Source organism: Nocardioides imazamoxiresistens (assembly GCF_032378595.1).
In the GTDB taxonomy this organism is placed as follows: Bacteria; Actinomycetota; Actinomycetes; order Propionibacteriales; family Nocardioidaceae; genus Nocardioides; species Nocardioides imazamoxiresistens.
Window position 1 is genome coordinate 1 of the sequence record NZ_JAVYII010000004.1, and the last position, 55225, is coordinate 55225.

At 73.1% G+C, this 55225-nt stretch carries 58 protein-coding genes (1 of these 58 cut by a window edge); 42 read left to right on the forward strand and 16 right to left on the reverse strand.

The annotated features are described in order from the left end of the window. The 4 genes from RDV89_RS09275 to RDV89_RS09290 form a co-directional block, all read right to left on the reverse strand. The coding region (locus RDV89_RS09275) for an SDR family NAD(P)-dependent oxidoreductase (protein ID WP_315733188.1) at nucleotides 1–353 on the reverse strand (353 nt) is incomplete at its 3' end. Between the two features lie 237 nt (nucleotides 354–590). After that, nucleotides 591–1802 carry an acetyl-CoA C-acetyltransferase gene (locus RDV89_RS09280; protein WP_315732718.1) on the reverse strand — a complete coding sequence of 404 codons (1212 nt, stop codon included), beginning with the start codon at nucleotides 1800–1802 and terminating at the stop codon, nucleotides 591–593. Between the two features lie 33 nt (nucleotides 1803–1835). Further along, on the reverse strand, nucleotides 1836–2204 hold the full coding sequence (locus RDV89_RS09285; RefSeq protein ID WP_315732720.1) for a hypothetical protein: 369 nt from the start codon (nucleotides 2202–2204) through the stop codon (nucleotides 1836–1838). After that, nucleotides 2201–2563 carry a nuclear transport factor 2 family protein gene (locus RDV89_RS09290; protein WP_315732721.1) on the reverse strand — a complete coding sequence of 121 codons (363 nt, stop codon included), beginning with the start codon at nucleotides 2561–2563 and terminating at the stop codon, nucleotides 2201–2203. The genes RDV89_RS09285 and RDV89_RS09290 overlap by 4 nt, the downstream gene beginning before the upstream one ends. Before the next feature lie 107 nt (nucleotides 2564–2670). Here RDV89_RS09290 and RDV89_RS09295 point away from each other — a divergent pair, with 107 nt between their 5' ends. The 13 genes from RDV89_RS09295 (at nucleotide 2671) to RDV89_RS09355 (ending at nucleotide 14896) form a co-directional block, all read left to right on the forward strand. Then, nucleotides 2671–3789, forward strand: a complete 1119-nt coding sequence (locus tag RDV89_RS09295; RefSeq protein WP_315732723.1) for an acyl-CoA dehydrogenase family protein — start codon at nucleotides 2671–2673, stop codon at nucleotides 3787–3789. Between the two features lie 92 nt (nucleotides 3790–3881). Further along, nucleotides 3882–4670 (forward strand): enoyl-CoA hydratase/isomerase family protein, encoded by a 789-nt coding sequence (locus tag RDV89_RS09300; protein WP_315732724.1) that lies wholly within the window; start codon nucleotides 3882–3884, stop codon nucleotides 4668–4670. A gap of 53 nt (nucleotides 4671–4723) precedes the next feature. Further along, complete coding sequence (locus tag RDV89_RS09305) at nucleotides 4724–5107, forward strand: Zn-ribbon domain-containing OB-fold protein (protein ID WP_315732725.1); 384 nt, start codon at nucleotides 4724–4726, stop codon at nucleotides 5105–5107. Further along, nucleotides 5104–6252: a thiolase family protein gene (locus RDV89_RS09310; protein ID WP_315732726.1), complete on the forward strand. Its 1149-nt coding sequence runs from the start codon at nucleotides 5104–5106 to the stop codon at nucleotides 6250–6252. The genes RDV89_RS09305 and RDV89_RS09310 overlap by 4 nt, the downstream gene beginning before the upstream one ends. Before the next feature lie 19 nt (nucleotides 6253–6271). Continuing rightward, the gene (locus RDV89_RS09315) at nucleotides 6272–7480 is read left to right on the forward strand and encodes an acyl-CoA dehydrogenase family protein (RefSeq protein ID WP_315732727.1); all 1209 of its coding nucleotides are present in this window, start codon (nucleotides 6272–6274) and stop codon (nucleotides 7478–7480) included. Continuing rightward, nucleotides 7477–8451: a phosphotransferase family protein gene (locus tag RDV89_RS09320; protein ID WP_315732728.1), complete on the forward strand. Its 975-nt coding sequence runs from the start codon at nucleotides 7477–7479 to the stop codon at nucleotides 8449–8451. The genes RDV89_RS09315 and RDV89_RS09320 overlap by 4 nt, the downstream gene beginning before the upstream one ends. Nucleotides 8452–8490: 39 nt before the next feature. Further along, entirely contained in the window at nucleotides 8491–9711 is a 1221-nt protein-coding gene (locus tag RDV89_RS09325; protein WP_315732729.1) for an acyl-CoA dehydrogenase family protein, read from the forward strand. Next, the gene (locus tag RDV89_RS09330; RefSeq protein WP_315732730.1) at nucleotides 9708–10463 is read left to right on the forward strand and encodes an SDR family NAD(P)-dependent oxidoreductase; all 756 of its coding nucleotides are present in this window, start codon (nucleotides 9708–9710) and stop codon (nucleotides 10461–10463) included. Before RDV89_RS09325 ends, RDV89_RS09330 begins: the two co-directional genes overlap by 4 nt. Further along, nucleotides 10463–11227, forward strand: coding sequence for an SDR family NAD(P)-dependent oxidoreductase (locus RDV89_RS09335; RefSeq protein ID WP_315732731.1), 765 nt, complete (start codon nucleotides 10463–10465; stop codon nucleotides 11225–11227). The genes RDV89_RS09330 and RDV89_RS09335 overlap by 1 nt, the downstream gene beginning before the upstream one ends. Beyond that, on the forward strand, nucleotides 11224–12318 hold the full coding sequence (locus RDV89_RS09340; RefSeq protein ID WP_315732732.1) for an NAD(P)-dependent alcohol dehydrogenase: 1095 nt from the start codon (nucleotides 11224–11226) through the stop codon (nucleotides 12316–12318). Before RDV89_RS09335 ends, RDV89_RS09340 begins: the two co-directional genes overlap by 4 nt. A gap of 28 nt (nucleotides 12319–12346) precedes the next feature. Further along, nucleotides 12347–13846, forward strand: coding sequence for a class I adenylate-forming enzyme family protein (locus tag RDV89_RS09345; protein ID WP_315732733.1), 1500 nt, complete (start codon nucleotides 12347–12349; stop codon nucleotides 13844–13846). 82 nt (nucleotides 13847–13928) lie between these two features. Beyond that, nucleotides 13929–14564: a TetR/AcrR family transcriptional regulator gene (locus RDV89_RS09350; RefSeq protein WP_315732734.1), complete on the forward strand. Its 636-nt coding sequence runs from the start codon at nucleotides 13929–13931 to the stop codon at nucleotides 14562–14564. An 8-nt stretch (nucleotides 14565–14572) separates the two neighbouring features. After that, complete coding sequence (locus RDV89_RS09355) at nucleotides 14573–14896, forward strand: EthD family reductase (protein WP_315732735.1); 324 nt, start codon at nucleotides 14573–14575, stop codon at nucleotides 14894–14896. 30 nt (nucleotides 14897–14926) lie between these two features. Here the strand turns inward: RDV89_RS09355 and RDV89_RS09360 are convergent, their stop codons facing one another. Beyond that, nucleotides 14927–15955 carry a phosphotransferase family protein gene (locus RDV89_RS09360; protein ID WP_315732736.1) on the reverse strand — a complete coding sequence of 343 codons (1029 nt, stop codon included), beginning with the start codon at nucleotides 15953–15955 and terminating at the stop codon, nucleotides 14927–14929. Then, nucleotides 15952–17127, reverse strand: coding sequence for an acyl-CoA dehydrogenase family protein (locus RDV89_RS09365; RefSeq protein ID WP_315732737.1), 1176 nt, complete (start codon nucleotides 17125–17127; stop codon nucleotides 15952–15954). The genes RDV89_RS09360 and RDV89_RS09365 overlap by 4 nt, the downstream gene beginning before the upstream one ends. 144 nt (nucleotides 17128–17271) lie before the next feature. Here RDV89_RS09365 and RDV89_RS09370 point away from each other — a divergent pair, with 144 nt between their 5' ends. Genes RDV89_RS09370 through RDV89_RS09385 form a run of 4 tightly spaced genes read left to right on the forward strand, consistent with a single transcriptional unit; the run spans nucleotide 17272 to nucleotide 21180 of the window. Next, nucleotides 17272–18450: a thiolase family protein gene (locus tag RDV89_RS09370; protein WP_315732738.1), complete on the forward strand. Its 1179-nt coding sequence runs from the start codon at nucleotides 17272–17274 to the stop codon at nucleotides 18448–18450. A gap of 36 nt (nucleotides 18451–18486) precedes the next feature. Continuing rightward, nucleotides 18487–19632, forward strand: a complete 1146-nt coding sequence (locus RDV89_RS09375; RefSeq protein WP_315732740.1) for an acyl-CoA dehydrogenase family protein — start codon at nucleotides 18487–18489, stop codon at nucleotides 19630–19632. Then, nucleotides 19629–20396, forward strand: coding sequence for an enoyl-CoA hydratase/isomerase family protein (locus RDV89_RS09380; protein ID WP_315732741.1), 768 nt, complete (start codon nucleotides 19629–19631; stop codon nucleotides 20394–20396). Before RDV89_RS09375 ends, RDV89_RS09380 begins: the two co-directional genes overlap by 4 nt. A gap of 28 nt (nucleotides 20397–20424) precedes the next feature. Next, on the forward strand, nucleotides 20425–21180 hold the full coding sequence (locus RDV89_RS09385; RefSeq protein WP_315732742.1) for an SDR family NAD(P)-dependent oxidoreductase: 756 nt from the start codon (nucleotides 20425–20427) through the stop codon (nucleotides 21178–21180). A 253-nt stretch (nucleotides 21181–21433) separates the two neighbouring features. On the opposite strand, the gene RDV89_RS09390 is transcribed toward RDV89_RS09385, so the two are convergent. Beyond that, on the reverse strand, nucleotides 21434–22477 hold the full coding sequence (locus RDV89_RS09390) for a hypothetical protein (protein WP_315732743.1): 1044 nt from the start codon (nucleotides 22475–22477) through the stop codon (nucleotides 21434–21436). 10 nt (nucleotides 22478–22487) lie between these two features. Next, nucleotides 22488–23816, reverse strand: a complete 1329-nt coding sequence (locus RDV89_RS09395; protein WP_315732744.1) for a DUF2510 domain-containing protein — start codon at nucleotides 23814–23816, stop codon at nucleotides 22488–22490. 115 nt (nucleotides 23817–23931) lie between these two features. Between RDV89_RS09395 and RDV89_RS09400 the strand changes: the two genes are divergently transcribed. The 5 genes from RDV89_RS09400 to RDV89_RS09420 all read left to right on the forward strand — a co-directional run bounded on the left by RDV89_RS09400 (nucleotide 23932) and on the right by RDV89_RS09420 (nucleotide 28797). Beyond that, on the forward strand, nucleotides 23932–24789 hold the full coding sequence (locus RDV89_RS09400) for an Rv0361 family membrane protein (protein WP_315732746.1): 858 nt from the start codon (nucleotides 23932–23934) through the stop codon (nucleotides 24787–24789). Between the two features lie 64 nt (nucleotides 24790–24853). Continuing rightward, nucleotides 24854–25861: a zinc-binding metallopeptidase family protein gene (locus RDV89_RS09405; RefSeq protein WP_315732747.1), complete on the forward strand. Its 1008-nt coding sequence runs from the start codon at nucleotides 24854–24856 to the stop codon at nucleotides 25859–25861. Next, nucleotides 25861–26757 carry a hypothetical protein gene (locus RDV89_RS09410; protein ID WP_315732748.1) on the forward strand — a complete coding sequence of 299 codons (897 nt, stop codon included), beginning with the start codon at nucleotides 25861–25863 and terminating at the stop codon, nucleotides 26755–26757. Before RDV89_RS09405 ends, RDV89_RS09410 begins: the two co-directional genes overlap by 1 nt. Nucleotides 26758–26774: 17 nt before the next feature. After that, nucleotides 26775–27785, forward strand: a complete 1011-nt coding sequence (locus RDV89_RS09415) for a glutathione S-transferase family protein (protein ID WP_315732749.1) — start codon at nucleotides 26775–26777, stop codon at nucleotides 27783–27785. 76 nt (nucleotides 27786–27861) lie between these two features. Then, complete coding sequence (locus RDV89_RS09420) at nucleotides 27862–28797, forward strand: cation diffusion facilitator family transporter (RefSeq protein ID WP_315732750.1); 936 nt, start codon at nucleotides 27862–27864, stop codon at nucleotides 28795–28797. A gap of 19 nt (nucleotides 28798–28816) precedes the next feature. Here the strand turns inward: RDV89_RS09420 and RDV89_RS09425 are convergent, their stop codons facing one another. Continuing rightward, nucleotides 28817–29035 (reverse strand): hypothetical protein, encoded by a 219-nt coding sequence (locus RDV89_RS09425; RefSeq protein WP_315732752.1) that lies wholly within the window; start codon nucleotides 29033–29035, stop codon nucleotides 28817–28819. A gap of 303 nt (nucleotides 29036–29338) precedes the next feature. Here RDV89_RS09425 and RDV89_RS09430 point away from each other — a divergent pair, with 303 nt between their 5' ends. Beyond that, complete coding sequence (locus RDV89_RS09430; RefSeq protein ID WP_315732753.1) at nucleotides 29339–30268, forward strand: baeRF2 domain-containing protein; 930 nt, start codon at nucleotides 29339–29341, stop codon at nucleotides 30266–30268. Here RDV89_RS09430 and RDV89_RS09435 read toward each other — a convergent pair. Next, nucleotides 30256–30468 (reverse strand): hypervirulence associated TUDOR domain-containing protein, encoded by a 213-nt coding sequence (locus RDV89_RS09435; protein ID WP_315732754.1) that lies wholly within the window; start codon nucleotides 30466–30468, stop codon nucleotides 30256–30258. The genes RDV89_RS09430 and RDV89_RS09435 overlap by 13 nt on opposite strands. 518 nt (nucleotides 30469–30986) lie before the next feature. Between RDV89_RS09435 and pdhA the strand changes: the two genes are divergently transcribed. From pdhA to RDV89_RS09455, 4 genes are all read left to right on the forward strand, one after another. Further along, nucleotides 30987–32138, forward strand: coding sequence for a pyruvate dehydrogenase (acetyl-transferring) E1 component subunit alpha (gene pdhA / locus RDV89_RS09440; RefSeq protein ID WP_315732755.1), 1152 nt, complete (start codon nucleotides 30987–30989; stop codon nucleotides 32136–32138). Next, nucleotides 32135–33112 (forward strand): alpha-ketoacid dehydrogenase subunit beta, encoded by a 978-nt coding sequence (locus tag RDV89_RS09445; RefSeq protein WP_315732756.1) that lies wholly within the window; start codon nucleotides 32135–32137, stop codon nucleotides 33110–33112. The genes pdhA and RDV89_RS09445 overlap by 4 nt, the downstream gene beginning before the upstream one ends. A gap of 10 nt (nucleotides 33113–33122) precedes the next feature. Then, nucleotides 33123–34502: a dihydrolipoamide acetyltransferase family protein gene (locus RDV89_RS09450; protein ID WP_315732757.1), complete on the forward strand. Its 1380-nt coding sequence runs from the start codon at nucleotides 33123–33125 to the stop codon at nucleotides 34500–34502. Between the two features lie 189 nt (nucleotides 34503–34691). Continuing rightward, nucleotides 34692–34865, forward strand: a complete 174-nt coding sequence (locus tag RDV89_RS09455; RefSeq protein ID WP_315732758.1) for a CsbD family protein — start codon at nucleotides 34692–34694, stop codon at nucleotides 34863–34865. Nucleotides 34866–34932: 67 nt separating this feature from the next. Here the strand turns inward: RDV89_RS09455 and RDV89_RS09460 are convergent, their stop codons facing one another. Both RDV89_RS09460 and RDV89_RS09465 read right to left on the reverse strand, forming a co-directional pair. After that, the gene (locus RDV89_RS09460; protein ID WP_315732759.1) at nucleotides 34933–36411 is read right to left on the reverse strand and encodes a carboxyl transferase domain-containing protein; all 1479 of its coding nucleotides are present in this window, start codon (nucleotides 36409–36411) and stop codon (nucleotides 34933–34935) included. 133 nt (nucleotides 36412–36544) lie between these two features. Then, nucleotides 36545–37456, reverse strand: a complete 912-nt coding sequence (locus tag RDV89_RS09465) for a hypothetical protein (protein WP_315732760.1) — start codon at nucleotides 37454–37456, stop codon at nucleotides 36545–36547. A 278-nt stretch (nucleotides 37457–37734) separates the two neighbouring features. Here RDV89_RS09465 and RDV89_RS09470 point away from each other — a divergent pair, with 278 nt between their 5' ends. Further along, complete coding sequence (locus tag RDV89_RS09470) at nucleotides 37735–38250, forward strand: GNAT family N-acetyltransferase (protein WP_315732761.1); 516 nt, start codon at nucleotides 37735–37737, stop codon at nucleotides 38248–38250. Between the two features lie 6 nt (nucleotides 38251–38256). Here the strand turns inward: RDV89_RS09470 and RDV89_RS09475 are convergent, their stop codons facing one another. After that, complete coding sequence (locus RDV89_RS09475) at nucleotides 38257–38919, reverse strand: vitamin K epoxide reductase family protein (protein ID WP_315732762.1); 663 nt, start codon at nucleotides 38917–38919, stop codon at nucleotides 38257–38259. A gap of 66 nt (nucleotides 38920–38985) precedes the next feature. Here RDV89_RS09475 and RDV89_RS09480 point away from each other — a divergent pair, with 66 nt between their 5' ends. The 14 genes from RDV89_RS09480 (at nucleotide 38986) to RDV89_RS09545 (ending at nucleotide 52093) form a co-directional block, all read left to right on the forward strand. After that, a complete protein-coding gene (locus RDV89_RS09480; protein WP_315732763.1) occupies nucleotides 38986–39537 on the forward strand; it encodes a dihydrofolate reductase family protein in 552 nt (183 codons plus the stop codon). Nucleotides 39538–39686: 149 nt separating this feature from the next. Further along, nucleotides 39687–40607 (forward strand): alpha/beta hydrolase, encoded by a 921-nt coding sequence (locus RDV89_RS09485; protein WP_315732765.1) that lies wholly within the window; start codon nucleotides 39687–39689, stop codon nucleotides 40605–40607. Nucleotides 40608–40634: 27 nt separating this feature from the next. Then, on the forward strand, nucleotides 40635–41162 hold the full coding sequence (locus RDV89_RS09490; protein WP_315732767.1) for a VOC family protein: 528 nt from the start codon (nucleotides 40635–40637) through the stop codon (nucleotides 41160–41162). Nucleotides 41163–41192: 30 nt separating this feature from the next. Further along, nucleotides 41193–42350, forward strand: coding sequence for an LLM class flavin-dependent oxidoreductase (locus RDV89_RS09495; RefSeq protein WP_315732769.1), 1158 nt, complete (start codon nucleotides 41193–41195; stop codon nucleotides 42348–42350). 7 nt (nucleotides 42351–42357) lie between these two features. Continuing rightward, complete coding sequence (locus RDV89_RS09500; protein ID WP_315732770.1) at nucleotides 42358–43389, forward strand: zinc-dependent alcohol dehydrogenase; 1032 nt, start codon at nucleotides 42358–42360, stop codon at nucleotides 43387–43389. Next, a complete protein-coding gene (locus tag RDV89_RS09505) occupies nucleotides 43382–45043 on the forward strand; it encodes a flavin-containing monooxygenase (RefSeq protein WP_315732771.1) in 1662 nt (553 codons plus the stop codon). The genes RDV89_RS09500 and RDV89_RS09505 overlap by 8 nt, the downstream gene beginning before the upstream one ends. After that, nucleotides 45040–45612: a flavin reductase family protein gene (locus RDV89_RS09510; protein ID WP_315732772.1), complete on the forward strand. Its 573-nt coding sequence runs from the start codon at nucleotides 45040–45042 to the stop codon at nucleotides 45610–45612. The genes RDV89_RS09505 and RDV89_RS09510 overlap by 4 nt, the downstream gene beginning before the upstream one ends. 31 nt (nucleotides 45613–45643) lie before the next feature. Continuing rightward, complete coding sequence (locus RDV89_RS09515) at nucleotides 45644–45934, forward strand: hypothetical protein (RefSeq protein WP_315732774.1); 291 nt, start codon at nucleotides 45644–45646, stop codon at nucleotides 45932–45934. Between the two features lie 39 nt (nucleotides 45935–45973). Beyond that, entirely contained in the window at nucleotides 45974–46939 is a 966-nt protein-coding gene (locus RDV89_RS09520) for an AraC family transcriptional regulator (RefSeq protein ID WP_315733189.1), read from the forward strand. Between the two features lie 295 nt (nucleotides 46940–47234). Then, a complete protein-coding gene (locus tag RDV89_RS09525) occupies nucleotides 47235–48365 on the forward strand; it encodes a sugar ABC transporter substrate-binding protein (protein ID WP_315732775.1) in 1131 nt (376 codons plus the stop codon). Between the two features lie 44 nt (nucleotides 48366–48409). Continuing rightward, nucleotides 48410–49426 carry an ABC transporter permease gene (locus RDV89_RS09530; RefSeq protein ID WP_315732776.1) on the forward strand — a complete coding sequence of 339 codons (1017 nt, stop codon included), beginning with the start codon at nucleotides 48410–48412 and terminating at the stop codon, nucleotides 49424–49426. Beyond that, entirely contained in the window at nucleotides 49426–51000 is a 1575-nt protein-coding gene (locus RDV89_RS09535) for a sugar ABC transporter ATP-binding protein (protein WP_315732778.1), read from the forward strand. Before RDV89_RS09530 ends, RDV89_RS09535 begins: the two co-directional genes overlap by 1 nt. Then, a complete protein-coding gene (locus tag RDV89_RS09540) occupies nucleotides 50997–51848 on the forward strand; it encodes an SDR family NAD(P)-dependent oxidoreductase (RefSeq protein ID WP_315732779.1) in 852 nt (283 codons plus the stop codon). Before RDV89_RS09535 ends, RDV89_RS09540 begins: the two co-directional genes overlap by 4 nt. Beyond that, nucleotides 51845–52093 (forward strand): hypothetical protein, encoded by a 249-nt coding sequence (locus RDV89_RS09545; RefSeq protein ID WP_315732781.1) that lies wholly within the window; start codon nucleotides 51845–51847, stop codon nucleotides 52091–52093. The genes RDV89_RS09540 and RDV89_RS09545 overlap by 4 nt, the downstream gene beginning before the upstream one ends. Before the next feature lie 23 nt (nucleotides 52094–52116). Here the strand turns inward: RDV89_RS09545 and RDV89_RS09550 are convergent, their stop codons facing one another. From RDV89_RS09550 to zwf, 3 genes are all read right to left on the reverse strand, one after another. Continuing rightward, the gene (locus RDV89_RS09550) at nucleotides 52117–52794 is read right to left on the reverse strand and encodes a TetR/AcrR family transcriptional regulator (RefSeq protein WP_315732782.1); all 678 of its coding nucleotides are present in this window, start codon (nucleotides 52792–52794) and stop codon (nucleotides 52117–52119) included. Nucleotides 52795–53029: 235 nt separating this feature from the next. Continuing rightward, entirely contained in the window at nucleotides 53030–54871 is a 1842-nt protein-coding gene (locus RDV89_RS09555) for a glycoside hydrolase family 15 protein (protein WP_315732783.1), read from the reverse strand. Next, on the reverse strand, nucleotides 54864–55225 hold the 3' portion of the coding sequence (zwf, locus tag RDV89_RS09560) for a glucose-6-phosphate dehydrogenase (protein WP_315732784.1). It continues 1081 nt past the right edge of the window; 362 of the gene's 1443 nt are visible here — the last part of the coding sequence; the start codon falls outside the window, past its right edge — the gene reads right to left on this strand; it ends in the stop codon at nucleotides 54864–54866. Before zwf ends, RDV89_RS09555 begins: the two co-directional genes overlap by 8 nt.

Consider the following 55225-nt stretch of genomic DNA (forward strand, 5'->3'; position numbering starts at 1 on the left):
GGGGGGGGGGGGCGTGGAGCGGCCGCGCGGTTCGCCGCCCTGGCCTCCTCGGACACGCGTGCGGCCATCGGAGCGTCGAACGCGGCGGACGAGGACACGACGACGGCGCCGCCGCCCTGCGCGTACAGCACGTCGATCGCCGCCCGCAGGACGTGGAAGGTCCCGTCGAGGTTCACCGAGACGATGCGCCGCCAGGTGGCGTCGGTGACGAGCCGGAACACGTCGAGCGGCTGATCGGAGCCCCACGCCCGCCTCAGGTGGGCCTTGGCCTCGGGGTCGTCGACGCCGACCGCGTGCACGACGAGGTCCACGCGCCCGTGGTGCTCGCGAGCCGTGGCGAGGAGGTCGGCGATCGAGCCGGGGTCCGCGACGTCGACCCGGTGCGCGGCCGCGCGGCAGCGGGGCGGCGACCCCTCCTGCCGCCTGGAGGTCGAGGTCCGCGACCACCACGTGGTCGGCCCTGTCGGCGTGCAGCCGCCGCACGGTGGCCGCGCCGATGCCGGAGCCCCCGCCCGTCACGATCGCGACGCGCCCGGCGAACCGGCCGGGCACCGGCGAGGTGCGCGGCTCGGTCGCCGGGGGCGTGGTGGTCAGGACAGCCGCTCGAGGACGAGCGCCATCCCCTGGCCGCCGCCGACGCACATCGTGATCAGGCCGGTGGTCCGGTCGTGCTGCTCGAGGCTGTTCAGCATCGTGTTCTGCAGGCGGGCGCCCGTCATGCCGAACGGGTGACCGACGGCGATGGCGCCGCCGTTGACGTTGAGGCGGTCGATGTCGATGCCCAGGTCCTGGTAGGAGGGGACGACCTGCGCCGCGAACGCCTCGTTGATCTCGACCAGGTCGATGTCGCCGATGCTCATGCCGGCGTGGGCGAGCGCGTTCCGCGTCGCCTCGACCGGGCCGAGACCCATGATCTCGGGGGACAGCCCGGAGACACCGGTGGCCACGATGCGGGCGAGCGGGGTGATCCCGAGCTCGGCGGCCCTCGTGTCGGACATGATCACCACCGCCGCGGCGCCGTCGTTCAAGGCGCAGCAGTTGCCGGCCGTGACCACCCCGTCGGGTCGGAAGACGGGCTGCAGCGCGGAGAGCCCCTCGATCGTGACTCCCGCCCGCGGGCCGTCGTCCGCCGTCACGACGCTTCCGTCCGGCGTGGTGACGGGGGTGATCTCACGCGCCCAGAAGCCGTTGAGCGTCGCCTTCTCGGCCAGGTTCTGCGACCGCACGGCGAACTCGTCCAGCTCGCGGCGGCTCAGGCCGCGGGACTTGGCGACGTTCTCCGCGGTCAGGCCCATGCCGATCAGGGCGTCCGGCAGCTCGCCGCGCTCCCTGGGGTCCTGCCAGTCGGGTGCGGAGACCTGCTCCTGCGTACGCGCCCGCGCCTCGTCGAAGGCGGGGTTCCACGTGCTGGGGTCGTCGCTCGTGCCGCGCGGGGCGCGCGAGACCATCTCGACGCCGGAGGCGATGAACGTGTGTCCCTCGCCCGCCCGGATGGCGTGGAACGCCATCCGGGTCGACTGCACGGAGGACGCGCAGTACCGCGTCACGGTGGAACCGGGCACCGGGTCGAGGCCCATGAGGACGTTCACCATCCGCGCCATGTTGTGGCCGGACTCGCCGCCGGGCAGGCCGCACCCCAGGTAGTGGTCATCGATCGCCGTCGGATCGAGCTCCGGGACCTTGTCCAGCGCGGCCCGGACGATGGTGGCCGCGAGGTCGTCCGGGCGCAGGTCCTTGAGGGACCCCTTGTGCGCGCGACCGATGGCGGAACGAGCTGTGGAGACGATGACTGCTTCGGGCATTGGGGGTCCTCCAGGGTCGGACGGCTGGGCGGCTCAGTCGAAGGTCAGGGCGGGCGTGCGGGCGATCAGCAGCCGACGCAGCCGGCCGTCGACCACCTGGGCGGTCGCGTTGAAGCTGGCTGCGAACGCACCGTCGAGGGTGGTCTTGCCGAGCACCTGCTCGATGCCGGCCTCCTGCGTGCCCTGCAGGATCACGTGCACGAACGTGCTCCTCGCGCGCTGGGCCAGGTAGGCGACGAGACCGTCGCGGTCGCCGACGAACTCCACCGCCGCGCCGGGCGCGGAGGCGAAGAGGATCGACATGGCGAAGTCGTCCGAGATCAGGTCGAGCACGCGATCGGGCTCGTCGGAGTCGAGGTGGGCGAACCACCGGGTCAGGAACGGGGTCGCGCCGGTGGTCACGGTGCCTCCTGGAGAAGGGACAGCTCCGGGTCGAACGACACCTGGTAGCGGTCGATGAGACCGTCGCGCACGCGGACCGCCGCCAGGAAGCTCCCGGTCGTGGCGCCGTCCTGGGTGACCTCGCCGTAGACGAACTCGAGATCGCCGTCCACCCCGGTCCGCAGGGGGTGGTGCGCGCGGTCCACGTCGCCGCGCCCGGACAGGTAGTCGATCAGCTCGCCGCTGGTCGACCCACGGCTCGCGCCCGCGGGGAGGTGGATGGCGAAGGTGACGTCGGGGGCCAGTGCCGCTGCGGCGAGCGAGAAGTCCCCGGCGTCCACGGCCGCGTAGTAGCGCGTGAGGTGGTTGGCTTCGAACATGAACTGAATCTAGTTCAGGTTCGCGACTGCGTCCAGCCTCGCAGGGATTGCCGTCGCGCCACGGGCGGCCTACGCTGAACCGATCTCAATTCAGTTTAGGAGCGTCCATGACTTCCACCGACCCGCTTCCTCCTCTCTGGCCAGACTCCGATCCCTCCGTCCTCGCGCCGGTGGCGGAGCACGAGGACCTGCGCGCGGTGGTGCGCGGGGTGCTGACCAAGCACGCAGACGCCGAGCAGGTGCGGGCGGCCGCCGAGTCGGGCGCCGGGCCGACCGAGGTGTGGCGTCTCCTGACGTCGGAGCTCGACCTCGTCGCCATCGCGGTGCCCGAGGATCGGGGCGGTGCCGGCTTCGGTGTCCGCGAGCTGGTGGTCGTGCTCGAGGAGACCGGGGCTGCGCTGGTCGTCGATCCGGTCCTCTCGTCCGCGGTCCTGGGCACGAGGGCGCTGGTCCTCGCGCCGGCGGACGTCTCGGGCGGCCTGCTGGAGGCGGCGCTGACGGGCGAGGCCCTGCTGACGGTGAGCCTGCAGTCGCCCGGTGGGCTCGTGCTCGGGAGCGACGGCACCGTGGATGGCGACCTGTCGCGGGTCCTGCACGGTGAGCACGCCACCCACGTCGTCGCATCGGCCGCCGGCCCGGACGGCCCGGTCCTCGTGGCCGTCGACATCCGTGGCGCCGAGGTGCGCCCGGTCCAGCAGGTCGACCCGACCCGACGGCTGGTCGACATCGGGCTCGCCGCGGCGCCGGCGACCGTCCTGGTCGACCATCGCGGTCACGCCGACGCGTTCGGGCAGCTCGCGTCGCTCACGGCTCTCGCGGTCGCGGCGGAGCACACGGGCATGGTGGACCGGCTGCTCGACATGACCGTGGAGTACGTCGGCACGCGGCAGCAGTTCGGTCGCCCGGTGGGGTCGTTCCAGGCGATCAAGCACCGGCTCGCCGACGTGCTCGTGGCGCGCGAGCGCTGTCGCTCGGCGGTGCGGTACGCCGCCGCGTCCTACGACCTCGATCCGCGGGCCGCGGCGCCGGCCGCCGAGGTGGCTGCGGTCGTCGCCGCCGATGCCGTCGTGACCACGGCGCACGAGGCGATCCAGCTGCACGGCGGCATCGGCTTCACCTGGGAGCACCCGGCGCACCTCTACCTGCGTCGAGCCCTCGGGGACGAGGGGCAGTTCGGCGGGGCGCGGGACCACCGGTCTCGCCTGGCAGAGCTGCTGGCCCTGTAGCAACCTGAATTTAGTTCAGTTCAAGTATTGACCCCCGGAATGCGCCAGCACATACTGAAGTGAATCCGGTTCACCACGAAGGAAGGCCTGCTGTGATCGACACCGACCACGTCCTGCTCGAGAAGGACGGACCCATCGCCCGCGTGTGGCTCAACAGGCCGCACAAGAAGAACGCGGTGACCGTCGAGCTGCTCCACCGCCTCGACGAGATCATCAAGGAGGTCGACGAGGACCCCGAGCTCCTCGTCCTCGTCCTCCGGGGCAAGGGCAACACCTTCTGCTCCGGGTTCGACCTCGACGAGCTCCTCGCCAACTACGTGGGCAACACCATGGCGATGGAGGTGGCGGTGCTCTCGGCGCAGGTCTGCGACCGCCTCTACCAGATGAACACCCCGTCGGTCGCCGTCCTCGAGGGCTACGTGACCGCGGGTGGCTTCGAGCTGATGATCTCGTGCGACTTCGCCGTCGCAGCGGACGACGCCAAGATCGGCGACTTCCACATCCGTCGTGCCCTCTTCGGCGGCGCCGGCCCGATCTACCGCCTCCCGCGCATGATCGGCCTGCGCAAGACCAAGGAGCTGATGCTGACGGGCAAGCTCCTGTCGGGGCAGGAGGCCAAGGACTTCGACCTCATCAACGACTCCTCCCCGGCCGACCAGCTCGACCAGCTCGTCGAGGACTTCGTGGCGCCCATCATCGACAAGAGCCCGTTCACGATGCGCCTGACCAAGATGACGATCAACCAGGGGCTCGACGCCGACGTGCGGTCGCTGATGGTCATGGAGCACCTCGCCGTCGGCAACGCGCTGCAGTCCGAGGACGCGAAGGAGGGCGTCCAGGCCTTCCTGGGCAAGCGCGAGCCCAAGTGGACGGGCCGCTGACCGCGACCCGCCGTCACCGCTGACGCCCCAGCCCCCCGCTCGCGAGGAGAACCATGTCGACCACCCAGGCTCCGGCCCCGACCTTGACCGGCAGTCGCTGCTCGGAGTGCTCGAACGTCGCCTACCCGGCGGCGGTCGGCTGCCAGCGCTGCGGCGCGGCGGCCATGGTCGATCTCCCCCTGTCCGCGGGCGGGAGGGTCTGGGGGTGGACCGTGCAGCGGTTCCCGCCCAAGTCGCCGCCGTACGTGGCGCCGGCGGAGGGCTTCACTCCCTTCGCCGTCGGCTACGTCGAGCTGCCCGAGGGGGTCAAGGTGCAGGGGATCCTCGACCCCGGTCCTGAGGCCTTCTCGGCCCTCACCGGCGCGCAGGTGCGTCTCGTCTCCACCTCGCCCGTGCCTCGTTTCGCACTCGAGGTCACGACGGGGGTGAGGTCGTGAGCGGGGTCTCGATCATCGGCGCCGGCCTCTCGCGGTTCGGGCGGCAACCCGGCGTGACCGGCCGGCAGATGGCGCTCGAGGCCGTACGTGCCGCGGTCGCCGACGCCGGCGTCTCGTGGCCGGACGTGCAGGTCGCCTTCGGGGGGAGCGACGGCTCCGGCCTGGCCGACACTCTCGTCGGCGACCTCGGCCTGACCGGCATCCAGTTCACCAACGTCAAGAACGGGTGCGCCACCGGTGGCAGCGCGCTCGTCTCGGCCATCGACGCGATCGAGTCCGGGCGCGCCGACATCGCGGTGGCGGTCGGTTTCGACAAGCACCCCCGGGGTGCGTTCGATCCGCGGCCGGAGGACTGGGGACTGCCGGCCGGTTACGGCGAGGCCGGCCTCATGGTGACGACGCAGTTCTTCGCGATCAAGATCGCGCGGTACATGGAGCGCTACGGGATCACGGCGCCGACACTCGCGAAGGTGGCCGCCAAGGCCTACCGCAACGGCGCGCTCAATCCCAACGCATGGCGACGCGAGGCGATGGCCGAGGAGGTCATCGCGACCGCCGACATGGTCAACGACCCGCTCACGCGCTACATGTTCTGCTCCCCTGGCGAGGGTGGCGCTGCGATCGTGCTCGCCAGCGAGGCAGCCGTGCGCCGTCTGGGCGGGCGACCGGTCCGCGTCCTCGCCGCGGCCTCCCGCACCCGCGGGTTCGGTTCCTTCGAGGTGTTCGCCCCCGCGGTCCAGGGCTCGGGCGACCCGACGAGCGTGAGCACCGACGCGGCACGCGCGGTCTTCGAGCTCGCCGGGGTGGCGCCGTCCGACATCGACGTCGCCCAGCTCCAGGACACCGAGAGCGGGGCGGAGGTCATGCACCTCGCCGAGTGCGGCTTCTGCGAGCACGGCGAGCAGGAGAAGTGGATCGCCGAGGGCCGTACCGAGATCGGCGGCGCCCTGCCCGTCAACACCGACGGCGGCTGCATCGCCAACGGGGAGCCCATCGGGGCCTCCGGCCTCCGCCAGGTGCACGAGATCGTCACCCAGCTGCGCGGCGAGGCCGGGGATCGGCAGGTCCGTGGCGCCCCGCGCCTCGGCTTCACCCACGTCTACGGCGCGCCCGGCATCAGCGCGTGCACCGTGCTCGGCGTCTGAGCGCCGCGGAGAGGAACCCGTGCCCGACCTTCCCGACTTCGACACCTTCGTCGCCGAGGCTCGCGCCTGGCTGGCCTCCGTCGCCTCGCCGCGTACGGAGAGGCCTTGGGGCGAGGGCAGCGACTCCGTCGCCGTCTTCGAGAACTGGACCCTCGAGCAGGAACGCGAGGAGACCGAGAGGATCCGCGCGTACGAGCGCGCCCGCTTCGATGCCGGCTGGGGACCGCTCACGTGGTCCGAGGCCCACGGCGGCCGTGACCTGCCGGCCTCGTACGCCATCGCCTTCCGCAACCTCGAGGAGCAGTTCGACGTGCCCCGGCGCACCGAGATGTTCCCGGTGACCCAACAGCTCGTCGCCCCCACGGTGCTGCAGTGGGGCACGCCCGAGCAGCGTGACCGGTACCTCCGCGCGATGCTGCGCACCGACGTCATCGCCTGTCAGCTGTTCTCCGAGACCGAGGCCGGTTCGGACCTGGCGGCGGTGCGCACCCGCGCCACCCGTGACGGTAACTCGTGGCGCATCGACGGGCACAAGGTGTGGACCTCCGGCGCGTCCGTCGCCGACGTCGGGGTGGCGGTGTGCCGGACCGACCCGACGTCGACGAAGCACGCCGGACTCACAGTCTTCCTCGTGCCGATGGACGCCCCGGGCGTCACCGTGCGCCCGATCCGGCAGATGACCGGCGGCGCCTCCTTCAACGAGGTCTACCTCGACGGCGTCGTCGTCGGTGACGAGCAGCGTCTGGGGCCGGAGAACCTGGGCTGGAAGGTGGCGCTGACGGTGCTGGCGGCCGAGCGGCTCGACTCGGGTGGTCTCGGCCTGGACAACGCCGACCGTGCAGTCGAGCTGGCGCGCCACCGCGCACGTCCGCTGGACGCCTACGAGCGTGACCGTGTCGCGGACCTCGTGACGCGGGCGTACGTCCAGCGTCTGACCGGTATCAGGGTCGCCGCGGCCGTCGTCGCGGGTCAGGACCCGGGGGCCGAGGCCTCCGTCGGAAAGCTGCTGGCGACCGACACCATGGCGCGCACCTCGGAGGTGGCGCGGATGCTGCTGGGAGGCGACCTGACGGTCGACTCGGGCCGCTGGGGCGAGTACGCCTGGCTCGAGCACGTCCTCGGGGCACCCGGCTACCGCATCGCCGGCGGCACGGACGAGATCCAGCGCAACATCCTCGCCGAGCGGGTGCTCGGCCTTCCGCGCGAGCCCTCGAGGAGCGGATCATGAGCAGAACCGCGAGCGAGCACGCGGCACTGCTCGGGCCCCGGGTCGCGCAGGTCCTCTGCGCCGAGAACTCGGGGCTGGAGGTGGGCGCGCTCGAGGTGCTGCCCGGCGGACACTCCGGCCTCACCTACCGGGTCGACACCTCCGACGGGCCGCTCGTGGTCAAGGCCGTCCCTCCGGGCCAGCGTGCCGTCGGGCGTCACGACATGCTGCGTCAGGCCCGCATCCTGCAGGCGCTGGCGCCGACGGCGGTGCTCGTGCCCGAGGTGCGCGCGGTCGACGACTCGGGACCGGCGTGGTTCGCGATGGACCTGGTCGCCGGTGAGTCCCTCGAGCCGGTGCTGGACGACCCGGCCGTCCCGGCGGAGCTCGCGGCGATCCGCATGGCGCACGCCGCCCGCATGTTGCCCGCGCTGCACGAGGTCCCGGTCTCGGAGGTCCCGGCCGAGGGCGCGCCCCTCACGCCCGCCGAGGAGCTGGACCGGTGGTCCCGCACGATGGATGCGGTCCCTGCCGAGCTGGTCCCCGACGGCGCCCGGCTGCGCGACCGGCTGGCTGCCTCGGTGCCGACCGCGGTCGCCTCGGTGCTCGTGCACGGCGACTACCGCCTCGGCAACATGCTCAGCCAGGGCGAGTACCCGGTGGCGCTCATCGACTGGGAGATCTGGAACCTCGGGGACCCGCGCGTGGAGCTCGGTTGGTTCCTCGTCTTCGCCGACGGCTCGAACTTCCCGGGCGTCGGCCGAGAGGTCGCCGGCCTCCCCACGGAGGAGGAGCTGCTCACGCTCGCCGCGGGCGGCAGGGAGCTGCCGGACCAGCAGTGGTTCAACGCGCTGGGCCGGTTCAAGATGGCCGCGATCATGGGCCACAACCTCCGCCGCCACCGCGAGGGTCGGCACCACGATCCCGCCCAGGAGCAGCTGCCGGCCACGATCTCGCGACTGATCGAGACAGGGCTCGAGCGCCTCCTCTGAGCTGCGCACCGAGTCGGACCAAACCAGGAAGGTTGAGAAGTGGACTTCGATCACAGCTCCCGCACGACGGCGCTGCTCGGGACCGTGCGCTCGTTCATGGACGAGCACGTGCTCCCCGCCGAGGCCGTGTACGACGCGCAGATCTCCGGTGCGAGCAACCCCCACGAGCAGCCTCAGGTCATGCGCGACCTGCAGGTCACAGCGCGCGAGCGGGGCGTGTGGAACCTCTTCATGACCCACGGCGGCCGCGGTGCGGGGCTGACCAACCTGGAGTACGCCCCCCTCGCCGAGGAGCTGGGTCGCTCGATGATCGGCAACGAGGCAGCGAACTGCTCCGCGCCCGACACGGGCAACATGGAGATCCTGTCGCTCTACGGCACGCCGGAGCAGCAGGAACAGTGGCTCGATCCCCTGCTGCGCTGCGAGATCCGCTCCGCGTTCGCGATGACCGAGCCGGACGTCGCGAGCTCCGACGCGCGCAACATCACCTCCACGATCCGGCGCGACGGGGACGAGTACGTCCTCAACGGCCGCAAGTGGTACACCTCCGGGATCCTCGACCCGGACTGCCGCCTCGTGATCTTCATGGGCAAGTCGGACCCTGACGGCCCCACGTACCGCCAGCAGAGCATGATCCTCGTCCCGGCTGATGCCCCCGGGATCGAGGTCGTGCGCGATCTGCCGATGTTCGGCTACCGCGACCGCCTCGGACACGGCGAGGTCCAGTTCACGGACGTCCGCGTGCCCGCGTCCAACATGCTCGGCGAGGAGGGCGACGGGTTCGCGATCGCGCAGGGCCGCCTGGGGCCCGGGCGCATGCACTACGCGATGCGGGCCATCGGCATGGCCGAGCGGGCGCTGCAGCTGATGTGCGAGCGGGCCACGTCACGGATCGCGTTCGGCGACCCCCTGGCGCGACGCGGGGTCGTGCGGGAGTGGATCGCACGCAGCCGCATGGAGATCGACCAGATCCGGCTGCTCACCTTCAAGGCCGCCTGGCTGATGGACACCCAGGGCAACGCGGCCGCCCGCTCCGAGGTCGCGGCCATCAAGGTCGCGGCCATGGAGGTGGCCCACCAGGTGGTGGACCGGGCCGTGCAGGTCCACGGGGCCGCGGGGGTCAGTGACGACACCGTCCTGAGCCGGCTCTACGCGATCACCCGGGCGCTCCAGATCGCCGACGGCCCGACCGAGGTCCACCTGCGCACGATGGCGCGCCTCGAGCTCGCCGGCTACAGGACCGAGGGGAGCGACGCATGAGCGGGGTCCTCGACGGCAAGGTCGCGATGGTGACCGGCGCGACCCGGGGCCTGGGGTACGCCATCGCGACGGCGTTGGGGCGCGAGGGCGCCACGATCGTGGTGTCGAGCCGCAAGCTCGACGCGTGCGAGGCGGCCGCCGCCCGGATCGCTGCCGACACCGGTGCGACCGTCCGTCCCCTCCAGCTGCACGTGGGGGACTGGGACGCCATCGAGCCGGCGGTCGACCGTGTCGTCGCCGAGCTCGGCCGGCTCGACGTGCTGGTCAACAACGCCGGGATCGCACCCCTGGCGCCGAGTCTCCTCGAGGTCTCGGAGCCGCTGTGGGAGAAGACGCAGCAGGTCAACGTGAAGGGCCCGTTCCGGCTGATGGCCGTGGCGGGTGACCGGATGGTCCGGGCCGGGGGTGGCTCCATCATCAACATCTCCAGCATCGGTGCGGAGCGCCCCAGCCCGGCGGAGGCCATGTACGCCGCGGCGAAGAACGGTCTGAACGCCCTGACCCGCGCGTTCGCGCAGGAGTACGCCCCCACCGTCCGGGTCAACTGCCTCATGCCGGGCGCTTTCGCCACGGACATGAGCGAGGAGTGGGACGAGGAGTTCCTCGGCCTGGTCACCGGGCGGCTGCCCGCCGGTCGACTGGGTCGGCCGGAAGAGCTGGCGGGGATGGTCGTGCACCTGGCGTCCGACACCGCCGGCTACACGACCGGCGCGCTGATCCCGGTCGACGGCGGCCGGACGGCGGTCTACTGATGGGCGTCGCGCGGGATCTCTTCGACCTCACGGGACGGGCTGCCGTCGTCACCGGGGCGTCGTCCGGGCTGGGCGCGGGCTTCGCGCGGACGCTCGCCGAGGCGGGAGCCACGGTGTACGCCGCGGCGCGGCGCCTCGAGCGGCTGGAGGCCCTCGCGGCCGAGGTGCCCGGGATCGTGCCGGTGGCCTGCGACGTGACCGACGCCGCCGACCGTGCGGCGCTGGTCTCCCACGTCGTCGGGGGATCGGGACGGATCGACGTCCTGGTCAACAACGCGGGGCGCCCGGGCCCGCCCGACGCCACCGACGACACTCCTGAGATCTTCGACTCCGTGATGGGTCTGAACCTCACCGCGGGGTTCCACCTCGCGGTCGCCACGGTCGATGCGCTCGCCGAGGGCGCGACGCTGTCCGTGGTGAACGTGGGCTCCGTGGTGGGCCTCGTGTCGACGGCTCCGGTGGGGGGTGCCAGCTACGCGGCCTCGAAGGCCGGACTGACCGGGTTGTCCCGCGAGCTGGCGGGTCAGTGGGGTCGCAGGGGTGTCCGGGTGAACACGCTGGTGCCCGGCTGGTTCGACACCGAGATGACCGACGGTCTCTTCACCAACGACAAGTCGGCCGCCTGGGTGCGACGCAACACCATGCTGGGCCGGGGCGGCGCCGACGGCGAGGTCGACGGTGCGTTGCTCTTCCTTGCCTCGGACGCCTCCTCCTACGTGACCGGCCAGACCCTGGTCGTGGACGGCGGGTGGACCGCCCGATGAACCCGCCCGAGCTTCCCGACCGCATGCGCGCGGCTCGCCTGACCTCCTGGGGTTCACCGCCGGAGCTCGTCGAGGTCGACCGTCCGGTGCCGACCGGCTCCCAGGTCCTCCTCCGGGTGGACGCGGCCGGGTTGTGCCAGTCCGACCTCCACGTCATGGACGCCCTGCCGGGACAGCTGCCCTACGAGCCGCCCTTCACGCTCGGGCACGAGGTCGCCGGGACCGTGGCGGCCGTCGGCGACGGGGTCGACCCGAGACGGTTGGGTGACCGGGTGGTGGTGCACGGCGTGTGGGGCTGCGGCGATTGCCGCAACTGCGTACGCGGCCGGGAGAGCTACTGCCTGCGCCTGCCCGGCGGGCCGGTGGGTTGCGGTCTCGGCCTCGACGGGGGGCTGGCCGAGTACGTCCTGGTGCCCGAGGAGCGTTTCCTCGTCGACAGCCCCTCGCTGCCCGCCATCGAGGCCGCTCCCCTGACCGATGCAGGGCTCACCGCGTTCCACGCGGTGGACCGCCACCTGCGGCTCGCGGAGGGCGGGACCGTGCTGCTCATCGGCGTCGGGGGCCTGGGCCACCTGGCCCTGCAGATGCTCCGCGCGCAGAGCGTCGCGCTGGTCGTGGCCGTGGACACCCGGCCCGCCGCCCGTGACCTGGCCCTGCGTCTCGGCGCGCATGCGGTCGCCGACTCCGTGGCTGCCGGCGCCGAACGGCTGGCCGGCCTCGGCCGCGGGCCGGGCGTCGACCTCGTGATCGACTTCGTCGGAGCGCCCTCGACGACCTCGGCGGTCCCGGCCGTCCTGGCTCCGGGGGGACGGGTGGTGGTCGTGGGAAGCGGGGGTGGCTCGCTCGAGGCGGCCAAGGGACGCACGCTGCCGAACGGGTGGTCCTTCACGGCCCCGTTCTGGGGTCACCGCGCCGACCTGGAGGCGGTGGTCGGCCTCGCCGAGGCGGGGACGATCTCGTCGAGCACCCGCACCTACCCGCTCGAACGCGTCGGCCAGGCCTTCGACGACCTGCGCTCGGGCCGGATCGACGGCCGGGCGGTCGTCGTGCCCCACGACCCGCAGGCCGGGCGGAGCGCCGGGCCGGCATGAACGAACTTCACCTCAGGAGGAAACGGCGATGAAGCAGCTGGCGGCAACGCTGGTCGAGCGTGCACAGGTCACCCCGGACGCGGTCGCGGTCGTCGACGGCTCGGGGGCCCACACGCTGGGCGAGGTCCTCGCCGCGGCCCACGAGCTCGCCGACTCCCTGGCAGCGGCCTCGGACGGCGCGCCCACGGTGCTCCTCCAGGCGGACAACACGTGGCGCACGCTCGCCGCCTCCGTGGCCGTCGGCCTGCGGGGCGGTCTCGTCACGGTGATGAGCAGCCACGCCACCGCCGGGGAGTACGAGCTCGCCCTCGAGGACATCGTCCCCGACGCCGTCGTGGCGTCGGACGGGACAGCGGCCGCGTGGGGCGTCGACGTCGCGGACCTGTCGGCGGGAGCCCGGGTGCTGGACGGGTGGGCGCTGCACGCGCGGCCCGGACCGACCCGGGGCGTCGAACGGTGGGACGGTGGCGTCGCGATCGCGATGACCTCGGGGTCCACCGGCCGGCCCAAGTGCGTCGTGCAGTCGGAGGAGGCGATCCGTTACGCGGGCCGTTCGACCATCGAGGCGGTCGGGCTGCAGCCGGGTGACCCGGTGGCGGCTCTCGTGCCGCTCTCCTCGGTCGCCGCGTTCTGCTTCGGCCTCTACCTCCCGGCGATGCTGGGTGGGCCGCAGGTGTGCTTGGAGAGGTGGCGTCCCGCGGACGCGCTCGACGTCATGGAGCACAACGCCGTCGCCTGGACCATGCTCGTGCCGACGATGGCCCTGCAGCTCTCCCTCGTGCCGGGCTCGACCGGTCGCTTGTCGTCGCTGAAGGCCATGACGGTCGGTGGCGGGCCGATGAACGCCGACGCCCTGGAGCGGGCCGAGCGGGCCCTCGGGACCCGCTTCCTGCGCGTCTTCGGCATGTCCGAGTGCCTGGGGCACACCACCGCCGCGCCCTCCGACGATGCGACGACCCGCCTCGATCGCGACGGCCGTCCCTTTCCGGGAACGGACGTGCGCGTGGTGGACGAGGCGGGGCGCTCCGTCCCCATCGGCGTCGAGGGTCGGGTGCAGGTGAGCGGGCCGTCGCTGTTCCTCGGGTACGCCCGCAGCGGCAGGCCGCAGGCCCGCGAGCTGACGCCGGACGGCTACCTCGTGACGGGCGACCTCGCGCGGCTCCACGACGACGGATCCCTCTCCATCCTGGGTCGGGAGAAGCAGATCATCATCCGCGGTGGCCGCAACATCGATATCAACGAGGTGGAGTCCGCCCTGGCGGCCCTGCCGCAGGTCGCGCAGGTGTGCGTGGTCCCGGTGCCCGACGAGATGCTGGGGGAACGGGTGGCCGCGCTCGTCGTCACGACGTCGCAGCTCGACCTCGTCACGGTGCAGGAGGCACTCGAGGCGAGCGGGTTCCCGAAGGCCAAGTGGCCGGAGTTCGTGCACGTCGTCGACGACCTCCCGCAGAACCGCGTCGGGAAGCTGAACCGGCCCGAGGCCGTCTCCCTGGCCGTCCGCCTGAGCCTGCAGCTGCGCGAGGCGTAGGGATCCCGCGGGGCGACGGATAAACCTAACTCACTTCAGATACTGTGACGGGATCCCAGGACCGGCGAGGAAGGCAGCGCGGATGAGCACACGAACCCCCACCGCACGCAAGGAGGGACCGCGCTCGAAGCGCGGCGTCATCCTCGAGGCGTCGATCGAACGCTTCGGGCACGACGGGTTCGAGTTCACCAAGTGGGCCTCGATCGCCGACCAGGTCGGCATCGGCCAGACCGCGCTCTACCACTACTTCGAGTCCAAGGCGCACTGCCTGCTCACCATCATGAGCCTCGAGCTCGAGCGGTCGCTGGAGCAGTTCAAGGCGGCCACCTCCGCCGTGGAGGACGACGTGGCCCGTCTCGAGGCCGCGATCGAGAGCGCCTACGGACTCACCGAGCGCGAGGCCCTGTCCGCCCGGATCCTCCTGTCACACATGGACCTCCTCACCACCGCGCGGGTCTCCGAGCGCGAGGAGGTCGAGCGGCAGCGGGCCCGCACGCTCGTGCGTGCCATCGAGGACGAGTGGACGGCTCTCGTCCAGCAGGGGATGGACTCGGGCGCCTTCGCCCCGCGCGACGCACGACAGACCGGGCAGGCCCTGCTCGCCCTCATCATCAGCGTCTGGCGCTGGTACCGACCCGGCGGACGTCAGAGCCTCGCCGACATCTCGCGGTTCATGAGCGGCGCCTGCCTGCGCCTCGTGGGCCCCGACCCCCGATAGGAGAACGCATGTACAACCTCGTCCTGATGGCAGCCCGGCCCGACGACTGGACCCACGACCAGTTCATCGAGTGGTGGCGCGGCGAGCACGCCGAGGTCACGTACGGCCTGCCGGGGCTGCGGCGCTGGCAGCACACGGAGGTCCTCGACGCGTTCGAGGAGCGCTCGCGCGGCTGGGACGGGGTCTCCATCCTGAGCTTCGACGACCGCGCCGCCCTGGACGCCGCGCTCGCCAGCCCGGAGTGGAAGGCCGCCGTCGCCCACGTCGGGAAGATGAAGGGTCGCCGGATCGCCGTGATGGGCGAGGAGCGGACGATGGTCGCGGCCCCCTGAGACATCTCTGGCCGCCCGTGCCGTCGGGGCTCACCCCGGCGGTGCGAGCGCTGCCTCGAGGAACGGCCGCACGGCCGTGTGTGCGAGCGCCGTGCCCGGGTCGGTCGAGCCCCCCGCCGCACGTCGGTGGGCGATGCCGGCGGCGATGACCGCGATCTTGTAGCGCGCGAGCGCCAGGTGGAAGTCCCAGTCGGCGAGCTCGACGCCGCCCGCGTCGCAGTACGCCGCGGCCAGGCCGTCCGGGCTCGGCAGCCGTGGGCTGGCCCATGCCGTCGCCGATCCGATGACCAGGTCGAACGCCGGGTCCCGGTACGCGCACATCATCGCCACGTCGGCCACGGGGTCGCCGAGGGTGCACAGCTCCCAGTCGACGACGGCCGTGACCCGCGCGCTGCCGGGCCCGAGGTCCAGCAGCGTGTTGTCGATGCGGTAGTCGCCGTGCACGACCGCGGCGGCGTCCTGCCGCACCGGCCTGGTCGCCTCGAGACGTTGACGCACCTCGGCCTCGAGCGCCGAGAGGGTGGGGTCGCCGACCAGCGCCCACTGGCCCGACCATCGTCGCAGCTGTCGGTCGGCGTAGCCGCTCGGCCGTCCGAGGGTGTCCAGCCCGCAGGCGGCCACGTCGACCTCGTGGAGCCGTGCGAGCACCGTCACCAGCTCGTCGACGACGGCGCTGAGCGTCGGTGCGTCGAGCGCGTCCAGCTGCTCGCGGCTCTGGACGCAGGTGCCGTCCGCGAAGGCGGAGACGGCGAAGGCGCCGCCGAGGAGCGTCTCGTCCTCGCACGCCACCACGGCTGTCGGCACCGGCACGTCGGTGGCACCCAGCCCGCGGGTGATCCGGTGCTCCCGCACGACGTCGTGGGCCGACGGCGTACGCCCCGTGCGCGGCGGCATCCTGAGGACCCAGCGACCTCCGTCGGCGTCCTCGAGCCGCACGGTCAGGTTGGACCGGCCGCCGGCCAGCACGGTGGCGGACAGCGCCCCGGCGACCTCCGCGCCCGCCTCGCGCATGACCCTTGCGACGGTCGCCAGCTCGTCCTCCGTCAGCGGGGAGGTCACGACGTCCCCAGCCGACGTACGGCCCGTCGGGCGATGGACCAGCGGTGCACCTCGGAAGGGCCGTCGTAGATCCGGAACGGCCGCAGCTCGCGGGCGATCTTGGCGACGGGAAGGTCGCGCGAGACCCCCGAGCCGCCGCACAGCTGCTGGGCGCGGTCGGCGACCCGGTCGAGCGCCTCGGCTGCGAAGGTCTTGGCGATCGAGGTCTCGGCGCTGGCGCGGCTACCCGCGTCGAGGGCCCGGCAGGCGTCCATGAGCAGTGCGCGCGTGGCGGCCAGGTCGATCTCGTTGTCGGCGATGAGCTGCTGGGCCATGCCCTGCTCGGCCAAGGTCGAGCCGAAGGCCGGGCGCGCGGCTGCGTACCGGACGGCCTCCTCGTGGGCGCGGGCGGCGGCGCCCGTCCACCGCATCACGTGGGTCATCCGAGCCGGCCCGAGGCGCACCTGGGCGTAGCGGAAGCCCTCGTCCACGCCGCCCAGCACGTCCTCGTCGGGCACGAACACCCGCGTGAGGGCGAGCTCGCAGTGACCGCCGATCATCGACCGGTCGACCGTGCCGACGTGTCGGACCAGGTGCACCCCGTCGCGGTCGCTGGGGACGAGGAACATCGTGGCGCCGTCGTTGTCGCCGACCTCGCCGGAGGTGCGGGCCATGACGATCAGGAAGCCGGCGCCGTCGGCCCCGGTGATGAAGGTCTTGTGACCGTCGACGAGCCAGCCGCCGTCGGTCCTGACCGCGCGGGTCGTCAGTCGGCCCGGGTCCGAGCCGGCGCCGGGTGCGGGCTCGGTCATCGCGAACGCCGAGCGGTGCTCGCCGGCGACGAGCGGGCGGAGGTAGCGCTCCCGCTGGTCCGAGGAGGCGACGTGGGCGAGGAGGTGGATGTTGCCCTCGTCCGGGGCGTTGATGTTCAGCGCCATCGGGCCGAACAGCGACCGGCCTGCGGCCTCGAAGACCGGAGCCCGGTCCACCATGCCCAGGCCGAGGCCGCCCAGGTCGGTCGGGGCATGCGGCGAGAGCAGCCCGGCCTCGCGAGCGAGGGCCTGGAGCCGGCGACGCAGGTCGTCCCCGCCGGCTGCCTCGACGTCGCCGTCGTGCTCGTCGTCGGCGGGGAGGACGTGCTCGTCGACGAACGCTCGGGTCCGCTCGGTCAGCTCGTGGACGTCGTGCGGCACTGGGGGTCTCCTTCGACGGGGCGTTGCAAACCAAACTGAACTCAGGTTACTTTACGCCGGTCGGGTTGTCGACGGAGATGTCGTCGGTCGCGAGCGGCGCGGCTGAGGCCGGCACCGCCGACCGCGCCAGGAGGAGGGCCCAGGATGAGTTCGGCACGGATCGTGGTCGTGGACGGCGCCCGCACACCGGTGGGCAGCTTCGGCGGTGCGCTGAGCGGTGTACCCGCCCACGAGCTGGGTGCCACGGCTGTCCGGGCGGCGCTGGCACGCGCCGGGGCCGACCCGCAGGACCCGCGTGAGGTCGTCATGGGGTGCATCGGGCAGGTGGGTCCGGACGCGTACCTCGCCCGCCGCGTGGCCGTCGCGGCCGGGCTCCCGACGAGCACGCCGGCCTACACGGTCAATCGGTTGTGCGGATCGGGCCTGCAGTCCATCTGGTCCGCCGCGATGCAGATGCGGTGGAACGATCTGGACGTCACGGTCGCCGGCGGTGCCGAGTCGATGTCGCGGATGCCGTTCTACGACTTCGGCGCGCGCGACGGCTACCGGCTCGGCGACCGGCCACTCGCCGACGGGACCGTGATGATGCTGACCGACCCGTTCCACGGCGTGCACATGGGCGTTACGGCAGAGAACGTCGCCGAGCGCTACGACGTCAGCCGGACGGCTCAGGACGAGTTCGCGGCGGAGTCCCAGCGTCGCGCCGCGACGGCGGAGGCCCAGGCCGCGTTCGCCGAGGAGATCACGAGCGTCGAGACCGGTGGGCGCCGGTCGGTCGTCGTCGAGACCGACGAGCACCCCAAGCCCGGCACGACCGTCCAGACCCTTGCTGCGCTGCGGCCGGCGTTCGCCTCGGGTGGCAGCGTCACCGCCGGCAACTCGTCCGGCATCAACGACGGCGGGGCCGCCGTCGTCCTGGCCACCGACACCGCGGCCGCCGAGCGCGGCTGGCAGCCGCTCGTCGAGCTCGTCGCGGTCGCGACCGGGGCGCTCGAGCCCGAGGTGATGGGGTACGCACCGGTCCTCGCCCTGCGGTCACTGTTCGAGAAGACCGGCACCGCGCCGTCGGACCTCGACGTCGTGGAGTGCAACGAGGCCTTCGCGGCCCAGGCCGTCGCGGTCGTCCGCGACGCGGGGCTCGACCCCGAGAGGACCAACCCGTACGGCGGGGCGATCGCCATGGGGCACCCCGTCGGCGCGACCGGCGCGATCCTGTCGCTGCGGGTGGCCAAGCACCTGGCCCGCACCGACGGCGAGCTGGGCGTGGTCACGATGTGCATCGGCGGCGGCCAGGCGCTGGCGGCCCTGTTCCGTCGTGTCTGAACCGCACCACCGGACCCGAGCACCGAGGGAGACCTGATGGATCTCGACGCCGAGGACCTCGCCGCCATGGTGGTGGCCGTCCGCCGCTTCGCGGCCAGCGAGCTGGAGCCGTTCGCACAGGAGCGGGACGAGTCCAAGAGGTTCCCGGTCGAGGCACTGGCCCGGGCCGGTGAGCTCGGCCTGGGCGGACTGTACGTGGGCGAGCAGCACGGCGGTGCCGGGCTCTCGCGCCGCGACGCCGCGCGACTGGTCGCCGAGCTGGCGCGAGGGGACGTCACGGTGGCGGCGTACGTGTCGATCCACAACATGGTCGCGTGGATGGTCGACACCTTCGCGTCCGACGAGGTCCGGGCCGCCTGGCTGCCGGGGCTGGCGTCGATGCGCTGCCTGGCGAGCTACTGCCTGACCGAGCCGGACGCGGGCTCGGACGCCGCGGCGCTACGCACGGTCGCGCGCCGTGACGGCGACGCGTACGTCCTGTCGGGCGTGAAGCAGTTCATCTCGGGGGCGGGGACCTCCCACGCGTACCTCGTCATGGCCCGCACGGGGTCGGAGGGCGCCCGAGGGATCTCGGCGTTCCTCGTGCCCGGCGACAGCGGGGGTCTCTCCTTCGGACCGAACGAGCGCAAGATGGGGTGGAACGCCCAGCCGACCCGACAGGTGGTGCTGGACGATGTCCGCGTGCCGGCCTCCCACCTCCTCGGCGAGGAGGGCGACGGGTTCGCGATCGCGATGCGAGGACTCGACGGTGGTCGGATCAACATCGCCGCGTGCTCCCTCGGCGGCGCCTCATGGGCCGTCGAGCGGGCGGCGGCGCACCTGCACTCGCGCATCGCGTTCGGCAAGCCGCTGAGCGCCCAGCAGGCGTTGCAGTTCCGCCTGGCCGACATGGAAACCGCGCTCGAGGCGTCGCGCTGCCTCCTGGACCGGGCCGCCTCGGCGCTCGACGCCGGCGCCGCCGATGCCACGAAGCTCTGCGCGATGGCGAAGCAGTTCGTCACCGACCAGTGCTTCGACGCCGCCAACGCGGCGCTGCAGCTGCACGGCGGGTACGGGTACCTCTCGGAGTACGGCGTCGAGCGGGTGGTGCGCGACCTCCGCGTCCACCAGATCCTCGAGGGCACCAACGAGATCATGCGGTTGATCGTGAGCCGTGCGGTCCTGCAGCGGGCCGCCGCATGACGCCGGAGGAGGTGGGGGTCGACCTCGAGGTGCGGGACGGCGTGGCGCACCTGGCGCTGGCGCGTCCGTCGTCGGCCAACGCGTTCGACCTGCCCACCGCACGGGCCCTGCGGAGCGCGGTGTGCCGGATCGCCGACAACGACCGGGTCGGGTCGGTGCTCGTCTCGGGCGCGGGCGCCCGGTTCTGCGCCGGGGGCGACGTGGCCGCGATGGTGGGGGCGGAGGACCGGGGGGCGTACGTCCGCGAGCTCGCCCTCGTCGTCGACGAGGCGCTGCTGGCGCTCGGGGACCTCCGCAGGCCGGTCGTGGCCGCCGTCCAGGGCGCCGTCGCGGGTGCCGGCCTCGCCCTGATGCTCTCGTGCGACGTCGTCGTCGCGGAGGCGGGCACCCGGTTCGCCTCTGCCTACGCGGGTGTCGGACTGACGCCCGACTGCGGTCTGTCCTGGTCGTTGCCGCGTGCCGTCGGCCAGCAGCGGGCGCTCGAGCTCCTGCTCACGCGCCGCGTGCTGGATGCGGACGAGGCGCGGGACTGGGGCCTGGTCACGCAGGTCGCCGAGCAGGGCGAGGCCCTGGGGCGCGCCCATCAGATGGCGCTCGAGCTCGCGAGCGGGCCGACGTACGCCCTCGCCCAGGCCCGCGCGTTGGTGCGGGCGTCCTGGACGACCACCCGAGAGGCGGCCGGCAGGGCCGAGGCCGACGTCATCGGTGCCGCTGTGCAGCTGCCGGCCGCGACGTCGCGGCTGGCCCGTTTCGCGGCCCGCTGAAGGATCCACCAACCGGAGAGGAAGCATCATGGGACGTTTCGAGGGGCGGGTCGCCGTCATCACGGGTGCCGCGAGGGGCATCGGGTTCGGGACCGCGCAGCGGTTCTCCGAGGAGGGCGCCGCCGTCGCCGTCCTGGACCTGGACGAGGCCGCGGCGAAGGACGCGGCGAGCCGGCTGCCCGGCCAGGCGGTCGGGATCGGCGCCGACGTCGCCGACAAGGCGTCGGTGGATGCCGCGGTGGAGCGGCTGGTCGCCGAGCTGGGCGGGGTGCACGTGCTGGTGAACAACGCGGGGATCACCCGCGACAACCTCCTGTTCAAGATGTCCGAGGCGGACTGGGACCTGGTCGTGGGCGTTCATCTCCGGGGCGCCTTCCTGACCACCCAGGCGGTGCAGCGCCACTTCGTCGAGCAGCGGTACGGCAAGATCGTCAACCTCTCGAGCGTCTCCGCGCTCGGCAACCGCGGGCAGGCCAACTACTCGGCGGCGAAGATGGGTGTGCAGGGCCTGACGCGCACGCTCGGCATCGAGCTGGGACCGTTCGGCATCAACGTCAACGCGGTCGCCCCCGGCTTCGTCGCCACCGAGATGACGGACGCCACGGCGGCACGTCTGAAGCTCGACGTCGACGAGTTCCGCCGGCTCAACGCCGAGCACAACCCCGTCAAGCGCGTCGGCGAGCCCGCCGACATCGCCGCGGCCGTCTGCTTCCTGGCCAGTGACGAGGCCTCCTACGTCACGGGCCAGACGCTGTACGTCGACGGCGGCGCGACGCTCGGCTGAGCGAGGGGACGAGGATCGTGGCGACCGACGACACGGCACGACGCGACCGCGGGACCGTCGTCCGGCGACTCCACGGGGTCGAGGGCGAGATCGACCTGCCCGTCACGCAGGCGCGCTACCTGCGCGCGCTTCTCGGTGGCCTTCCCGCCGACGGTCGCACGGCGGGTGCCCGCGGACGTGGGGCGGCGCGGCAGGTGGGTCCCACGGGGTCCCAGCTGGCCGCTTGGGCCGAGGCCATGGGACCGCGTCCGCCTCACACCTCCGTCTGAGCCGCCACGCGCCACTCGCCGTCGACGTCCTCGAGCTCGACCTCGTAGTCCTGCGACGACGCGCCGTCGACGACCTGCGAGGTCTGGGGCGTCACGGTCACGCCGGCGTCGGCGAGGGTGGTGCAGACCGACGGCTGCCCGGCCGCGGCGGCCTGCTCGGCGGCGGCGACCTCGGTCGCCACCGCACCGGTGGAGAGGTCGGCCCGGTCGGCGCAGGAGCTCGCGGTGTGCCAGTCGTAGACGGTGTTGTACGCCTCCGACGCCTCGGACGTCGTGTTCTCCAGGATCCAGCCGAGCTCGGTCAGCTCGGCCGTCGCGGTGGTCTCGTCGAACGGCACGCGGTTGCCGGGCCGCTCGACCTCCAGCGACCCCTCGACGGTGGCGACGTCGTCGTCCTCGGTGACGTCCTCGACGGTGAGGTAGTAGGTGGTCTCGACGCTGTCGGCGCAGTAGGAGTCCGCGTCGTCGAGCGCCTCCTCGACCTTGTCGAGCCGGAAGCCGGTGACGACCTCGCGCTGCTCCTCGCAGGTGGCGGCCGAGAGGTACTCCTGCAGCGCGCCCTCCGGCGTCGTCGAGTAGACGGTGCGGCGCACGACCAGCCAGTCGCCGTCGCGCTGCTCCAGCTCGAGGTCCAGCACCCGGTCGACGTCGACGTAGCGGTCCTCCGAGCCCTCGTACGCGGCGGTGACGTCGGCGACCGCGGTCGCCGTGTCGCCCTCGACGACGACGTCGCGCACGGACGACTCCACGGCGTACTCCGCCAGCTCGTCGCAGTAGGGGCTGTCCTGGTCGACCGCGGCCTCGATCGTCGTGCGCCGCTCGCCGTCGCTCAGCGCCAGCTCGTCCTCGCAGCTCTGCGCCGCGAGCACGGCCTCGACGGCGTCCTCCACCTCGGTCTCCGCGGCGGGCGGCGCCGCCGGGGCGCCGTCACCCCCGCGCGCCAGCACCCAGACCGTCGCGCCTCCGGCGACGACGATGACGGCCACCAGCGCGGCCGCGAGCGCGGTCCGTGCCCTCGCCCCTCCCACGTGCTCGGCCTCAGGCCGGGGTGGCGGTGCCGCTGGCCACGAGCCAGGCGTCGTCGGACTCCTCGAGCTGCACCGTGGCGCGCTCGCCGTAGTCCTGGTAGGGCCCGGTGCCGTTGTAGGTGCCCTCGACGTCGTAGACGACGGTGGCGTCCCCGCCGTACACCTCGACCGAGACCGCGGTGATCACGTACGTCACGTCGGGCAGGGCGGGACAGATCGAGAACTCGCCGGCGGCGGCCGCCTCGATGCCCGCCTGGACCTCCGCGGCCATGGCGCCGGTCGACTGCTCGAGCCGCGCCTCGCAGGACGTCGCGACGTACCAGTCGTACGCCGCCTGGTAGGCCGCCGACGCGGCCGAGGAGGTGTCCTCCAGGATCCAGCCCAGGTCGGTGTTCTCGGCCGTGCCGGTCGTCTGGTCGTGGGGCACCTGCACGCCCTCGCCGCCCTCGGTGACCAGCGACGTCTCGACGACGGCGGTGTCGCCGTCCTCGGTCACGTCCTCGACGTCGATCGTGTACGTGGTCTCGGTCGCCCACGAGCAGTAGGAGCCGTCGTCGTCGATCGCCGTCTGGACCTTGTCGTAGCGGGTGCCGGTCACGACCTCCAGCGCCTCCTGGCAGGTCGCGGCCTCCATGTACGCCTCCAGCGCACCCTCCGGGGTCGCCGAGTAGATCGTGCGCCGCGACGCCAGCCACTCGCCGTCGACCGCCTCGAGTTCGAGGTCCACGACCCGCTCGTAGTCGCCGTAGCGCTCCTCGGAGCCGTCGTAGGTGGCGGTCACCTCGACGACCGCGGTCGCCTCGTCACCCTCGACGACGACGTCGCGCACGCCGAGGTCGTAGGTGAACGCGGTCAGCTCGTCGCAGTAGGGGCTGTCCTGGTCGACGACCGACTCGAGGATCTCGAGCCGCTCGCCGGTCGTCAGGGCCAGCTCGTCCTCACAGGTCTCGACCGCCCACAGCGCCTCGACGGCCGTCTGCACGCGGTCCTCCTCGCGCTCCTCCTCCGCCGTGGGGGCGTCGTCGCCGCCGCGCAGCAGGAAGAACAGCGAGGCGCCGCCGGCGCCGACGATGACCAGCACGAGGGCGAGCACGGCCGCGAGCCGACCCTTGCCGCCACCCGTCCCGCCGGCCCCGCCCGTCGCGGACCCGCCGCCGAAGCCCTGGCCGGGCTGCTCGGAGCCGTACGCCGAGGCGTACGGCGCCGGGCCCGCCTGCCAGGCGGGCGCCTCCTGGCCGGCCGACGGGCCGCCGGCGGGCGGGGCGTCGGACCAGCGTTCGCCGTCCCACCACCGCGTGGTGCCGCTGCCGTCGTCGTACCAGCCGGGAGGGGTGCTCATGGCGGGCCCCTCTACCCACTCCGGTGGCTGCTCATGCGTCGCGCGGTCGGCCTCCTCGTCCGTCCGAGCCACGGCCGGGGGCGACAGTGCGGGCGAGATCAGGAAGGATGCCCCCATGAGCAACGGTGGACAGGGCGGAACGCCGGCGGGCTGGTACCCGGACGGGCAGGGCGGACTCCGGTGGTGGGACGGGCAGCAGTGGACGTCGGACGTCCGCCCGGCCGGCGCCGGGGGCGGCCAGCCCGGGCAGGGACAGCCGGGCGGCGGCCACGGGGGACAGGGCTTCGGCCAGCAGGGCGGCCAGCAGCAGCCGTACGGCCAGCAGGGCGGCCAGCAGGGTTACGGCCAGGGCGCCCAGCAGCAGCCGTACGGCCAGCAGGGTGGTCAGCAGGGTTACGGCCAGCAGCCGGGCCAGCAGGGCCAGTTCGGTCAGCAGGGCGGCCAGCAGGGCTTCGGCCAGCAGGCGTACGGGCAGCCGTACGGCCAGCAGCCGCGGAAGTCCGGCGCGCCGGTCAAGCTGATCGCCGCGATCGGCGGCGGTCTCGTCGCCGTCATCCTCGTGGTGGTGCTGCTCTTCGTGTTCCTCGGCGGCGGCAACGACCCCGAGTCCGTGGCCGACGACTACTTCTCGGCGCTCGAGGACGGCGACGCGGAGACGCTGTGCGAGCTGAGCAGCGAGGAGTCGCGCGAGCAGCAGTTCGAGGCGCTCGACGTCGACAGCTGCGAGGCCTACGGCGAGGCGGCCGACGAGGAGATCGAGGGCGGCGGCAGCTTCGACCCCGACGACGTCAGCTTCGAGATCGACATCACCGGCTCGGAGGAGGACGGCGACACCGCGACCGTCGACTTCGACTACACGATCGAGTACACGGGCGACGAGGACGGCGCGGCCGAGTTCATCGACGACGAGGGCTCGGACACGCTCGACCTCGTCAAGGAGGACGGCGACTGGAAGGTCGACGGCGGCCTCTGAGGCACCCGAACGCACGACCGACACGGCCCCGGAGATCACTTCGGGGCCGTGTCAGTATTCCGGGGTGAAGGCCTTCCGGTGCCGCGTCTGCGAGAACGACCTCTACCTCGAGAACTCCCTGTGCATCTCCTGCGGGAGCGCCCTGGGGTTCTCCCGCTCGGAGCGCGCGCTCGTCCCCGTGGGTGACGACGGCCGCTACACCGACCACACCGGAGCCACCTGGTTCCGCTGCGCGAACCGCGAGCTCGCGGGCTGCAACTGGCTCGCCCCCGCCGAGGGCGCCCGGTGCGACGCCTGCTCCCTGACCCGCACCAGACCCTCGGACGACGACGCCGAGGGTCTGGGTCAGCTGCCGGCCGCGGAGGCGGCCAAGCGCCACCTCGTCATCGAGCTGGACACGCTCGGCCTGCCGGTGGTCGGCAGGGACGAGGACCCGGTCGGCGGGCTCTGCTTCGACATGCTCAGCAGCGTCGACGAGAACGTCGTGATCGGGCACGCGAACGGCGTCATCACCATCGACCTCGCCGAGAGCGACGACGCGCGCCGCGAGCGGGTGCGCACCGAGCTCGGCGAGCCGTACCGCACCATGCTCGGCCACCTGCGCCACGAGATCGGTCACTACCTGCAGATGGTCGTGGTCACCCCGGGGCCGCTGCAGGACCGCTGTCGCGAGCTCTTCGGCGACGAGACGGCCGACTACCAGGCCGAGATCGACCGCCACTACAGCGAGGGACCGCCCGACGGGTGGGAGGAGCGCTTCATCACCACCTACGCCACGATGCACCCGTTCGAGGACTTCGCCGAGACGTTCGCGCACTTCCTGCACATCCACGACACCGTCGACACGGCCGCCGAGCTCGGGCTGGTGACCGTCAACCCCGCCGGGTTCGGCTCGTTCCGCGACCTCGTCCTCGGCGTGTGGGTGCCGCTGAGCATCGCGCTGAACCAGATCAACCGCTCCATGGGCAAGGGCGACCTCTACCCGTTCGTCATCCCCGACGCCGTGCTCGACAAGCTGGACTTCGTCGCCTCGCTGGCGCCGGCGGGCCCCGGCGGCGGCGAGGCGACCTGATGGGGGCGGTACGCACGGGGCTCGGCGTCCTGCTGGCCCTGGCGTTCGCGGTGCTCGCGCCGGCGGCCCTCACCGCGTCCTGGGCGAGCTCCCAGGTCGACGACACCGACGCGTACGTCGAGAACGTCGCGCAGCTCGCCGACGACCCGCTCGTGGTCGACGAGGTCACCACGCGGCTGACCTCGGCGCTCGACTCGACGGTGGCCAACCAGCTGGGCGCCGAGGCCTCCGCGGTCGCGTCGCCGAGCGTCGCGACGGCGGTGCGCGACGTCGTCGGGTCGGAGCAGTTCGACACCGCGTGGCGCGAGGCCAACCGGGTGGCGCACGAGCAGCTCGTGCGCGTGCTGCGGGGCGACGCGACCACCGCGGACGGCGACCTCGCGATCGACCTGACCGAGCTCTACAACGCGGCCGCGGCGCTGCTGCGCGACGACGGCATCGAGGTGGCCGACCGGCCCGACGGCGGACTGACGTTCCGCACGGCGCCCCCGGACCGGCTTGACGACGCGCAGGAGGCGTACCAGGCGGTCGTGGCCGGCGGGGCCTGGCTGCCGGTCGCGGCCCTGGTCGTCCTGGCGCTCGCGGTGCTGGTGGCGCCGGGCCGGGCGCGGATCGTGGTGGGGCTGGTCGCCGCGGTCGGCACCGTCGTGACGACCGGACTGCTGCTGGCGGGCGTCTCGGCGGGCCAGGAGATCGCGGAGCTGCAGGTCGCGGCCGCGGACCGGGACCTCGCGGCGGCAGTGCTCGGTGCGCTGCTCGGCGAGCTGCGGAACCGGGCCTGGTGGGTGCTGGGGATCGCGGCCGTCGCGGCCGTGGCCCTGGTGGTGGTCCCGCTGGTCGTGGGTGCGCTGGGCCGCCGTCGCGCCGGCGGCCGCCCGCCGGCGCCCGTGTACTGACTCCCTACGCTGGTGCCATGACGAGCGAGGCACCCGGCTACGTCGCGCCGGGCAAGGGTTTCGACCGCGACATGAACTACATCCCCGACCGCATCACGGCCGTCGACCCGGCGACCGGCGAGCCGCGCCGGCCGGAGCACGGGCCGGCCGACGTGCCGCTGTGGCCGGCGGAGCCCGGGCGCTACCGGCTCGTGGCCGCCAAGGCCTGCCCCTGGGCCACGCGCGCCATCATCGTGCGCCGCGTCCTCGGCCTCGAGGACGTCATCTCGCTGGGGACGCCGGGCCCCACGCACGACCAGCGCTCGTGGACCTTCGACCTCGACCCCGACGGGCGCGACCCCGTGCTGGGCATCGAGCGGCTGCAGGAGGCGTACTTCGCGCGGATCCCCGACTACCCGCGCGGCATCACCGTGCCGGCCGTCGTCGAGGTGGAGAGCGGGAAGGTCGTCACCAACGACTTCCCGTGGATCACCCACGACCTCTTCTTCGAGTGGCGCGACCACCACCGCGACGACGCCCCTGACCTGTGGCCCGACGACGTGCGCGAGGAGATGGACGAGGTCAACAAGCGCGTCTTCACCGAGGTCAACAACGGGGTCTACCGCTGCGGCTTCGCGGGCTCGCAGGAGGCGTACGACGCTGCCTACGACCGCCTGTTCGCCGCGCTGGACTGGCTCGAGGAGCGCCTGACCGACCGCCGGTTCCTCATGGGCGACCGCCTGACCGAGGCGGACGTGCGGCTGTTCACGACGCTGTCGCGCTTCGACCCCGTCTACCACGGCCACTTCAAGTGCAACCGCCAGAAGCTCAGCGAGATGCCGGCGCTGTGGGCGTACGCCCGCGACCTCTACGCCCTGCCCGGCTTCGGGGAGAGCACGGACTTCGAGCAGATCAAGCGGCACTACTACGTCGTGCACTCCGACATCAACCCGACGCAGGTCGTGCCGAAGGGCCCGGACCTGGCGTCCTGGCACGCGCCGCACGACCGGGACCGGCTGGGGCCGACGCCGGGGTTCGCCGTCCGCTGACCATGAGAACCAGCCGCAGGATACCCCTCGGGGGTATGGTCGCCGTCGCCACGAGGAGTCGAGCCGAGGAGCGGTGATGGGGCACGGTCACGGGCACGGTCACGGGGGCGGCGGCCACGGCGCCGGACGGGCCGCCGACCGCCGACGACTGAAGATCGTCCTGGCCGTCACGGGGTCGGTGATGGTGCTGCAGGCCGTCGGCAGCGTCCTGACCGGGTCGCTGGCGCTGCTCGCCGACTCAGCGCACATGGCCATGGACGCCGGGGGCGTGCTCCTGGCCCTGGGCGCCTCGTACGTCGCCGCCCGGCCCGCCGGGGAGCGCTCCACCTTCGGCTACCACCGCGCCGAGGTGCTCGCGGCGCTCGTCAACGCGGTCGTGCTGCTCGTGCTGGGCGGGGTGCTGGTGTACGCGGGCGTCACCCGCCTCGCCGATCCCGGCGAGGTGGACGCGGGGCCGATGGTCCTCTTCGCCCTCACCGGTCTCGTGGCCAACGGCGTCTCGATGGCGGTGCTCAGCCGCTCCGACACCGGCTCGCTGAACCTGCGCGGCGCGATGATGGAGGTGATGGCCGACCTGCTGGGCTCGGTCTTCGCGATCGCCGCCGGCGTGGTCATCCTGCTCACCGACTGGCAGCAGGCCGACCCGGTCGCGTCGCTGCTGATCGCCGCGATGATCGTGCCGCGGGCCCTCACCCTGGCCCGCGACGCGCTGCGGGTCCTGCTGGAGGTGGCGCCCGAGGACCTCGACCTCGCCGAGGTCACGCGCCACATCAAGGAGATGGACGGCGTGGTCGACGTGCACGACCTGCACGCCTGGACGATCACGTCCGGCCTGCCGTCGCTGTCCGCGCACGTGACGGTCACCGACGAGGCGCTGGCGGCCTACGGCGTCGGCGGGATGCTGGACCGGGTCAGCAACTGCGTCGCCGGCCACTTCGAGGTCCAGCACGCCACGTTCCAGATCGAGCCCGTCTCGCACCGCGCCCACGAGGACCTGGGCGAGGCGCACTAGGTCCCGGCGGGGCGGGGCCTCAGGCCCGCTCGTCGTCCTCGGGGTAGGTGCGGCCGTCGGCGACGGGGAAGCCGCTCTCCTGGCCGGCGATGGTGCCGCCCAGGCCGGGCGTGCCGGCGGGGTCCTCGGGTCCGCCCGGCTGGTGCGCCTCGGGGTCCTGGGGCGGGAGGTCCTCGCGCGGCGTCGCGTCGGGGTCGACCTCGTCGGGCGGGGTTCCGGGCTGCTCGTGCTCGCTCATGGCGACCCGGTTGCCGCGCGTCGCCGGAGCATGCCCGGCCGGCGGGCGCCCTTGTCCCGTCTTCCTACGGTGGGACGCGGTAGCCGGGCCGGGTGCCGGTCCGGACGTCCCGAACCGCAACGGAGGCCGCAGTGAAGCTGACCCCCATCGCCGATCTCGTCAACCAGTCCGGTCCCTACGTCACCGTCCGCGCCGAGGTCGGCCGCCCGGGCGAGGACGGTCGCCAGCAGGCCAAGACGCGCTGGACGACCGTGCGCCACGCCCTCGAGCGCGACGCCGTCGACCCCCCAGGTGGTCGAGGAGGTGGGGGAGCGACTGCTGGAGCCGCCGCAGGTGCCCGGCCAGGCCCGTCGCACGATCGTGGCCGGCCCGCACGGCGTGCTGTTCGACGACACCCTCCCCGGCGACGGCCGCTTCCCGGAGGTCGCCGAGGTCGCTCCCCTGCCGGACCTCGCCGCCTGGGTCTCCGCCGCCGAGAGCCGGGTGCCCTTCGCGATCGCGCTGTGCGACCGGGAGGGCGGCGACGTCTCCTTCCTCGACGCCGTGGACCACCGTGGCGCCGAGGTGACGACGCACGGCGGCCGCACTCTGCACGAGCACCAGGTCGGGGTGGAGGTCGCGGAACCGGAGTACCAGCGCCACTCCGAGCAGACCTGGCGCCGCAACGCCCAGGACGTCGCCGCGGCGCTGCGTGAGGGCGTGCGCACCCGGTCGCTCGACCTGGTCCTGCTGGCGGGCGACGAGCGCGCCCGCCACCTGGTCGCCGACGAGCTGACCGGCCTGGCGGTCGAGGTCGTGCACCTCGCCTCGGGCAGCCGGGCGCCCGGCGCCTCGGCGGACGCGCTGTGGACGGAGGTCGAGGTCGCCGTCGCGGCGCACCAGGCCGGGCGCGAGGCGGCCGTGCTCGAGCGGCTGGGGGCGGGCGAGGGCCAGGCGGGCACCGCGGCCCGCGGTCTCGACGACGTGCTCGACGCGTTCGTGCGGGGCCAGGTCGAGCAGCTGCTCGTCGACCTGGAGGCGGCGAGCGAGCTGCGGGTCGACCCCACGGCGTACCCCGGCCTGCCGGTCCCGGCCGGCCTCGGCGACGAGGCGCCCGCCGACCGGGTGCTGATCGCGGTCGCGGCGGCGACCCAGGCCGACGTCGTGGTGGTGCCGGCGGCGCAGACGGGGGGTACGCCCGTCAACGCCGTGCTGCGCTGGGCCGACGGGCCCCAGCCCCCTCAGTCCCGCTGAACCTCGCTGCGCAGCTTCAGCACGACGGTCCCGTCCTCCTGCTCGATCACGTAGGCGGGATCGTCGTCGCTGCCCTTGCGCTTGATGGTCTCGCCCTTCGTCGTGCGGGAGACCTCGTCGTGGTGGACCTCGGTCACCTTCCCCGAGGCCGTGCCGTTGCCCCAGGACCACTGGACCGTCGTACCGGTGCGGATCGTCATGACGTGAACGTACGGCCGCGGTGGTGACGACGGACGGCGGACGGGTCCGAGGACCCGTCCGCCGTCCGGTGTGTCGTGCGGTCGGCCGCACCACCCCCGGGGTGGGGCGTCGGCCGGCCTGCTCAGAGCAGGAAGAAGAGCAGCACGATCACGGCGATGACGAGCGCGGCGATGGCGATGGTCCGAGTGTTCATGGCTTTCTCCCTCTGTGGTGGACCCGCCGGTCGGACGGTCTGTCCGGCCGGTCGTGGCCCTTGTGACGTGCGACGTTAGACCCGCCGCCCAAGGCGGGGGCGGGCTGACGCCCCGCGCCGGTACCCGATCGACGACGACGGCGACGCGTGACGCACGTCTCGTCTCGCGCTCACGGAGGGTCGTCGGCTACGGTGGGTGCACCCAGTGACCTGGGTCACAACACCAGATCGACGACCCCACCCGTGGCGCCCACCCCGCGCCGCACGGGGGTCGTCACGACGAGCCCGGCGCCGGAGACCCCGACGTCGAGCGAGGAGCGTGTCATGACGATCTTGACCGGCGCGCCGACGGCCCACGAGTCGGCGGAGTGCGAACCGGACTACGTGCAGCTGCTGACGCCCGAGGGCGCGCGGACCGAGCACCCGGACTACGCCTTCGACGGCGACGACGACCTCGTGCGCACCCTGCACCGCGACATGGTGCTGGTGCGACGCATCGACACCGAGGCCACCGCGCTGCAGCGCCACGGGGAGCTGGGCATCTGGGCGCAGCTGCTCGGCCAGGAGGCCGCGCAGGTGGGCGCCGCCCACGGCCTGCGCCGCCAGGACTTCGTCTTCCCGACCTACCGCGAGCACGGCATGGCGTGGGTGCGCGGCATCGACCCCGGCAAGCTGCTCGGCCTGTTCCGCGGCGTCGACCACGGCGGGTGGGACCCGGCGGAGCACGACTTCGGCCTCTACACGATCGTCATCGGCGCGCAGACCCTGCACGCGACGGGGTACGCGATGGCCCAGGCCGCCGACGGCCTCGTCGGCTCGGGCGACGTCACCCGCGACGCCTGCACGGTGGCCCACTTCGGCGACGGCGCCTCGAGCCAGGGCGACGTGCTGGAGTCCTTCGTCTTCGCCGCGACCTACGACGCGCCCGTCGTCTTCTACTGCCAGAACAACCAGTGGGCGATCTCCTCGCCGATCGAGCGCCAGTCGCGCACGCCGCTGCACTGGCGCGCACCCGCCTTCGGCTTCCCCGGCGTCCGCGTCGACGGCAACGACGCGCTGGCGACGTACGCGGTGATGCGTGCGGCCACCGACCGCGCGCGGTCCGGCGAGGGCCCGATGTTCGTCGAGGCGTACACCTACCGGATGGGGGCGCACACCACCACCGACGACCCGACGCGCTACCGCGCCGGCGCCGACGTGGACGCGTGGCGCCGCAAGGACCCGATCGCGCGCACGGAGGCGTACCTGCGCTCCGTCGACGCGATCGACGACGCCTGGGTGGCGGGCCTGGAGCAGGAGGCCGCCGACCTCGGCGCCGACCTGCGGCGCCGCTGCCGCGAGCTGCCGGACCCCGAGCCGCTCGCGCTGTTCGACCACGTCTACGCGGAGTCCACGCCCGAGATCGAGGAGCAGCGGGAGGGGTACGCGGCGTACCTCGCCCAGTTCGACACGACCGGCACGGAGGTGGCCCGATGAGCAAGGTGACCCTGGCGAAGGCCCTCAACGAGGGCCTGCGGTCGGCGATGGACTCCGACGACAAGGTCGTGCTGATGGGAGAGGACGTCGGCCGGCTCGGCGGCGTCTTCCGGATCACCGACGGCCTCCAGAAGGACTTCGGCGACCGGCGCGTGATGGACTCGCCGCTCGCGGAGTCCGGCATCGTCGGCACGGCGATCGGCATGGCGATGCGGGGCTACCGCCCTGTCGTGGAGATCCAGTTCGACGGGTTCGTGTACCCCGCCTACGACCAGATCGTCTCGCAGCTCGCGAAGATGTCGTACCGCTCGAAGGGCCGCGTGCGGCTGCCCGTCGTCATCCGGATCCCGTTCGGCGGCGGCATCGGCGCGGTCGAGCACCACAGCGAGAGCCCGGAGGCGCAGTTCGCGCACACGCCGGGTCTCAAGGTGGTCGCCTGCTCGAACCCGGTCGACGGCTACTGGATGATCCAGCAGGCGATCGCCTGCGACGACCCGGTGATCTTCCTCGAGCCCAAGCGGCAGTACCACGCCGACAAGGCCGAGCTCGACACCTCCGTCGCGCCTGCGCCGCTGTTCACCTCGAAGGTCGTGCGCGAGGGCCGCGACCTGACGCTGCTGGCGTACGGCCCCACCGTCAAGACGTGCCTGGCCGCCGCCGAGGCGGCGGTCGCGGAGGGCCGCTCGATCGAGGTGATCGACCTACGCACCCTGTCGCCGCTCGACCTCGAGCCGGTCGTGGCGTCGGTGCGCCGCACCGGTCGCGCCGTGATGGTGCACGAGGCGCACGTGAACCTCGGCATGGGCGCCGAGGTGGCCGCGCGGGTGACCGAGCAGTGCTTCTACTCGCTCGAGGCGCCGGTGCTGCGGGTCGGCGGGTTCGACACGCCCTACCCGGCGGCGCGCAACGAGCACCACTACCTGCCCGACCTCGACCGCGTCCTCGACGCGGTCGACCGGACGTTCGACTTCTGAGGGGAGCGGCATGCCGGAGTTCCTGCTGCCGGACGTCGGCGAGGGCCTCACCGAGGCCGAGATCGTCGAGTGGCACGTGAAGGTCGGCGACGTGGTCGAGGTCAACGACCCGCTCGTCGACATCGAGACGGCGAAGTCGGTGGTCGAGCTGCCGTCGCCGTACGCCGGGGAGGTCACCGCCCTGCTCGTCGAGGTCGGGCAGACCGTCGCGGTCGGCACGCCGATCATCGCGGTGGGCGAGCCCGCCGCGGCGCCGGCGAGCCCGCCGCCCGCGGCCGAGCCGCCACCGGTCGAGACGATCGTGGAGGTGCCGACGGAGGCACCGACGGCGGCGCCCGCGGAGGCACCTGCCGCCGACGAGCCCGCCGCGGAGCAGCCGAAGACGCTCGTCGGCTACGGCCCCCGCGAGACCGGCACGACCCGGCGGCCCCGGCGCGGTGCGCCGACGCCCGCCGTCGCGCCCGAGCCGGTCGGCGTCCTGGCCAAGCCGCCGGTGCGCAAGCTGGCCGCGGACCTGGGGATCGACCTCGCCACGCTAATCCCGACCGGTCCGCACGGCACGGTGTCGCGCGAGGACGTCGAGGCCGCGGTCGCCGTGCCCGCCGGCGCGGGCGAGCCGGCGGTGGCGTCGGCGGCCACCGAGCCGGCCGCGTCCGGTGCTATGTCTAGCACCGACGAGACCCGCCGCGAGCCGGTCAAGGGCGTGCGCAAGGCGATGGCGCAGGCGATGGTCGCGTCCGCGTTCACGGCCCCGCACGTCACGATCTGGACCACCGTCGACGTCACGGCCACGACGGCGTACGTCGAGCGGCTGCGCGCGCGCCGCGACCTCGCGGACGTCAAGGTGTCCCCGCTGGTCGTGCTGGCGCGTGCGGTCACGCTCGCGATGCGTCGCTCGCCGCTGCTCAACTCCCGCTACGACACCGGGCCCGACGGCGACGAGGTCGTGCTGCGCGACCGGGTCAACCTCGGGATCGCGGCGGCCACGCCCCGCGGCCTGGTGGTCCCCAACGTCAAGCACGCCGACCTGCTGCCCCTGCCGGAGCTGGCGCGTGCGATCGGCGAGCTGACCGCGACGGCGCGGGAGGGGCGCACGGCTCCGGCCGACCAGGCGGGCGGAACGTTCACGATCACCAACGTCGGGGTGCTGGGGATGGAGGGCGGCACGCCGATCATCAACCCGGGCGAGTCGGCGATCCTGTGCCTCGGCGCGGTCGAACGGCGACCGTGGGTCGTCGAGGACGCCGACGGCGAGCGCATCGTGCCGCGCGACGTCGCGACGCTGACGCTGAGCTTCGACCACCGGCACATCGACGGGGCGACGGGGTCGGCCTTCCTGGCCGACGTCGCCACCGTGCTGCACGACCCCGCGGACGGCCTGCTGCTGTAGCGGCCGCGCGTCCGCGGTCCGGGGACGGGGAGGGGCGGCGGTCGGCCGGGCACGGGGGCCCGGCCGACCGTCGTGCACCGTGTGACTCAGATCACCCGGATCCGGTGTGACGATCCGGGGTCGACCCACGACCAACCTGTGTCAGGCCGACGGGCTCCCCGCCGGCGACGTCGACCGAGAGGGATCATCATGGGTATCGCGGACAAGGCGAAGAACGCTGCCGAGGACCTGGCCGGCAAGGCCAAGGAGGCCGTCGGCAACGTCACCGGCAACGACGAGCTCAAGGCGGAGGGCAAGGCCGACCAGACCAAGTCCTCGGCCAAGCAGGCCGGCGAGAACGTCAAGGACGTCTTCAAGGGCTGACGCAGCAGCGAGGCTCCTGCCACGGGCCGGTCCGGCGACGGACCGGCCCGTCTGCGTGCCGCGAGGCTCAGAAGAGGTAGCGGCGCGAGCGCTGCGCGACGGACCCGGCGCCCGCGACCAGCAGCCGCGAGAGCTCGTGCTCGAGCACCGTGCCCACCCGGTGGCAGAACGCCTCGGGCTCCTCGGCCGCGTCGGGCTGCTCCGGCACGACGACGTCGACGACCCCGCGGGCGGCGAGGTCGAGGGCGCGGACCTGCTGGGCGCGCGCCATCTCGGCGGCGTGGTCGAGGTCGCGGTGCACGATCGCGCTGGCGCCCTCGGGCGGCAGCGGGGAGAGCCAGGCGTGCTGCGCCGCGACGACCCGGTCGGCGGGCAGCAGCGCGAGCGCTCCGCCGCCGTTGCCCTCGCCCAGCATGAGGCACAGGGTCGGGGCGTCGAGGGTGACCAGGTCGGCGAGGCAGCGTGCGATCTCACCGGCGAGGCCGCCGTTCTCGGCGTCGGCCGAGAGGGCGGCGCCCTGGGTGTCGATGACCGAGACGAGCGGCAGCTTGAGGTCGGAGGCCAGCCGCATGCCGCGGCGGGCCTCGCGCAGCGCCTCCGGGCCCATCGGGTGCTCGCGGGTCTGACCGCGCCGGTCCTGCCCGAGGAAGACGCACGGGGCGTCGCCGAAGCGGGCGAGCGCGATGATGAGGCCGGGGTCGGCCTCGCCCTGCCCGGTGCCGTTGAGCAGCACGACGTCGCTGGCGGCGTAGCGCAGCAGGCGGCGTACGCCCGGACGCTCGGGGTCGCGCGAGCGCGTGACCGCCTCCCACGTCTCGACGTCCGGCACCGGCCCGAGCTCGGGCGCCTTCACGGTGCCGACGCCCTCGCGGCGGGCCAGCAGGATCGCCAGGGCGCGGTCGACGATGTCGGGGATGTCCTCGGGCGGGATGACCGCGTCGATGATGCCGTGGGCGTACAGGTTCTCCGACGTCTGCACGCCCTCGGGGAACGGCCGCCCGTAGAGCGCCTCGTAGACCCGGGGGCCGAGGAAGCCCACGAGGGCCCCGGGCTCGGCGACCGTGACGTGGCCGAGCGAGCCCCATGACGCCATCACGCCGCCGGTGGTGGGGTGGCGCAGGTAGACCAGGTAGGGCAGTCCCGCCTTCTTGTGCGTGGCGACCGCCGCCGAGATCCGCACCATCTGCACGAACGCGGGCGTCCCCTCCTGCATCCGGGTGCCGCCGGAGACGGGCGCGGCCAGCAGCGGCAGCCCCTCGGCCGTCGCCCGCTCCACGGCCGCGACGACGCGGTCGGCCGCCGCCCGGCCGATCGAGCCGGCGAGGAAGCGGAACTCGCCGAGCAGCACGGCCACCCGGCGGCCCCGGATCAGGCCCTCGCCGGTCACGACCGACTCGTCGGTGCCTGCCTTGGCGGCTGCGGCGTCCAGCTCGGAGGCGTACGCCTCGGAGATCTCGCCGCGCACCGGCGCCGTGTCCCAGGAGCGCCACGACCCCTCGTCGAGCACCAGGTCGATCAGGTCGTGGGAGGTCAACCGCGTCGTCATGCGCGAACGGTAGCGGTGGGCCCCAGGAGGACCCGCCGGACACCCGGCGAGGTCCGGTGCCGTGCCACGTCCACGACGGTCACAGCACCGGACCTCGCCACGAACCTCTCGATCGTGCGCTCGGCCGGCCTGGTCAGGCAGCCGACGGCGTGGCGGTGTCGGACTCCCCGGCCGGGTCGTCGTCCTCCGCGTCCGCCCCCGGACCGCGGCCGGGGCCCCTGTCGCCGTGGGCGCCGGGGCCATCCGTGCCGTCCGCGCCCGGGCCGTGGGCGCCGGGACCGCCGGCGTCGCCCGGCCCGGCCGGACCGCTCGCGCACTCGCCGTCGACGGCGTCGCCCACCGTGACGGCCGCCGCCGTCACGGTGGAGTCGTCGGCGGTCTCGTCGGTGGTCTCGTCGGTGGACTCGGCCGCACCGCGTGCGGTCAGGCACCGACCCTCCTGCACGGCGGAGGAGTCGGCCTCGACGACCAGCCAGAAGGTCGTGTCGTCGTCCACCGTGACCGTCACCGACTCGGCCTCGGCGTCGGCGTCCGTGTCGTCGCCACCCCGCCGCGGCGCGGTCGACTCGACGGTGAAGCCGGTGTCGGACACCGCGGTGACGATGCCCCGCACCGGGCGAGCCGGCGCCTCGCCGTCGGCGGGCGGCTCGGGTGCGTCCTCGTCGGAGGCCGGGCGGCCACCGGGTCCGACCGGCCCGCACTCGCCGTCGACGGCCTCGCGGACCGTCACGTCGCCCGCGGGTCCGACGGCCACGCAGCTGCCGACGGCCACGTCGTCGAGGGACCCCTCGACGCGCTCGGTGAAGGTCGTGTCGTCGGTCCAGGTCACCGTGACGGTGCCGTCGGCGCCCTCGACCTCGGCGCTGTCGTCGCCGACGGAGGTGACGAGCCCGGCGGCGCCCCGGCCGCCGGGCCGCTCCGTCGTGCCGTCGCCTGCGTCCGGCGTGTCCGCGCTCGCGTACGCCGCGAACGACAGCGCCATGACGCCGGAGGCGGCCAGCGCACCGGTCCGGACGATGCCGGTGCTCAGTGTGGTGGGGGGCATGGAAGGTCCTTCCGTCCACGCGGCACGCCGGGTGCGCACCGCCCCGTCGACGGTCACGGCGGTCGATGTGTCCGGCGTGGGCAGGACCTGTCCCAGACCTGTGGGTCGCTCGTTCGCGACGGGGCCCGCCGGCCGGAGGGCTGCCGCCGCACGACCTCCCCGGCGCGCTTCACGGGCGGTCGGACCCGGGTGCCGACGCGCGGCGCATGATGGGGAGGTCGGACCGAGCTCGTGCCGGACGTGGCCGGGCCGACGACGAACCGACGGGAGGGAGCCTCGTGGCAGCCCACGACCTGGTCATCCGGACGGCCGCGGCCGGTGACGTCGCCCAGGTGTGCGCGTTCGGCGAGGCCCACGTCCGCCCGCACTACGCGCCCTTGATCGGCGCGCAGGCGGCCGACCAGCAGGTGGCCCGCTGGTGGCGGCCCGATCAGATCCTGCCGGCTGCGGTGCAGGGCCGGATCGTCGTCGCGACCGCCGCCGACCGCGTGGTGGGCGTGGCGCAGCACGGTCGGGCCGGCGAGGACGTCGTCCTCTACAAGCTGTACGTCGACCCGGGCAGGCGCGGGCACGGGCTCGGTCCCCGCCTGGTCGCCGCCGTCGAGGACGCGCTCCCGTCGGACGTGCGGCGTCTGAGTGTCGAGCACTTCGCGGGCAACGTCCGGGCGGCGGCCTTCTACGAGCGGGAGGGGTTCGCCGTCGAGCGGGTCGAGCCGAGCTCCACCGGCTCCCGTGCGCTCGACGTCGTGTGGCGGGCCCGCCCGGTCGGGAGCACGGACGCGGGCAGGCCGTAGGGCGCCTCAGACCAGCGTCGACCAGTAGTCCCAGAACTCGACGAGCACGACGGCGATCACGAGCAGGTAGGTCAGCGCCGTCGCCAGCACCGACCACGACCGCAGCGCGCGACCGACGGCCGAGTCGCGCAGGCCCGCGCCGAGGACGCCCGCGTCGACGTTGCGCCGCGTGACGGCCCAGAACAGCGGGATCACCACCGCCCAGACGACCATGCAGTAGGGGCACAGGGCCCCGATCTCGTAGACGCTCTGCCACACGAGCCACCCCACGAACACCGCGCCCAGCACGACGCCGAGCTGCAGCCCGCGCCAGAACCACGCGGCGTACCGGGCCCCCGCCAGGATCCCCGCGCCCACGGCGAGCAGCACGGGGAACGCGGCGACACCGATGACCGGGTTCGGGAACCCGAAGACCCGCGCCTGCTCCGTGGTCATCACCGAGCCGCAGCTGAGGATCGGGTTGATGCTGCAGGAGGGCACGTAGGAGGGGTCGATCAGCAGCTGGATCCGTTCGAGCAGCAGGGTCACCGCGGCCACGAAGCCGACGGCGCCGGCGACGACCAGCAGCCAGGCGAGGCGGCGGTCGCGGTGGCGGGCGTCGTACGCCTCCAGCTCCCGCAGCTCGTCGGGCGTCAGGTCCAGCTCGTCGGAGACGGTCGTGCTGCTCACCCCATGAATGTAGCGCCGAGCGATGAGTCGACGTGGCCGGACGGGTCGGCACGTCCAGGAGGAGACATGACACGAACGCTCGCAGTGACCCAGAACATCACCCTCGACGGCCGGATCGAGATGCTCGACGACTGGTTCGACCCGACCACCGGCAGCGACGACCTGGTCGAGGAGAGCCACCGCCAGGACGCGCAGGCCGATGCCGTGCTGCTCGGCCGCCAGACGTTCACCGACTTCCGCGGCTTCTGGCGCGACCGCGTCGACGACCAGACCGGGGTGACGGACTACCTGAACCGGATCGACAAGTACGTGGTGTCCGCGACCCTCACCGACCCTGACTGGGCCGGCAGCACGGTCGTCACGGGCGACGTCCTCGCCGAGGTCGCGGCGCTGAAGGAGCAGCCGGGCGACGACATCGTCGTGACCGGCTCGATCCGCCTGACGCACGCCCTGCTCGCCGCCGGCCTCGTCGACGAGGTCCGCCTGTTCGTCTACCCGGCCGTCCAGGGCCGCGGTCGCCTGCTCTTCCCGGACGGCTTCGTCGCGCAGGGGCAGCGCCCGCTCGAGGCGCGCGTGTTCACGGGCGGCGTGGCGTTCCAGCGGTGGGCGCTGCGCTGACCCGTACGCGTCGCCGGGCCCCGGCCCGACTATCCGTTTTGCGCAGAGTGCGGAGCGATTCGACCGCTCGCCGTTGAAGGCCCGCGCCGAGCGAACCCATCCTCGTGTGACGGCGATCACCCCGATCGCCCGGCATGCGAGGAGCGGCGATGCGACCTGCGATCGACCCCGGTCTGGCGGGCTTCCTGGAGCAGGCGGCGGCCGCCGGTGCCCCGCCGATCACGGCGGGCAGCGTCGCTGACGCCCGCACCGGCAACGCCGAGTTCCTGCGCACGATGCGGACGCGGCAGGAGCCGGTCCGCGCGGTCGAGGAGCTCTCGGTGCCCACCCGTGCGGGCGACCTGCCGGCGCGTGCGTACCTGCCCGTGGACGAGCCCGTCGCGGTCGTCGTCTACCTGCACGGCGGCGGCTGGGTGCTCGGGGACCTCGAGGGCCACGACCAGCTCTGCCGCCACCTCGCCGCGACCTCCGGCGCGGTGGTCGTCAACGTCAACTACCGCCACGCCCCGGAGACCCGCTTCCCCGGCCCGGCCGAGGACGCCGCCGACGCGGTCGCCTGGGCCGCCGCCACCTACCCCTACCCGGTCGTGGTCATGGGGGACAGCGCGGGCGGCAACCTGGCTGCCTCCGCCGCCGTCGCCAGTCGCGACGCGGGCGTGCGGCTGGACCTGCAGGTCCTGCTCTACCCGGTGCTCGACGCCGACCTGACCCGCGAGTCGTACCGCAGGAACGGTGACGGCTACCTGCTCACCGCGGCCGACATGGACTGGTTCTGGGACCACTACGTGGGCGACGGTGACCGGTTCGACCCCCGCGCCTCCGTCCTGCGGGTCGACGACCTGGACGGTCTCGCGCCCGCCGTGGTGCTCGTGGCCGGGTACGACCCGCTGCACGACGAGGGCATCGCGTACGCCGATCGCCTCGCCGCGGCCGGGGTCCCCTGCGACGTCCTCGAGTACCCCGGCGCCATCCACGGCTTCATGACCCTCCACGCCGTCAGCCCGCTCGGCGAGCAGGCCGCGGAGGAGGTGGCCGGCCTCGTCCGGCGCCGCACGACCGCAGCCGTCTGATCCATCCCACCCACGAGAGGAAGACCCATGACCTCCACCGAGAGCACCTCGACGCCGGCCCCCGACGTCACGAAGAACCCGGCCACCGAGTTCAGCCACGTGGGGATCCAGGTGCGCGACCTGTCGGTGTCCCTGCCGTTCTACCGCGACCAGATCGGCCTGGAGGTCGTGGCCGAGTGGGTGGTGGAGGACCCGACGACGCGCGAGGCGATCGACCTCCCCCAGGCGACGCTGAACATGGCGGTCCTCCGCCTCCCGGGCACCAACGCCTACATGGAGGTCATCGAGTACCAGAACGTCGAGCGGACGCCGGTCGACCCGTACCACCCGAACCCCGGCACCTGCCACATCGCCTGGTACGTCGACGACATCGACGAGCTCTACGACCGACTCGTCGGCATGGGGCTGGAGCCCGTGAGCCGGCGCGTCGTCCCCATCGACGGAGGCCCCCTCGACGGCGGGAAGGTCATCTACATGACCGACCCCGACGGCATCCGGATCGAGTTCCTGGAGTCGTCCCTCTACCTCGACGCCACCCCCCGCGTCACCCGCTGAAGCGGGCCCTACCCAAGGAGCACCTGTCACATGAAGTTCGGAATCTTCTCCATGCCGGAGCACGTCCCGTGGGAGAACTGGACGCTGTCCTACGACCTGGACCTCGAGAAGATCCAGACGGCCGAGCTGCTCGGCTTCGACGAGTTCTGGATCGGCGAGCACCACGCCGGCGGGTACGAGAACGTCCCCGTGCCCGACTACTACATCGCGAAGGCCTCGGCCCTCACGTCACGGATCAAGCTGGGCACCGGCACGATCAACCTGCCGTACCACGACCCCTTCCTGGTCGCGGAGCGCCTGGCCTTCCTCGACCACCTGACGCACGGGCGGCTCATCGCCGGCTTCGGCGGCGGCGGCCTGCCGTTCGACCAGGCGCTGTTCGGCACGGCGGACACGGCGGCGGAGCGCTTCGAGGAGGCGCTGCCGGTCGTCGCGCAGCTGCTCGACGCGGTCGAGCCCTTCTCGCACGACGGCGAGTTCTGGCAGTTCAAGGACCGTGAGCTGCAGGTCCGCCCGCTGCAGGACCCGCTGCCCATCGCGGTCGCCGGTCTGCGCTCGCCGGGAAAGTACGAGCTGTGCGGCCGCAACGGCTACGGCGCCATGAGCATGTACTACGTCCGCCCCGACGGCCCCACCGACGGGCCGCTGACCCTGCGCACCCAGGGAGAGGCCATCGACCGGGGCGCGAAGGAGGCCGGCCGCGACCCGCTCGAGGCCCGCCGCGACTGGCGGATCCTGCGTGAGGTCTACGTCGCCGACAGCAAGAAGGCCGCGATCGAGGAGCTGCGCGAGGCCGCCCGGCGCTCGTACGACTACATCATCGGGCTCGGCGCCGGCGCACTGCTGAAGGCCGACCCGACCGAGTCCGACGACGTCCTGACCCTCGAGTACCTCGTCGAGAACCTGCCGATGATCGTCGGTTCGCCGGAGGACTGCATCCGCCAGATCCAGGAGCTGCGCGAGCAGGTCGGCTCCTTCGGGACCCTGGTGCTCAACGACCGGAACTGGGTCACCGCCGACAAGTGGCGCCGCTCCAACGAGCTCTTCATGCGCTACGTCGCGCCGGCGTTCCGGCGTTCGGAGGAGCAGGTGCGTCGCCGTCGGCTCGTCGACGGCGTGATGGAGGGCAGCGAGATCTGGCCCCCGAGCTGGTGGACCGACCGCCCGGTCGTCGCCGACGCGGACTGAGGCCGTCATGCGGGTCATCGAGATCACCGAGGACCGGGGGCTGGCCCCCGCGGACCGCGACGCGCCCCGGACCGGGGGGACCGACGTGGCCGTGGACGTCGCGTTCTGCGGGGTGTGCGGCAGCGACCTCCACATGCTCGAGGACCCGTCCTTCCCGACGCGTTCCGTCCTGGGCCACGAGCTCTCGGGCGTGGTCCGGGCGGTCGGCCCGCAGGTCACCGCGGTGAGCGTGGGGGACGCCGTCGCGGTCCTCCCCTACGAGAGCTGCGGGACGTGCCGCAGCTGCACCACCGGCCGCGAGAACCTGTGCGCCTCGGGCGGACACCTCGGCAGCGTCATCGGCGTCCAGCGACCGGGGGGCCTGGCGTCGACGGTCGTCGCCGACGAGACGTCCGTCGTGCCGCTGCCGGCCGGTGCGACCCTCGAGCAGGGAGCGCTCGCCGAACCCGTCGCGGTCGCCTGCCGGGCGGCCGGCAAGGTGGCCGGGGACCTCGACGACCTCGTGGTGGTCGTCGGCGCCGGCCCCATCGGGGTCCTGGTGGCCCTCGTGCTGCGGGCCCAGGGGCGGCGGAACGTCCACGTGCTCGAGGTGAACGGGGGACGCCGCGACCGCGCCGCGTCGCTGGGACTGCCCGTGCTGGAGCCCGAGGAGGGCACGGACGCCGCCCTCCGGGAGCGGGACGTCGCCACCTTCGTCGACTGCACGGGCTCGCCCGGGGCCGTCGCGCTGCAGCTGGGCGCCGTGCGCCGCGGCGGGCGCGTCGTCCTGGTCGGCCTCGGCCCTCCGGTGCAGCTCGACGCGGAGAGCGCCATCCTCCGCGAGGTCGAGATCGTCGGATCGGCCGGCTACTCCCGCCGCGACTTCCAGACCGCCGTCCAGCTGCTCGCCTCCGGTGCCGTTCCGGCGGACGAGCTCATCACCCGCATCGCCCCGGTCGCCGAGGCAGCGAGCGTCTTCGCCGACCTCCGCGACCCGGCGACCCCCCACATCAAGGTCCTGCTGCGGCACGACCACCGAGGAGGCACGACCAATGACTGAAGCCGGATCGAGCGCGTCGAGGTTCGACGTCGTCGTGGTGGGCGCGGGCCTCGCCGGCCTCTACGCGCTGCACCGACTGCGCGGCCGCGGCCTGGCCGTGCAGGTCGTGGAGGCGGCCCCCGACATCGGGGGCACCTGGTACTGGAACGCCTACCCCGGCGCCCGCTGCGACGTCGAGAGCATGGACTACTCCTACTCGTTCTCGCCGGAGCTGGACCAGGAGTGGACGTGGAGCGAGCTCTACCCGGCCCAGCCGGAGATCCTCTCCTACATCCACCACGTGGCCGAGCGGTTCGACCTGCGTCGCGACGTGCGGTTGTCGACGACCGTGAGCGCCGCGACCTACGACGAGGAGCGGGCCCGGTGGAGCGTCGTCCTCGAGACGGGCGAGACCCTGGACGCGCAGTACGTCGTGTTCGCGACGGGCAGCCTGTCCGCGCCGCTCGACCCGCCCTTCGAGGGCTTCGAGACCTTCGGCGGCGAGTGGTACCAGACCTCGCGCTGGCCCCACGAGGAGGTGTCGTTCGACGGCCGTCGCGTCGTGGTCATCGGCACCGGGTCCAGCGGGGTGCAGTCCATCCCCGTCATCGCGGAGACCGCCGCCGCCGTCACCGTGCTGCAGCGCACCCCCAACTTCAGCATCCCGGCGCGCAACCGGCCGCTGGACGCCGAGGAGGTCGCGCGCCGCAAGGCCGTCTACCCGGCCCACCGCCAGGCCCAGCGGGACTCGCCCAGCGGAGTCACCGTCGACGTGAACCCGCGCAGCGCGCACACGTACGGCGCCGAGGAGGCGCAGGACGAGATGCGTCGGCGCTGGGAGTTCGGTGGCGCCCCCATCTTCAACGTCGCCTTCGTCGACACGATGACGGACGTCGCCGCCAACACGCTGCTGGCGGACTTCGTCCGTGACCGGATCCGCGAGAAGGTCTCGGACCCGGCGACCGCGGAGCTGCTGATCCCCACGGACCACCCGATCGCGGCCAAGCGGCTCTGCTGCGACACGAACTACTTCGAGACCTACAACGCGGAGCACGTCGAGCTGGTGGACGTGCGGAGCAACCCGATCCGACGGGTGGTCCGCGACGGCGTCGAGCTCAGCGACGGCACGGTGCACCAGGCGGACACGATCGTCTACGCCGTGGGGTACGACGCGCTCTCCGGCGCGCTGGGTCGCATCGACATCCGCGGCACGGGCGGGCGACGCCTCGCGGACGAGTGGCGCGACGCCGGCGGTCCCTCCACCTACCTCGGGCTCGCCGTCCACGGCTTCCCGAACATGTTCACCGTGACCGGGCCCGGCAGCCCCTCCGTCCTGGCCGTCATGATCGTGGCGATCGAGCAGCACGTCGAGTGGATCGACGACTGCCTCGCCCACCTCGCCGAGCACGGGCTGGGTGTCATCGAGGCGACGGAGGTCGCGCAGAAGGAGTGGACGGACCGCGTCGAGGAGGTCATCCAGGGCACGGTCTTCCCGCTCGCCACGAACTCCTACTACGGCGGCGCCAACGTGCCGGGCAAGTGGCGCCGCATCCCCCTCTGGGCGGGTGGGCAGAAGGCGTACCGCGACATCTGCGCGGACGTCGCACGGCGCGGCTACGAGGGGTTCGCCCTGCGCGCCGCGCCCAGCCCGCTCCGCGAGGAGGTGCGGGGATGACCCCGGTGATGAACGAGACGGCGCCGGAGACGGTCACCGACGCGGGGTTCCGCGCGGCGATGGGGCGGTTCGCCTCCGGCGTGACCGTGGTGACGACGCGGACCCCGGACGGGGACCTGGCTGCGACCGTCAGCGCGTTCTCGTCCCTGTCGAACGACCCGCCCAGCGTCCTCGTCTGCCTGAACCGGAGCTCGGAGACCTGTCGCGCGATCCAGGAGACCGGGAGCTTCACGGTCAACGTCCTGGCGCGTTCGCAGATCGACGTCGCGCTCCGTCTGGCGGGCAAGGGACGCGGCAAGCTCGACGGGATCGAGGTCGAGCGCTCGGTCCACCTCGGCCACGCGGTGCTGCCCGGCAACCACGCCGTCGTCGAGTGCGGCGTCACCCAGGCCGTGCCCTCCGGGACGCACCTCGTGCTCCTCGCGGACGTCCTGTCCATCCGGCTCGGCCGACGCACGACCCCGCTGGCCTACCACGCCGGCGCCTTCGGTCGGTTCGCCGAGGAGCGCGGCGCGAAGGGCCGCGTCGTCCTGCCGGACTTCCACAGCCACGAGAGCGACCTGTGGTGAGCGCGGGACGTCCCCGGACGGGGGAGGCGACGTGCGCATCGTGATCGACCACGCCCAGGTGCCCCCGCGCACGGAACTCGTGGACCCGGAGGACTTCTCTGCGTTCAGTGTTCGGATTAGTGTTCCGCATCACACGTGGGTGGATCGCGACGTCCTGGTCGAGCTGGCCGGAGAGGTGGTCGATCGAGCCTGGTTGGACCGCCTCGACGGGATGATCGCGTACGCCGAGCGGCACGGATGGGTCGACGACAGCGGTCGGGTGCGGGCACACCTCGAGGTCGCGACGGAAGCCACGGCACAGACCGACTCGGACGCGGGCTGACCGAAGGAGATTGGTCGGTGCGGAATGAGTAGCGCGTTGGTGAAGAGGGTGCTGCGCACGGACGACCGCGAGGTCGCGGAGTCGACGGTGTCGAGCACCTACGAGCCGAGCCACATCGAGGTCGGCTCACGTCAGTCGTTCGAGTTCACGCTCGACGCCGCGCAGCTGACCCACGTCGTCGCGGGTCGGCTGCACGTCCGCAAGCCGAGCCGCCTGTACGGCACGGAGCCGTCGGGGCAGTACCACGTGGCGCTGCCGCTGACGGGCGGCGTGGTGTGCGCCGGCGCCGCGGAGCAACCGATGACGGTGGCTCCCGGCCGGGCCTCCGTGTGGGGCCCGGGCCAGGTGCCCGACACCCACTGGGCGGCGGGCACGACGCTGATGTGCTTCATGGTGCCGCCGGACGTCGTGGCTGCGGAGGCCAAGGCGCTCCTGGGCCGCGACATCCTGACGCCGGTCGTGTTCGAGCCCAAGATGGACCTGACCTCCCCGGGAGGCCGCAGCTGGTGGCGGCTCGTCAACCTGCTGGCGGGGGAGCTGGAGGCCGACTCGGGCCTGATCCAGGAGACCGTCACCCGGCACCACTTCGAACGCCTCCTGGTCGAGGGCCTGCTGCTGGCCCACCGGCACTCGCTGAGCGACGTCATGGAACAGCGCTCGCGCAGCTCGACGGTGCAGGGCGTGGCCCGGGCGATCGAGCTGGTCGAGGAGGACCCCGCGGCTCCGTGGTCGGCCCTCTCGCTGGCGAACCGCGTGCACCTCAGCGTGCGCTCGCTGCAGGAGGGCTTCCGGCGGGAGCTCGACACCTCGCCCATGAGCCACGTGCGCGACGTGCGCCTGCGTCGGGTCTTCGACGACCTGAACGCCGCGCCGCCCGGTCCGACCGTCAACCAGATCGCCCAGCGCTGGGGCTTCCTGCACATGGGGCGTTTCGCCGACCACTACCGCCGGCAGTACGGCGAGCTCCCGTCGGTGACGCGGCGCCGTGCCCTCGGGGGCGCCTGACCCGCCACCCGGCTCCCGCCACCCGGCTCCGTCGACGACGGCGCCCGCGCCGCACCCGGCGCGGGCGCCGTTCGCACGTCCGCGGACCGGGCGGCGAGGCGATAGCCGGAAAGCGCGGAGACGCGGCAGGAGCGGCGCCACACGGCGGTTTCCGCGCCGCGGGTTCGCCGAAAAGCGCGGAGAGGCCCGAGTTCGCTTTACATCCCTGATCAGCGATCGCTTACTTCGTGAGACGCAGATCACAGCCGGCCGCGGGTTCCGGGACCCACCGCCGCCTTCACCGAGGAGCAACGTCGTGTCCCCCATCTCCCCCCGCACCAGGGCCGCCGCAGTGGCCGCCTCCACCGTGCTCGCCGCGAGCGTGCTCGCAGCGTGCAGCGCCGGCTCGGACGCGGCCGGTCCGCCCGCCTCGCAGGAGCAGCTCGACGCCGCCTCGGCCGCCGTCGAGCCCTACCGCGCCGCACCGACCTCCATCGGCGCGGACACCCCGGTCAGCGCACCGCCGAGCGGTCGCAGGACGATCGCGTTCCTCAGCTGCAACGTCGAGGTCTGCATCAAGTCGCAGGAGGCCGGGGTCGCCGCGGCGGAGGCCATCGGGTGGGAGGGTCTGGCCATCCCGTTCGACGGCACCCCGGAGGACGTCCTCGCCAAGGTGCGGTACGCCATCGAGCAGGGCGTCGACGGCATCGCGATCAACGGCGTCCCGAGCGCCACCTTCGAGGCCGCCTACGGCGAGGCCGAGGCGGCCGGCATCCCGATCGTCCTGGGCGCGAGCCCGGACGAGGCCGAGGGTCCCATCATCGCCGTGCAGGACGGCATCCCGGAGTTCACGACGGTCGGCGAGGTCCTGGGCAACTACATCATCTCGGACAGCGGCGGCGACGCGAACGTGCTCCTGTTCGAGATGGCGAACTTCCCCATCGGGCAGCAGATCATCGCCACCGCCGCGGAGACGATCGAGGAGGAGTGCTCCTCCTGCAGCGCCGAGGTCGTCACGACGCAGGTCTCGGACATCGGCACCAACATGCCCAGCATCGTCGTCAGCGAGGTCCAGCGGAACGCGGACGTCAACTACGTGGCGTTCGCCGACTCCGTGATGACCGGGGGAGTGCCCGCGGCCCTGCGTGAGGCAGGGGTGGCGGAACAGGTCCGCGTCGTGGGGGCGAACGCCTCCTCGGGCTCGCTGGAGAACGTGCGCAACGGCACCGAGCACGGGTACGTGCAGTTCTCGGTGACCTACTTCAACTGGCAGGCCGTCGACGCCTTCGTGCGCCACTTCAACGGCGACCCCCAGATCGAGCGGTGGGAGATGCCGCTGCGCCTCGTCACGGCGGACACCGTCGAGGGCCAGTCCGAGGACGAGCTGCTGTTCGACCTCCCGGCCGACATGTCGGAGCAGTTCCTCGCGCTCTGGCAGGTCGACTGAGTGCCGCGCCGGACCACGACCGAGAACACAAGGAGCACCGAACGATGACCGTCGTCGACACCCCGGCGGCCGAGGGCCGCGCGGCCGGACCCGCGCCGGCGCCCCGGCGCCCGGCCCGGTTCCTCAGCCTCAGCAACGTCAGCCTGCTCTTCATCTGGGCCGTCCTGATCCTCGTCTTCGGCATCCTCGTGCCGGACACGTTCCTCACCGTCAACACGTTCCGCACCGTGCTCGCCGGCCAGGCGATCACCGCGATCATGGCGCTCGCGCTGCTGATGCCGATCGCGGCCGCGCAGTTCGACCTGTCCATCGCCGGTTCGATGGGCATGGGGATCGTGCTGGTCGCGACCTTCCTCTCGAAGCTCGAGACGGGCGTGGTCACCGCCATGGTGCTGACGCTGCTCGTCGGGGTGGCGATCGGCCTCGTCAACGCCTTCGTCGTGGTGAGGCTCAAGGTGAACTCGTTCATCGCGACGCTGGGCTCGGGGTCGATCCTCATCGCCGGGATCCAGTGGGTGACGGGCGGCCAGCAGATCGTCACCGGCATCCCCGAGGGCTTCACCGACCTGGGTCGCCACGAGGTCCTCTCCATCCCGCTCTCGGTGGTCTACATGTTCCTCATCGCCGCAGCGATGTGGTACGTCCTCGAGCTGCGGCAGACCGGTCGCTACCTCTACGCCGCCGGCTCCAACAAGGAGGCCGCGCGGCTGGCAGGCGTCCGGGTCGACCGTCTGACCACGATCGCCCTCGTGGTGTCGGCGGTCATCGCGACCGTCGCCGGGATCGTGTTCGTGATGCGGATCGGCTCGGCCTCCCTCGATGCCGGCACGCCCTACCTGCTGCCCGCCTTCGCGGCCGCCTTCCTGGGCGCCACGCAGTTCCGCCAGGGCAACGTCAACGTGCTCGGCACGCTGGTGGCCGTGTACGTCCTGGCCACGGGGGTCAAGGGGGTGCAGCTGATCGGCGCTCCGTTCTGGGTGGACGACCTGTTCAACGGGGCGGCGTTGATCATCGCCGTCGCCCTGGCCGTCCGCTCCGGCCAGCAGAAGTCGCTGGTCTGATGGGGACCGGGACGGCCCGACCGCTGCTGCGGATCGAGAACCTGAGCAAGTCCTTCGCCGGCACCAAGGCGCTCGACGACGTCGCCTTCGAGGTGCGCGCGGGGGAGGTGATGGGCCTCGTCGGCCAGAACGGGTCCGGCAAGTCGACCCTGATCAAGGTGCTGGCCGGCTACCACCAGCCCGACGACGGGGCGAGGGCCTGGCTCGACGACGCCCCGTTCGCCCTCGGCGACGGGCCCACCGCCGCGGAGGTCGGCCTCAGGTTCGTGCACCAGGACCTCGGCCTGGTGCCGTCGCTCGGCGCGCTCGACAACCTCGCCCTGGGACGGGGGTACCGCCGCTCGCGGCTGGGGTCGATCTCCTGGCGGGCCGAGGCGGAGGCGGGCAGGGAGCTGCTCGGTCGGCTCGGGTACGACTTCGACCTGACCAGGCCCGTGGCCCAGCTGCGGGCTTCCGAGCGGACCGGGATCGCCATCGCCCGGGCCGTCGGGGGGTACGAGGACGGCGCGCGGGTGCTGGTCCTCGACGAGCCGACGGCGTCCCTGCCCGCGGCCGAGGCCGAGCGCCTCTTCCGCGTCGTGAGGTCCGTCAACGAGGCCGGGGTGGCGGTCGTCTACGTGTCGCACCGCTTCCCCGAGATCCTCGGCCTGTGCGACCGCGTCACGGTGCTGAAGGACGGGGGGCTCGTGGCGACGCGCGACGTCGCCACGCTGACGGAGCCCGCGCTGGTGCGCCTGACCATCGGGCGGGACCTGGAGATGCCGGGCAGCCACACCGCGAGCGACGTGTCGAGCCCGGAACCGGGCGACGGCGTGCTCGAGCTGCGCGGGCTCGCGGGCGCCGGTCTGGAACCGCTCGACCTCGAGGTCGGTCGCGGGCAGATCGTCGGGGTGGCGGGCGTGACGGGGTCCGGGCGGGAGTCGGTCGGCCGCCTCGTCTTCGGTGCCCTGGAGCGGACGGGGGAGGTCCGGGTGGCAGGGCGCCCGCTCGGGCGTACGGACCCGGTCGTCTCGCTGGCCGCGGGCATGGCGTACGTGCCCGCCGACCGGCTCGCGAACGCCGCCTTCGTGGACATGACCCTGCGGGAGAACCTCACCATCGCGCGGTTGCGGGACGTCTACGGACCGCTGGGCCTGCGGCGCTCGCGCGAGCGGGACCAGACCTCGCGGTGGTTGGCCGACCTCGAGGTCAAGCCGCGCGACCCGGAGGCCCGGCTCGCGAACCTCAGCGGCGGCAACCAGCAGAAGGTGGTGCTGGCGCGGGCGCTGCGCCTCGAGCCCGACGTGATCGTCCTCGACGAACCGACGCAGGGCGTCGACGTGGGTGCCAAGCAGACGATCCACGACATCGTCCGGCGGGCCGCCGCCGACGGGGCGGGGGTCCTGGTCGTGGCGACCGAGTCGGAGGAGCTGATCGCCCTGTGCGACCGGGTCGCCGTGCTCGTCGCGGGGCGCTGCATCGGGGTGTTCGACACGAGCACCATGTCGCCCGACGACCTGACCGAGCTCACCATGGGCACGGCCGTCCTCGGGGCCGGACCCGACGGTGCTCCCCGGCTGGCGGCCGCGCCGTGACCCGGTCCGCGCTCGTCACCGGCGCAGGCTCGGGCATCGGTCGTGCCGTGGCGGTCGCAGCGGCCGCACGCGGGTTCGCCGTCGTCGCGACGGACGTCGACGGGGCGTCCCTCGCGGCGCTCCGCGACCTGGCGGTGGCTCGCGGGTGGGCGATCCAGGTCCTGGCCGCGGACGTCACCGTGGCCGCCGAGGTCGCCGCAGCCGTCGACCTCGTCGTGGAGCGCCACGGACGGCTCGACCTGCTGGTCAACAACGCCGCCGTCGAGGCGACGGGCCTGGCGTGGCAGACGTCCGAGGAGCAGTGGCGCCGGCTGCTCGACGTCAACGTCCTCGGGGTCGTGAACGGGCTGAGCGCAGCGGTGCCGCGCATGCTCGACCAGCCCGGTCCTGCGGGCACGATCGTCAACGTGGCGTCGCTCGCGGCCGTCGCCTCCGGGCCCGCGCGCCAGGCCGCGTACAACGCCAGCAAGCACGCGGTCCTCGCCCTGACCGAGTGCCTGCGCCTGGACCTGGACGAGGTCGGGTCCCGGATCGGGGTGCACGTGGTGCTCCCCGGGCCGGTCGACACCGCGATCTTCGACACCGCCTCCGCGGCGGACCCCGAGGCGGACGAGTACCGCGAGGTGCTGAGGAGGTACGTCCGGGACGAGGGGTTGTCGGCCGACGACGCGGCCGAGGCCATCTTCGAGGGCGTGGAGGAGGGGCGCTTCTGGATCACGACCCACCCGGCGATGTTCACGGCCTTCGCCGAACGCCGCGCTGCGCTGCTCACCACCCGGCAGCGTCCGGTCGCACGTCCCCTGGACGCCGGGCCGGGGCCGGCGGACGGCGAGGCGTCGAGCTCGTGAGGACCCGGTACGACGCGCCCGTTGACCGCGGCGAGGACGGCTGGTGCAGCCTGGACCTCGCCGCCCGGGTCGCGGGGTGCAGCCCCGCGACCGTCCGCCGCCTCCGCGACCTGGGCACGTCACCGCTGGTCTCGCGGGCGCCCAACGGGTGCCACCCGACCATCTCGACGGCCTCAGCGCTGGCCTTCGCGGTCTGGTACCGGGACGGCCGCGTCGCCGACCGGCCGGCCCCGGGCGCCGGGTAGGCGCCGGGTGGCCGTCCGAGCGGCTACCCGGCGCGCACCGAGCGCACAAGGGCGACCACGTCGCCCGCGATGCCGCGCGCCACGGGCAGCCGCGTGAGCCGGATCAGCCGGTCGACGACCGGCACGACGCCGTGGATCAGGGTGCGGGTGCGCGCCTGGTCGGGCGAGGAGTCGTACACCCAGAACAGCACGACCCCCATCTGCAGCAGCCACAGCAGCTCGGGCAGGTCCTCGCGCAGCGCCGGAGGCACCCGCAGGTCGGCGCCCGCGAGCACCTCGCGGTGGATGGCCACCGTGGCCTCCCGCGCGGCGGCCGACTCGGGCGAGAACGGCGAGAGCGGGCTGCGCGGGTCGGCCGCGTTGCGGAAGAAGGTGGTCGCGAAGTCGTGGTACGGCGCCGCGACGTCGACCCAGCGCTCCAGGACCCCGGCCAGCCTCGCCGAGAACGCCGGCTCCTCGGCGAGCACGATCGTCACGGCCTCGAGGTGCTCGGCGGAGAGCTGGTCGTAGAAGCCCTGGACGAGGTGCTCCTTGGAGGCGAAGTAGTAGTACGCGTTGCCCAGGGACACCCCGGCCGCGTCGGCGACGGCGCGCATCGTGGTCGCGTCGTACCCGCCCTCGCGGAAGAGCCGGCGCGCGGCGGCGACGATCGTGGCGCGCGTGGCCTCGGCCTTGGCGGTGCGGCGGGGCGGTGGGGGCACCGGGTCAGGGTAGCCAGCGCGCCGGGCGGCTCAGTCGAAGAGCGACGTGCAGGCCGTGCCGTCCGAGGCCGGGTGGACCCGGCACGGAGGGGAAAACGCGGACCGGGCGGAAGAGAACGCGGACGGAGCGGGCCCGGACGGCCGGCGGGGTCCGCGTTCTCTCGTCGGTCGTCCGCGTTTTCTTCGCGGGGGAGGGGGCGAGATTGAGGGGGCAGGCCGCCCGCCGGCCCGCCCCTCACCCCAGCGAGCGGTCCAGGTTGGTCGCGGCGCTGATCAGCGACAGGTGGGTGAAGGCCTGCGGGAAGTTGCCCAGCTGCTCGCCCGTCAGGCCGACCTGCTCGGCGAAGAGGCCGACGTGGTTGCCGTAGGTCAGCATCTTCTCGAAGGCGAGGCGCGCGTCGTCGAGCCGACCGGCGCGGGTGAGCGCCTCGACGTACCAGAACGAGCACATCGAGAACGTGCCCTCCTCGCCGTCCAGCCCGTCGGTGGAGCCGTCGGCGCCGGGGTCGTAGCGGAACACCAGCGAGTCGGTGACGAGGTGGTCCTCGACGGCCTCGAGCGTGCCGAGGAACCGCGGGTCGCCGGGCGCGCAGAACTTCACGAGCGGCATCAGCAGCAGGCCGGCGTCGAGCACGTCGGAGCCCTCGGTCTGGGTGAAGGAGCCGAGCTCCTCGTTCCACCCCTCCTCGATGATCCGGCCGTAGATCTCGTCGCGCACGTGGCCCCAGGCCGCGATGTCGCCGGGCAGGCCGCGCTTGCGGGCCACCCGGATCATCCGCTCGACGGCGACCCAGCACATCAGGCGCGAGGTGGTGTGCGGGCGCGGGTCCTCGCGGATCTCCCACATGCCGTGGTCGTCGCGGTCCCAGTTCTCCAGCACCCACTCCAGGACGGTGACGAGGTCGCACCAGCCGTCGTGGCTGATCCCCGAGCCGTACTTGTCGAACAGGTAGACCGAGTCGATCAGCTCGCCGTAGATGTCGAGCTGCAGCTGCTCGACCGCCGCGTTGCCGACCCGCACCGGTCGGGAGTCGCGGTGGCCGCTGAGGTGGTCGAGCGAGTGCTCCTCGGTCGGCACCTCGCCGTCGATCGTGTAGAGGACCCGCAGGGGGCCGAGGGCCTCGTACGCCGGGTCCTCGGGGTCCGCCTCGCCGATGCGCCGCGAGAGCCAGTGCACGAAGGCGGCCGCCTCGTCGGTGAAGCCGAGGCGCAGCAGGCCGTAGAGGGTGAAGGCGGCGTCCCGGATCCACACGTAGCGGTAGTCCCAGTTGCGCTCGCCGCCGATCTCCTCCGGCAGGCTCGTGGTCGGCGAGGCGATCACCGCGCCGGTCGGCTCGTGGCACATCAGCTTGAGGGTGATCGCGGAGCGTTCGACGGTGCCGCGCCAGCGTCCGGCGTACGTCGAGCGCTCCAGCCAGCCGCGCCAGTACGCCGTCGTGGCGTCCAGCAGGTCGTCGGTGTCGTCGACGACGTCGGGTGACGGCTGGGTGCCCTTCTCCAGGACCTCGAGCACGAACAGCGCCGACTCCCCGTCGTGCAGCGTGACCTCGGCGCCGACCAGCCCGCCGTCGACGACCAGGTCGTGGGTGGAGGTCAGCACGAGGTCGACGTGGCCGTCGGGCAGCAGCACGCCGCCGTCGAGCTCCTCGGGCTCCGCCTCCGTGCGGCCGTAGTCGTGGCGTGCGTCGACGACGGTGCGGAACGGGACGGTGCCGCGGACCGCGGACACCCGGCGTACCAGGCGCTGGCGGTGCTCCTCGTCGTGCGCCTTCAGCACGGGCATGAAGTCCTGCACCTCGATCACGCCGTCGGGGGTGAGGAAGCGGGTGACGAGGACGGCGGTGTCGGGCAGGTAGTACTGCTGCGTGCGCGTCACCTCGCCGGTGGGGGCGAGGCGCCACGCCCCGCCGTGCTCCTCGTCGAGGATCGCGGCGAACACGCTGGGGGCGTCGAAGCGCTGCGGGCAGAACCAGTCGATCGTGCCGTCGGTCGAGACCAGGGCCGCGGAGCGCAGGTCCCCGATGATCCCGTGCGCGGCGATGTCGGGCGCGTCGCCCGCCGTGCGCGACTCAACCACCGAGCCGCCAGCCGCCCGGCGCGAGGTCGAGCGCGGCCTGCGGACCCCAGGAGCCCTGGGCGTACGCCTGCACCTGCGGCGGCGAGTCCAGCACGGGCTGGCAGACCTCCCAGAGCCGCTCGACCTCGTCGGAGCGGGTGAAGAGGGTCTGCTCGCCGCGGAGCACGTCGAGCAGGAGCCGCTCGTAGGCCTCGAGCGGGAAGACGTCGTCGCCGTTGCCGCGGACCTCGAGGGCCATCGTCGCCATCGTGATGTCGAAGGCGGGTCCCGGGCGCTTGGCGCGCACGTCGACCTGGATCTGCGGCTCGTCGGTCAGCTCGAGGACCAGCTCGTTGCCGCAGGACGGCTCCTCGA

Excerpts from the sequence above, each read along its gene's own strand:
- RDV89_RS09445 (WP_315732756.1), top strand. The coding sequence starts at position 32,135 with ATGAGCAAGGTGACCCTGGCGAAGGCCCTCAACGAGGGCCTGCGGTCG.
- RDV89_RS09500 (WP_315732770.1), top strand. The coding sequence starts at position 42,358 with ATGCGGGTCATCGAGATCACCGAGGACCGGGGGCTGGCCCCCGCGGAC.
- RDV89_RS09530 (WP_315732776.1), top strand. The coding sequence starts at position 48,410 with ATGACCGTCGTCGACACCCCGGCGGCCGAGGGCCGCGCGGCCGGACCC.
- RDV89_RS09450 (WP_315732757.1), top strand. The coding sequence starts at position 33,123 with ATGCCGGAGTTCCTGCTGCCGGACGTCGGCGAGGGCCTCACCGAGGCC.
- RDV89_RS09395 (WP_315732744.1), bottom strand. The coding sequence starts at position 23,816 with ATGAGCACCCCTCCCGGCTGGTACGACGACGGCAGCGGCACCACGCGG.
- RDV89_RS09330 (WP_315732730.1), top strand. The coding sequence starts at position 9,708 with ATGAGCGGGGTCCTCGACGGCAAGGTCGCGATGGTGACCGGCGCGACC.
- pdhA (WP_315732755.1), top strand. The coding sequence starts at position 30,987 with ATGACGATCTTGACCGGCGCGCCGACGGCCCACGAGTCGGCGGAGTGC.
- RDV89_RS09415 (WP_315732749.1), top strand. The coding sequence starts at position 26,775 with ATGACGAGCGAGGCACCCGGCTACGTCGCGCCGGGCAAGGGTTTCGAC.
- RDV89_RS09495 (WP_315732769.1), top strand. The coding sequence starts at position 41,193 with ATGAAGTTCGGAATCTTCTCCATGCCGGAGCACGTCCCGTGGGAGAAC.
- RDV89_RS09465 (WP_315732760.1), bottom strand. The coding sequence starts at position 37,456 with ATGCCCCCCACCACACTGAGCACCGGCATCGTCCGGACCGGTGCGCTG.
- RDV89_RS09485 (WP_315732765.1), top strand. The coding sequence starts at position 39,687 with ATGCGACCTGCGATCGACCCCGGTCTGGCGGGCTTCCTGGAGCAGGCG.
- RDV89_RS09425 (WP_315732752.1), bottom strand. The coding sequence starts at position 29,035 with ATGAGCGAGCACGAGCAGCCCGGAACCCCGCCCGACGAGGTCGACCCC.
- RDV89_RS09295 (WP_315732723.1), top strand. The coding sequence starts at position 2,671 with ATGACTTCCACCGACCCGCTTCCTCCTCTCTGGCCAGACTCCGATCCC.
- RDV89_RS09335 (WP_315732731.1), top strand. The coding sequence starts at position 10,463 with ATGGGCGTCGCGCGGGATCTCTTCGACCTCACGGGACGGGCTGCCGTC.
- RDV89_RS09535 (WP_315732778.1), top strand. The coding sequence starts at position 49,426 with ATGGGGACCGGGACGGCCCGACCGCTGCTGCGGATCGAGAACCTGAGC.
- RDV89_RS09350 (WP_315732734.1), top strand. The coding sequence starts at position 13,929 with ATGAGCACACGAACCCCCACCGCACGCAAGGAGGGACCGCGCTCGAAG.
- RDV89_RS09375 (WP_315732740.1), top strand. The coding sequence starts at position 18,487 with ATGGATCTCGACGCCGAGGACCTCGCCGCCATGGTGGTGGCCGTCCGC.
- RDV89_RS09490 (WP_315732767.1), top strand. The coding sequence starts at position 40,635 with ATGACCTCCACCGAGAGCACCTCGACGCCGGCCCCCGACGTCACGAAG.
- RDV89_RS09420 (WP_315732750.1), top strand. The coding sequence starts at position 27,862 with ATGGGGCACGGTCACGGGCACGGTCACGGGGGCGGCGGCCACGGCGCC.
- RDV89_RS09480 (WP_315732763.1), top strand. The coding sequence starts at position 38,986 with ATGACACGAACGCTCGCAGTGACCCAGAACATCACCCTCGACGGCCGG.
- RDV89_RS09455 (WP_315732758.1), top strand. The coding sequence starts at position 34,692 with ATGGGTATCGCGGACAAGGCGAAGAACGCTGCCGAGGACCTGGCCGGC.
- RDV89_RS09505 (WP_315732771.1), top strand. The coding sequence starts at position 43,382 with ATGACTGAAGCCGGATCGAGCGCGTCGAGGTTCGACGTCGTCGTGGTG.
- RDV89_RS09345 (WP_315732733.1), top strand. The coding sequence starts at position 12,347 with ATGAAGCAGCTGGCGGCAACGCTGGTCGAGCGTGCACAGGTCACCCCG.
- RDV89_RS09280 (WP_315732718.1), bottom strand. The coding sequence starts at position 1,802 with ATGCCCGAAGCAGTCATCGTCTCCACAGCTCGTTCCGCCATCGGTCGC.
- RDV89_RS09460 (WP_315732759.1), bottom strand. The coding sequence starts at position 36,411 with ATGACGACGCGGTTGACCTCCCACGACCTGATCGACCTGGTGCTCGAC.
- RDV89_RS09305 (WP_315732725.1), top strand. The coding sequence starts at position 4,724 with ATGTCGACCACCCAGGCTCCGGCCCCGACCTTGACCGGCAGTCGCTGC.
- RDV89_RS09320 (WP_315732728.1), top strand. The coding sequence starts at position 7,477 with ATGAGCAGAACCGCGAGCGAGCACGCGGCACTGCTCGGGCCCCGGGTC.
- RDV89_RS09400 (WP_315732746.1), top strand. The coding sequence starts at position 23,932 with ATGAGCAACGGTGGACAGGGCGGAACGCCGGCGGGCTGGTACCCGGAC.
- RDV89_RS09410 (WP_315732748.1), top strand. The coding sequence starts at position 25,861 with ATGGGGGCGGTACGCACGGGGCTCGGCGTCCTGCTGGCCCTGGCGTTC.
- RDV89_RS09290 (WP_315732721.1), bottom strand. The coding sequence starts at position 2,563 with ATGTTCGAAGCCAACCACCTCACGCGCTACTACGCGGCCGTGGACGCC.
- RDV89_RS09380 (WP_315732741.1), top strand. The coding sequence starts at position 19,629 with ATGACGCCGGAGGAGGTGGGGGTCGACCTCGAGGTGCGGGACGGCGTG.
- RDV89_RS09510 (WP_315732772.1), top strand. The coding sequence starts at position 45,040 with ATGACCCCGGTGATGAACGAGACGGCGCCGGAGACGGTCACCGACGCG.
- RDV89_RS09370 (WP_315732738.1), top strand. The coding sequence starts at position 17,272 with ATGAGTTCGGCACGGATCGTGGTCGTGGACGGCGCCCGCACACCGGTG.
- RDV89_RS09435 (WP_315732754.1), bottom strand. The coding sequence starts at position 30,468 with ATGACGATCCGCACCGGTACGACGGTCCAGTGGTCCTGGGGCAACGGC.
- RDV89_RS09355 (WP_315732735.1), top strand. The coding sequence starts at position 14,573 with ATGTACAACCTCGTCCTGATGGCAGCCCGGCCCGACGACTGGACCCAC.
- RDV89_RS09340 (WP_315732732.1), top strand. The coding sequence starts at position 11,224 with ATGAACCCGCCCGAGCTTCCCGACCGCATGCGCGCGGCTCGCCTGACC.
- RDV89_RS09385 (WP_315732742.1), top strand. The coding sequence starts at position 20,425 with ATGGGACGTTTCGAGGGGCGGGTCGCCGTCATCACGGGTGCCGCGAGG.